Source organism: Pseudomonas sp. GG8 (assembly GCF_052976945.1).
On sequence record NZ_JBRIIP010000001.1, the window covers coordinates 1,359,887 to 1,416,177 of the forward strand.

Here is a 56,291-nt window from a genome sequence, read left to right on the forward strand (position 1 = left end):
GGCTGTCTTGCATCAGCGTCTGCAAGGTCGATAAACGCTCGGTGTTGGCAGAGTCGGTGTTGCGATTGATCCGGTTAAACGCCACCGGTCGGCGGAAAAAGAAGTAAGGCGCTGCATTTGTACGAGTCTCTGATGCGTAGCGCGCGCCTTGAGCGTATGATTCGCGCCCTTTTGGCGATTTATCCTCGTCATCAGGCACGGCTTCAAGTCATCAGATTTTAGCAACCAGGTCGCGCCATTTCTCAGCACGATCTGTTATCGACACACCGGGAGGTGCCCAGATGAGTGTACAAGACAAGCAAGACAGCCAGGAAATCGGTCCTGCAGGCGAAAAACTGCAAAAGGTTCTGGCGCGCATTGGCGTAGGTTCTCGCCGTGACGTAGAAGCCTGGATCAGCCAAGGCCGAATCAAGGTCAATGGCAAAGACGCGACCCTTGGTCAGCGCGTAGATTTGCACGATGCCATCGCCATCGACGGTCGCGTGATCAAGCGCGAAGAAACCGCCGAATCGGTACGCCGCGTCATTCTCTACAACAAACCAGACGGTGAAATCTGCACCCGTGACGACCCAGAAGGTCGTCCGACCGTGTTTGATCGCCTGCCGCGCCCTAAAGAAGGCCGCTGGGTCAACATTGGTCGTCTGGACATCAATACCACCGGCTTGCTGATGTTCACCACTGATGGTGAGTTGGCCAACCGCTTGATGCACCCGTCGTTTGAAATGGACCGCGAATACGCTGTTCGTGTGCGTGGCGAAGTCGATGACGACATGCTGCTGCGTCTGAAAACCGGCGTGGTGCTGGAAGACGGTCCCGCACGCTTCACCGATATCAAGCAAGCGCCAGGCGGTGAAGGTTTCAACCACTGGTATCACTGCGTGGTGATGGAAGGTCGTAACCGCGAAGTGCGTCGCCTGTGGGAATCCCAAGGGCTGGTGGTCAGCCGCTTGAAGCGCGTGCGTTACGGACCAGTGTTCCTCAACTCCGACCTGCCGATGGGCCGCTGGCGCGAAATGAGCCAGTACGAAGTCGACGTTCTCAGCGCCGAAGTCGGCCTGACGCCTGTGGCTCAGCCGCAGATGAACGCCAAGGTCAAAGACAAAATGGAACGTTTGCAGCGTCAATCGTCCCGCCCACTGGGCAAAGGCGAGCGCGTACGTACGTTGCGTCCGGCCAACCCGGCTCCGGCAGGCGAGCGTCCAGCCCGTCAACCACAGGTGACTGGCAGCGAACGTGATCGTCCGCGTGCGGATTCTACGGGTCGCGATCAGCGTCCTGCAGGGCCGCGTTCGGATTCGTCGAGCCGTGGTCCACGTCCTGCTACCGGGCGTACCGACTCTGCTAACCGTCCGTTGCGTGGCCGTAGCGAAGGTGCTGATCGCCCAGCGCGCAAGCCGCGTGAAGACGGTGACAGTGCTCCGCGTACTCCGCGCAGCGATTCTGTCGAGCGTTCTCCTCGTGCACCGCGTGGCGATTCGCCACGCACTCCGCGCCCTGCTGCCGGTCGTTCCGACAGCCGTGGCACGCCAGTGGCCGAGCGTCCTAGTGATGTGAGCAAGCGTCCGGGCAAGCCTAAACAGCAACGCCCTGGCATTGTTCTGGTGGACAATGGCAAGCCTTCGGGCAAGCGCAATGGTCCGCCGGCAGGCTCTGGTCAGCGTCCTGGCTTTGGTCGTCGCAAGCCGCAGTAATCGCGTGCGGTGAATAAAAAAAGCCAATCGAAAGATTGGCTTTTTTTTGTTTGATGATTGTCGCTTACCCTCGATAGCTGACCGACCGAGTAGCTTTCCAGTAAGCCTGGGTCACTTCGGCGGTGTACACTACCTCGCGTTTTTTCTGTGATTCAACGGCGTAACTGCGCATCCAACACATTCAGGGCTATCCGCCTTGTTGCACTCCGCTGCGTCATGAGCGCGGTGGATTCGGTTCCGTCACAGACAATAACAATCAGGTGACTATCAATGAGTGAACAAAACTCACATTCGGGCGAGCTGAAGCGCGGCCTTAAAAACCGCCATATCCAGTTGATCGCGCTGGGCGGCGCTATCGGCACAGGCTTGTTCCTCGGCTCGGCAGGCGTACTCAAATCGGCCGGTCCGTCGATGATTCTCGGTTACGCAATCTGCGGTTTCATCGCCTTTATGATCATGCGCCAGCTTGGCGAAATGATCGTCGAAGAGCCAGTGGCCGGTTCCTTCAGCCATTTTGCTCACAAGTACTGGGGTGGCTTTGCGGGCTTCCTCTCCGGCTGGAACTGCTGGGTGCTTTATATTTTGGTCGGCATGTCGGAGCTGACGGCGGTCGGCAAGTACGTGCATTACTGGTGGCCAGAGATTCCGACCTGGGCCTCGGCCGCCGTGTTCTTTGTGATGATCAACGCGGTCAACCTGGCCAACGTCAAGGTGTTCGGGGAAGCCGAGTTCTGGTTCGCCATCATCAAGGTCGTGGCCATTGTCGGCATGATCGCCCTCGGCAGCTACCTGTTGGTCAGCGGCAACGGCGGCCCGCAAGCAGCAGTGAGTAACCTGTGGGAACACGGTGGCTTCTTCCCCAATGGGGTCAAAGGTCTGGTGATGGCATTGGCGATCATCATGTTTTCTTTTGGTGGTCTGGAAATGCTCGGTTTCACCGCAGCAGAAGCCGACCAACCGAAAACCGTGATCCCCAAGGCAATCAATCAAGTAATCTACCGGATCCTGATTTTCTACATCGGCGCTTTGGTCGTACTGCTTTCGTTGACCCCGTGGGACAGCCTGCTTGCGAGCCTCAATGCATCCGGCGATGCCTACAGCGGCAGCCCGTTCGTGCAAGTGTTCTCGATGCTGGGCAGCAACACGGCGGCTCACATCCTCAACTTCGTGGTGTTGACCGCCGCCTTGTCGGTCTATAACAGTGGCACCTATTGCAACAGCCGGATGTTGTTAGGCATGGCGGAGCAGGGCGACGCACCTAAAGCGTTGGCGCAGGTCGATAAGCGTGGTGTGCCGGTTCGGGCGATTGCGGTGTCGGCGTTGGTGACCTTCGTTGCAGTGGTGCTCAACTATCTGGTCCCGCAAAATGCGCTGGAACTGCTGATGTCGCTGGTGGTGGCCACGCTTGTGATCAACTGGGCGATGATCAGTTACTCTCACCTGAAGTTCCGCCAACACATGATAAGTACGCACCAGACGCCGCTGTTCAAGGCGTTGTGGTATCCGTACGGCAATTACCTGTGCCTGGCTTTCGTGGTGTTCATCCTCGGCATCATGTTGTTGATTCCAGGCATTCAGGTGTCGGTTTACGCAATACCGGTCTGGTTGCTGGTGATGTGGGTTTGTTACAACGTCAAAAACAAGCGCAGTGATGCGGCTAGCCTGAAGGTGTTGACGTAGTGCTTCTATGCTGGTGATTTCCAACGCGGTGCATCTGCCTGATGCCGAAATCGAGTTGACTGCTATCCGCGCTCAAGGCGCGGGTGGGCAGAACGTCAACAAGGTGTCGAGCGCAGTGCACTTGCGTTTCGATATCAATGCATCGTCGTTGCCGCCGTTTTATAAGGAGCGGTTGCTGGCGTTGCGCGACAGCCGTATCACCGGCGACGGCGTGATCGTCATCAAGGCCCAGCAATACCGCACTCAGGAGCAGAACCGTGCCGACGCACTGGAACGCCTGAGCGAGTTGATCATCAATGCGGCCAAGGTCGAAAAAAAACGGCGTCCAACCAAGCCCACCCTGGGCTCGAAAAAGCGTCGTCTTGAAAGCAAAAGCCAGCGTGGCGGCATCAAGGCCGGGCGCGGCAAGGTGGATTTCTAGGCAGGACCGCATCACGCCCTTCGCGAAGGCGATCTCCTCAGCAGCAAAAATCTAAACCGTGTAATCCCGCATCGGCTTCGCCTGTCGGTACAGGTAGACACTGAGCAGCAGGCCGGTCATGGCCGCCAGCGCGGCAAACAGAAAGATCGAAGCAAAGCCAAAGCCAGCGGCAATCGCTCCAGCAACGGGGCCGGTAATACCCAGTGAGAGGTCGATGAACAGTGAGTACGCGCCCACCGCCGCCCCTCGGCTAGAGGCCGGTACCAGATTCACAGCCTCGACACCCAGCGCCGGGAACACCAGCGAGAAGCCAAAACCGGTGAGTGCGGCCCCGGCCAGCGCCAATGTTGGTGTGGGCGCGAGCCACAGCAACAGCAGGCCAATGCTTTCCACCGACAGGCAGGCAATTGCCACCCGAAAGCCACCGAGGCGGTTGATCAAGTTACCGAACAGTAACCGTGCGCCGATGAAGCAAGCGCCGAACAGGCTCAGGCATAGCACTGCGTTCGGCCAGCTATGGCTTGCGTAATAGAGGGTGATGAAGGTGGCGATGGTGCCAAAACCAATCGAACCGAGCGCCAGCCCCGTGCCGTGAGGCAGCACTCGGCCCAGTACATGCAGAAAGGGCATGCGCTCGCCATGAACAATGGGTGCGGCTTGCTTGGGCCACGCCAGCGCGAAACCGATACCGGCGAGCAGGATGATACTCACGCCCATGCTCCATAAGCCGAGCTGCTGGACCAGCAGCACACCCATGGGGGCGCCTATCGCAAGCGCGCCATAACTGGCGATGCCGTTCCAGGAAATGACTTTGGCGGTGTTTTGCGCACCGACCCGGCCGATGCCCCAGCCAATCGAGCCTGAGCCCACCAGACTTTCCGCGCTGCCTAACACCAGTCGACCGATCAGCAGGCTGATCAGGCTGAGTATCGGCATGCTTTGCAGCCAGGCCGAGAGCAGCATGAACACGCCGCTGAAACCACACCCCGCCAAGCCGTAAAGCACGGCTTTTTTGCTGCCAAGGTTGTCGATGATGCGGCTTGCATAGGGGCGACTAAGCAGCGTGGCCAGGTATTGCACGCTGATCACCAGGCCCGCGGCCACGGCGCCAAACCCTAAATCACTGTGCACGTAGCCGGGGAGGACAGCGAGGGGAATGCCGATATTCAGATAACCGATAAACGTGAACAGGACGATAGAAACGACCTGCAGCGTAACGGCCATAGGTCGTTGTGAGGCAGCAGACGGGGTGTCTTGCATGGGTAAAATCCACGGTTGCGACAGCGTTGAAAATGCTCAAGGTGTAGCGGAAAAATCGTTTCAGCTTGAGGCGCGCTGAAGGCTGCTTATGATAGCGGCGGTTGAGGCGATGCAGGGGAGGGAGAAGGGAAAATGTTGAAATAACGTGCTTATAACGCGGTGTCACTGGCGGGTGCGAGCAATTGCGAAGCGACCAAGGCTGCCAGCGCATTTTCCTGGGTGCCGAAACGCTTGAGCAGCGCCGCCTTTTTTTCGGCGTTGAGGCGACTCCAGATGTCGATCATCTTCTCAGTGATGCCCATTACGACGCTGGCGTGGGTGTCGGTGAGGTCGGTCATGGCAGGTTCCACTGTTGTTTAAGGCTGTTTTGCTTGGGCGTGGTCTTGTTTGGGGACGCTATCTGCAGCGGGTGTGGCAGGTATAACAGGCCGTATGAAACCAGGTAAAGAACACGGGTTTGGTATACGGCCTGGAAAAGTCGCCGTCAGTGTCTGTGTTTGACGTTGCGGCTGTCTTCAGTTTTGGCAGGGCTGGCCTTCAACTCGGTTTTTTTGTTTGGCTCTTGGTGCGCTGAGGGGATCTGCTCAGGTTTTGGCAGGCTTGGGAAAGGAAAGTTCGGGATTTCATGCATCGTCGTCGCTCCGCGCAAGATCTGATTGAAGGTTGCTGGAAAGATCAGTGCTTTTAAAAAGCTTGGGCAGGATACAGCACTGGAAATGACAAACAGGTTTTTTATGACCACCTTTTGTCACTTAAAGACACACGGCACGATGAATGGCGAACCATAACGGCACAACGCAGTCGCGCCCCTATAGGGCGCGATGTTTGACGCGGCAAGTGATCGGTTTTAGCAAACGGCAGCGATGGTTTGGGCCAGTAGATCCAGGCGCGAGGCATCAATCCCCGCGATATTGGCGCGCCCGGCACTGACCAGATAGACGCTGTGTTCATGGCGTAATCGCGCAACCTGATCATCATTCAGGCCGGTGTAGGAGAACATGCCGCGTTGCACGCCGATATGGGCGAAACGCTCTCCCAGGCCCAGTGGGGTCAACGCTTCGACCAAGCCTGCGCGCAGTTGCGCAATACGTCCGCGCATCTCTTCCACTTCATCGGCCCACAGGCTCTTCAGCTCGGGATCGCCGAGGATTTCGGCAACGATGGCTGCGCCATGATCTGGCGGGTTCGACCACAGGTTTCGCGCAATTGAAGAAAGCTGACTGCGTACATCCAGCAGTTTGTCCGCAGTACTGGCACACACCAGCAGGGCGCCAGTACGTTCGCGGTACAGGCCGAAGTTTTTCGAGCAGGAGCTGGTGATCAGTAACTCGGGCAAAGCCTCCGCGAACAGACGCACTGCCCAGGCATCTTGCTCCAGACCGTCGCCAAAACCCTGGTACGCGAAATCTATCAATGGCAGCAGATCGCGACTGCGCACGATGTCCAGCACCTGCCGCCAATCGTCGTGGGACAGATCGAAGCCGGTGGGGTTGTGGCAGCAGGCATGCAGCAGCACGACGTCACCACGTGGCACCTGATTCAAGGTGGCGAGCATCCCCTCGACGTTAAGGCGATTATCGCTGCCCACGTACGGGTAATGACTGACCATAAGCCCGGCTTTGGCGAAGATGGTTTCATGGATTGGCCAGGTCGGGTCGCTCAGCCAGATACCGCGCCCGGGCAAGCAGTCAGCGATAAAGTCAGCACACAGACGCAGGGCGCCGGTACCGCCTGGTGTCTGGGTCGCGCCGACGCGCTTGCTTGCCAGTAACGGCGAATCCTTGCCCAGCACCAACTCGCTGATCAGCGCGCCAAAGCGAGGCTCGCCATGACCGCCGATGTAGGTTTTGGTGGTTTGTGTGTCCAGCAAGCGCTGCTCGGCCAGCTTGACCGAGCGCAGGATCGGGGTCAGGCCCAATGCATCTTTATAGACGCCGACGCCAAGGTCGAATTTGTTCGGGTTCGGATCAGCCGCGTAAGCGTCGATCAATCCGAGAATCGGGTCACCGGGCACTCGCTGGATGTCGTTGAAATGCATTACTTGCGGCCCTCGGCGCTTTTGGCCACTTCGTCAGTACGCGCGGCCATAATGAAATCGTTACGGTGCAGCCCTTTGATCGAGTGGCTCCACCAGGTCACGGTCACTTTGCCCCATTCGGTGAGCAAGCCAGGGTGATGACCCTCGGCTTTGGCAATTTCGCCGACAGCGTTGGTGAACGCAAGCGCGAACTTGAAATTCTTGAACAGGAAGACTTTTTCCAGCTGCATCACGCTGTCGCGTACTTCGATGTTCCAGTCCGGGATCTGCTTGATCAGAATCGACAATTCTTCATCGCTGACGTGTGGGGCATCGGCGCGGCAGGCTACGCAATGGGCTTGGTTAAGAGTGCTCATAAATGGGTTCCTGATCAGGCAGCTTTGGGTTTGGGTGGGAACTTCGGTGCGTGCAGACCTAGCTGCATGCCTTGCTGGACCATGCCCATGATGTCTTCGTGGGCCAGGTCGAACAGTCGTTTCAGGTTTGGCAGGACAAAATACAAGGGCTGAAGGATATCGATCCGATACGGGGTGCGCATTGCATCCAGTGGATCGAACGCCTGATGTTCCGGCGCGGACGACCGGCTGTAAACCGTTTCTTTGGGTGAAGACAGAATGCCGCCACCATAGATTCGACGGCCTTGCGGCGTGTCGACCAGGCCGAACTCGATGGTCATCCAGTACAGGCGCGCAAGGTAGACGCGCTGTTCTTTGGTAGCACTCAGGCCGAGCTTGCCATAGGTGTGGGTGAACTCGGCGAACCACGGGTTGGTCAGCAGCGGACAGTGACCGAAAATCTCGTGAAAAATGTCCGGCTCTTGCAGATAGTCCAGTTCCGCTTCGCTGCGAATGAACGTTGCCACCGGGAACTGTCTATTGGCCAACAATTCGAAGAAGGTCTGGAACGGAATCAGGGCCGGGACGCGAGTGACTTGCCAGCCCGTGGCCGTGCCGAGGACTTTATTGATTTCACCCAATTGCGGGATGCGATCAAGGGGCAGTCCGAGTTGTTCGATCCCTTCAAGGTACTCCTGACAGGCGCGGCCTTCGATCACCTTCAGTTGTCGAGTGATCAGGGTATTCCACACCATATGCTCGGCAGGTGGGTAGTCGATAAAGCCTTTCGCGTCGGGCTCGCGAGCGACGTAATGCGTTTGCGTCATGTTGCTCTCCTGAGGGCAATTCGTTGTTGTTATAAGGAGCTGTTATGGCTCTAGAGATAACGCAAACGATTCGTCCTGACAGCAGGTGGAATAGGGTATGCCTTAAAGAATAGACTGCTTTTCGTAACGATAAGTTTACGAAATCGCAGCTGCGCCGTAATCCTTGCGTCGGAATGATGTGATTTGCACGCTTGCTGTCAGATAATCGTTACGGATAATTTAGGCACACTGAAAAATATCAGCCCGACAGACAGGATTGAACCGTTCATGCGTATCAAAGTGCACTGTCAAAACCGCATCGGCATCCTTCGCGACATCCTTAATCTGTTGGTCGAGTACGGGGTCAACGTGGCGCGTGGTGAAGTGGGCGGCGAGCATGGCAACGCGATTTATCTGCATTGCCCAAACCTGATCAATCTGCAATTTCAGGCGATGCGTCCCAAGTTCGAGGCAATTGGCGGTGTGTTTGGAGTGAAGCGCGTCGGGTTGATGCCCAGCGAACGTCGGCACATGGAGCTTAATGCACTGCTGGGCGCGCTGGAGTTCCCCGTGTTGTCTATCGACATGCGCGGCTCCATCGTCGCGGCTAACCGCGCGGCGGCGCAGCTGCTGGGTGTGCGGGTCGATGAAGTGCCGGGTATTGCATTGTCGCGCTACGCCGAAGATTTCGATTTGCCGGCACTGGTTCGCACCAACAAATCACGAATCAACGGGCTGCGGGTCAAGGTCAAGGGTGATGTGTTTCTTGCCGATATCGCGCCGTTGCAATCGGAGCACGATGACAGCGAAGCCATGGCCGGTGCAGTGTTGACCCTGCACCGCGCAGATCGGGTCGGCGAGCGGATTTACCAGGTGCGCAAACAAGAACTGCGCGGCTTCGACAGTATTTTTCAAAGTTCCAGGGTCATGGCCGCTGTTGTCCGCGAGGCTCGACGCATGGCCCCCCTGGACGCTCCGTTGCTGATTGAAGGCGAAACGGGGACGGGTAAAGAGTTGTTGGCGCGGGCCTGCCACCTCGCCAGTCCGCGTGGGCAATCGCCGTTGATGGCGCTCAATTGCGCTGGACTCCCGGAATCCATGGCCGAAACCGAGCTGTTTGGTTATGGCCCCGGCGCATTTGAAGGTGCGCGGGCCGAAGGCAAGCTGGGGTTGCTGGAGCTGACCGCAGGCGGCACGCTGTTCCTTGATGGTGTCGGCGAGATGAGTTCACGCCTGCAGGTCAAGCTGCTGCGCTTCCTGCAAAATGGCTGCTTCCGCCGGGTCGGCAGCGATGAAGAGGTTTACCTGGATGTGCGGGTGATGTGTGCGACGCAGGTTGATCTGTCTGAATTGTGCGCCAGAGGTGAGTTTCGCCAAGATCTTTACCATCGGCTCAACGTGCTATCGCTGCACATCCCGCCGCTTCGCGAATGTCTGGACGGTTTACCCCTGCTGGTTGACTACTTTCTTGATCAGGCAAGCCGGCAGATTGGCTGTCCTTTGCCCAAACTGGCGCCCGCCGCCATGGAGCGTTTGAGCCATTACCGTTGGCCCGGTAATGTGCGGCAGCTGGAAAACGTCCTGTTTCAGGCAGTTTCTCTGTGCGAAGACGGTATCGTCCGCGCCGAACATATACGACTTCCGGACTACGGTATGCGCCAGCCATTGGGGGATTTTTCGTTGGAAGGGGGGCTGGATGAAATCGTCGGGCGTTTCGAAAAAGCGGTGTTGGAACGCCTCCATTCGGAATACCCAAGTAGCCGGCAGCTGGGTAAGCGTTTAGGTGTATCGCACACGACCATCGCCAACAAGTTGCGTGAATATCACGTGGATAAATAAACATGAACAGGGCAAGCGTGAAACGCTATAAAGCCTGGTGCCTATTTAGTAATAAGAGCATTAGTCACTGTACGAATAAACTTACCGTGCATGTCGGTGGGAAACGTTAATGGTGCGCCTCAAAAAATGTCTATCAGACGTCGATTGAATAAACGGGCATTCTAAATGCAGTCAACGCCACATTGGATTGCTCCAAGAGGCGTTGACGTGGTAGCTGAGGGCAGTGTGCAGATGAATCAACCATCAATACAACCGTTACCCATGACGCGATACTCAAGCACGTGCTCTACACCTTTCGAGTCTTCGTACGTCATACGCGCGGGAACGACCTCGCAGACGTTCGGGATGTCGCTCATCGAAACGACTTTGGCGATGTCCAGATGAGTGGCGTACGTGTATTCCTCCACGGGAGACGTCGAGTTGACTGCCACGGCGGTTGTTTCGGCCGCCATCACAGCAACGCTAAAACTACTCAGGGCCATGACCATCAATGCAACTTTCATTTCTAATGTCCTTATTGCTGTCGTGAGGGAGTGCCTGGCTCTTATGGAGCCAGGCGTGTCACTAAGTTTACACGTTGATTAACATGCCGTTGTGGGGGCTGTTACGTGTTAATCGTTTGCCGGTTGGCGAGATAAATTATAGGCCTGTCGGGTGGGTTCATATATGAAGTGTTTTGATAAAGACTATTGATGAAACCTGTAACAATCGAGGCACGAAAAATGACGGCATCCATCATCAGTGGCGCGACAGATCGTCGCGGAGAGGCGTGGCATATCATCGCAGGAGAGTAGGGGTCTATAGTAGTAGGCTTGCTTGCGACCGGTAAGACCATCGTCGAATGGCCTGAATGGGGCAGGGAAGATACAACGGGATCATAAAACAACAACTATCCACCGAGGTAACAACGATGAGTGCGGCTTCCGTCTATCCTGTGCGTCCAGAGGTTGCGGCTACAACGCTGACCGATGAGGCAACCTACAAGGCCATGTATCAGCAGTCGGTGGTCAATCCTGATGGCTTCTGGCGGGAGCAGGCCCAGCGCCTGGATTGGATTCAGCCTTTCACCACGGTCAAACAGACCTCCTTCGATGACCATCATGTCGATATTAAATGGTTCGCCGATGGTACGTTGAACGTTTCCTATAACTGTCTGGACCGCCATTTGGCCGAGCGCGGCGATCAGATCGCAATCATCTGGGAAGGCGACGATCCTTCCGAACACCGCAACATTACCTATCGCGAGCTGCACGAAGAAGTCTGCAAGTTCGCCAACGCATTGCGCGGCCAGGATGTGCACCGCGGCGATGTAGTCACTATTTATATGCCGATGATCCCCGAAGCTGTGGTCGCCATGTTGGCCTGTACCCGGATCGGCGCAATCCACTCAGTCGTGTTCGGTGGCTTCTCGCCCGAAGCGCTGGCCGGGCGGATCATTGATTGCAAATCGAAAGTCGTCATTACCGCAGACGAAGGTCTGCGTGGCGGCAAACGCACGGCGTTGAAAGCTAACGTCGACCTGGCGCTGACCAATCCGGAAACCGCCAGCGTGCAGAAGATTATTGTCTGCAAGCGCACGGGCGGCGACATCGCTTGGCACCAGCATCGCGACATTTGGTACGAAGACCTGATGAAGGTTGCGTCCAGCCATTGCGCGCCCAAAGAAATGGGTGCCGAAGAGGCGCTGTTCATTCTTTATACCTCGGGCTCCACCGGCAAACCCAAAGGCGTTCAGCACACTACGGGGGGATATCTGTTGTATGCCGCGCTGACCCATGAGCGTGTATTCGACTACAGGCCAGGTGAAGTTTATTGGTGCACCGCCGACGTGGGCTGGGTCACTGGGCACACTTATATTGTCTACGGCCCACTGGCCAATGGCGCGACCACGTTGTTGTTCGAAGGGGTGCCGAACTACCCGGACATTACGCGTGTGTCGAAGATCATCGACAAGCACAAGGTCAATATCCTCTACACCGCACCGACTGCCATTCGCGCCATGATGGCCGAAGGTCAGGCGGCAGTGAAAGACGCGGACGGTTCAAGCCTGCGCCTGCTCGGTTCGGTCGGTGAGCCGATTAACCCGGAAGCCTGGACGTGGTACTACAACACCGTCGGCAAGGGCCGCTGCCCGATTGTCGACACGTGGTGGCAGACCGAAACCGGTGGCACGTTGATGAGCCCGCTGCCAGGCGCGCACGCGCTCAAGCCGGGTTCGGCAGCGCGACCATTCTTCGGCGTTGTGCCGGGGCTTGTGGATAATCTGGGTAACCTGATCGAAGGCGCGGCTGAAGGTAACCTGGTCATCCTAGACTCCTGGCCGGGTCAGGCGCGCACGTTGTACGGTGATCATGATCGTTTCGTCGATACGTACTTCAAGACTTTTCGTGGCATGTACTTTACGGGTGACGGCGCACGTCGTGACGAAGACGGCTACTACTGGATCACTGGGCGCGTGGATGATGTGCTCAATGTTTCCGGGCACCGCATGGGTACCGCTGAAATCGAAAGTGCGATGGTTGCCCACTCGAAAGTCGCCGAAGCCGCTGTGGTCGGCGTACCGCATGACCTTAAGGGGCAGGGTATTTATGTCTACGTCACCCTCAATGGCGGCGAAGAGCCAAGCGAAGCACTGCGCCTGGAGTTGAGAAACTGGGTGCGCAAGGAAATCGGTCCGATCGCTTCGCCGGATTTCATCCAGTTTGCGCCAGGGTTGCCCAAGACTCGTTCTGGCAAAATCATGCGCCGTATCTTGCGCAAGATTGCCACTGGGGAATACGACGGCTTGGGTGATATCTCTACCCTGGCTGATCCGAGTGTCGTGCAGCAGTTGATCAATGAGCACAAGACTATGAATGCCGCCTGATCCCAGGCTGAGAAACGCCCCGCCCGGTGTAAACCTGGCGGGGCGTTTTTGTGTGCGCTATTGGGTGCCCGAGCGCGTTGCGCAAAGCCATTCGAGAATACATTTGTTCCCACAAATCCAAACTCGGAAAGAGATATATATCGGCTTCACCACCGGTACCTCTTCTTTGTTACCGGCGCGCAGCCAGGTAACCAAATGTGTAACCGTCTGCTCTCTTTCGGGGCCGAGAGGAACGCCCCGCAGGATTCGGGTGCAATTTCCAGCACCCTGAAAACAAGTCGATACGCCAGACTTGCCGGAATAGAAGCCTTTGCCAATAATAGGCCCGCAATTTGCAATATAGATCGGTTCTATGTCTTTTGGCTTTGCATAATCTGCAAGGCCTGTCAATATTTCGGGTCTGCTTTCTCGGTGCTTCTATAACTAGTTGTCGCATTGAAGAAATATCGACTTCGGGCCTGTCGTTAAAATGCCAATCAATCGCTAAAGGCTTTTCGTGTGACTTTTCGTGTGAAAGGTCCGACACGACCGGCTCGGCGTCGCTATCCATGCTGACCCTTCGCATATTGGGCCATCGCTCACTCTGCCATTTGTCGCCCTAAACCGACGGAGTCCTAATAATGAAGAAACTCATGCTTCTCGGCGCCTTGGCGCTGTCCGTGTTGGCACAGCCGACGTTCGCTGATGAAAAACCATTCAAAATCGGTATCGAGGCTGCGTACCCTCCCTTTGCCTCCAAAGCCCCGGACGGCAGCATCGTTGGTTTCGATTACGACATCGGCAATGCCCTGTGTGAAGAAATGAAGGTCAAGTGCACGTGGGTCGAGCAGGAGTTCGATGGTCTGATCCCGGCGCTTAAAGTGCGCAAGATCGACGCCATCCTGTCCTCGATGTCCATCACTGAAGATCGCAAGAAGTCGGTTGATTTCACCAATAAGTACTACAACACGCCTGCACGTCTGGTCATGAAAGACGGCACCGTCATCAGCGCAAATCTCGCTGAGTTGAAAGGCAAGAAAATCGGCGTACAACGCGGTTCGATTCATGACCGTTTCGCCAAGGAAGTACTCGAGCCTCTGGGCGCCGAGATCAAGCCGTACGGCTCGCAGAATGAAATCTACCTGGACGTCGCCGCTGGCCGCCTTGATGGCACCCTGGCTGACGCGACCTTGCTGCAAGACGGTTTCCTCAATACCGACGCAGGCAAGGGTTATGCCTTTGCGGGCCCTGCGTTCACCGACACCAAATACTTCGGCGACGGCATCGGTATCGCTGTGCGTAAGGGCGACAAGGCTGATCTGGACAAGATCAACGCGGCCATCGCTGCGATTCGTGCCAACGGCAAGTACAAGCAGATTCAGGACAAATACTTCAATTTTGATATCTACGGCGAGTAAGTACATCGCGTAACACTCGCAATGGCGCTAGCAGCAGTGGCTCTGCACTTGTCTGGTTGGCGCCATTTTTCATTCTCATGCTTGAGGACCTGAATCATGTTGAAAGGCTACGGGGCTGTCATCCTCGATGGCGCATGGCTGACGCTGCAGCTCGCCTTGTCGTCTATGGCCCTGGCGATCGTCCTCGGTTTGATTGGCGTGGCATTGCGTTTGTCGCCGGTGCGCTGGCTGGCCTGGTTGGGTGACCTGTACTCCACGGTAATTCGCGGGATTCCGGACCTGGTCTTGATCCTGCTGATTTTCTATGGCGGCCAGGCTCTGCTCAACCGTATTGCACCGTTACTCGGTCATGACGACTACATTGACCTGAACCCGCTGCTGGCCGGTATCGGTACGCTGGGTTTCATCTTCGGTGCGTACCTGTCGGAGACCTTTCGGGGTGCGTTCATGGCTATATCCAAGGGCCAGGCTGAGGCGGGCATGGCGTACGGCATGAGCAGCTTCAAAGTGTTCTTCCGGATTCTGGTGCCACAGATGATTCGCCTGGCGATCCCCGGGTTTACCAATAACTGGCTGGTACTGACCAAGGCCACTGCGCTGATTTCCGTGGTCGGTCTGCAAGACATGATGTTCAAGGCCAAGCAGGCAGCAGATGCTACCCGCGAACCCTTTACTTTCTTCCTGGCAGTGGCGGCGATGTACCTGGTGATCACCAGCGTTTCGTTACTCGCCCTGCGTTATCTTGAGAAGCGCTACTCGGTAGGCGTAAGGGCGGCTGATCTATGATCTTCGACTACAACGTCATTTGGGAAAGCTTGCCGCTGTACTTCGGTGGTCTGCTGATCACCCTCAAGTTACTGGCCATTTCCCTGGTATTCGGTCTGCTCGTCGCTTTGCCGTTGGGCCTGATGCGCGTGTCGAAACAGCAGTGGGTCAACATGCCTGCCTGGCTGTACACCTACGTGATTCGCGGCACGCCGATGCTGGTACAACTGTTTTTGATCTACTACGGGCTGGCTCAGTTTCAGGCCGTGCGCGACAGTGTCTTCTGGCCATGGCTGTCCAGTGCGACGTTTTGCGCCTGCCTGGCTTTCGCGATCAATACCAGCGCCTACACCGCCGAAATCATTGCCGGCAGCTTAAGGTCGACACCGGCTGGCGAGATCGAAGCGGCCAAGGCCATGGGCATGTCGCGCTCGAAAATGTACCGGCGGATTCTGCTGCCCTCAGCTTTGCGCCGGGCGCTGCCGCAGTACAGCAATGAAGTGATCATGATGCTGCAGACCACCAGTCTGGCGTCCATCGTGACCTTGATTGACATCACTGGCGCGGCGCGTACGGTCAACGCTCAATACTACTTGCCGTTCGAGGCTTACATCACCGCCGGCGCGTTCTACCTGTGTCTGACCTTTATTCTCGTGCGACTGTTCAAGATGGCCGAACGTCGCTGGCTGGGCTACCTAGCCCCACGCAGGGCCTGAACCATGCAACGTATCGATCATTCATTGCCGTGGAGCAGCCTCGGCACCGAGCGTCAGTTGAGCGTGTTCCGATTCGGTAGCGGCGAGCGCAAGGCCTATATTCAGGCCAGCCTGCACGCCGATGAATTGCCGGGCATGCGCACAGCCTGGGAGCTGAAAAAACGCCTGATGCAACTCGAAGAGCAAGGGATGCTCAAGGGTGTCATCGAGTTGGTGCCAGTGGCCAATCCCATTGGCCTGGGGCAGTTGCTACAAGGTGCTCATCAAGGACGTTTCGAGTTTGGCAGCGGCAAGAATTTCAACCGTGATTTTCCCGAACTGGGCGCGTCGGTGGCCGAGCTGCTGAAAGGCCAGTTGGGCGATGATCCGCATGCCAATACCCGCCTGATCCGTCAGGCAATGACCTTCGTTCTGGACGCGTTACCGGCGCCGGGCAGCGAGTTGCAGGGGCTGCAGCGTTTACTCCTGAGCCATGCCTGTACCGCCGATGTGGTGCTGGACCTGCATTGCGACGCCGAAGCGGCGCTGCATATGTATGCCTTGCCGCAGCACTGGCCGCAGTGGCGGTCGCTGTCGGCGCACTTGAACGTGAGCGTCGCCTTGCTGGCGGAGGAGTCTGGCGGCAGCTCCTTTGATGAAGCGTGTTCGCTGCCATGGTTGCGTCTGTCACAGATTTTTCCTGAGGCGCAGATATTGTTGGCGTGTCTGGCCACGACCCTTGAATTGGGCGGGCAAGCCGACACCGGCAGGGATGAGGCTCAGGCACACGCCGAAGGCATTCTGGCGTTCCTTGCCGAGCAGGGTTTTATCGGCGGTGACTGGCCGCAACCTGCATACGAGGCGTGCGAAGGGATGCCGTTCGAAGGCACGTACCTGCACTTTGCGCCCCATCCCGGCGTAGTGACTTATTTGCGCCGCGCAGGCGTATGGGTTGACGTCGGCGAACCGTTGTTCGAAGTCATCGATCCCTTGTCCGATCGGGTCAGTACGGTGTGTGCCGGCACGTCCGGCGTGCTGTATGCAACTGAACGGCTACGTTACGCCCAACCTGGTTTCTGGCTGGCCAAAGTGGCAGGGCGTACACCGCTCCGCCACGGGCGCCTGCTCAGCGACTGACTGACTGTTTTGTGAGAACCGAAAGCATGAACAAACTGGAAGTCCAAGACCTGCATAAACGCTATGGCAGTCATGAAGTGCTCAAGGGTGTTTCCCTGACGGCCAAGGCTGGGGACGTGATCAGCATCATCGGCTCCAGTGGCTCGGGTAAAAGCACCTTTCTGCGCTGCATCAATCTGCTCGAACAGCCCCATGCAGGCAAAATCCTGCTGAACAACGAAGAGCTGAAGCTGGTGGCAAGCAAGGATGGCGCCCTGAAGGCCGCTGACCCCAAGCAGCTGCAGCGCATGCGTTCGCGCCTGTCGATGGTGTTCCAGCACTTCAATCTCTGGTCACACATGACGGCCCTGGAAAACATCATCGAAGCACCGATCCATGTGCTCGGCATGTCGAAAAAGGACGCGCTGGAAAAGGCTGAGCACTACCTGGCCAAGGTGGGTGTCTCGCACCGCAAGAACGCTTACCCAGGGCATATGTCCGGCGGGGAGCAGCAGCGTGTTGCGATTGCCCGTGCATTGGCGATGGAGCCGGAGGTCATGCTGTTCGATGAGCCGACTTCTGCGCTTGACCCGGAACTGGTAGGCGATGTGCTCAAGGTGATGCAGGCGCTGGCACAGGAAGGCCGGACCATGGTGGTGGTTACCCATGAAATGGGCTTTGCTCGTGAAGTGTCGAACCAGTTGATCTTTTTGCACCAGGGTGTGGTGGAAGAGCAGGGCGATCCTCGTGAAGTATTGGTCAACCCGCAGTCTGAACGGCTTCAGCAATTCTTGTCCGGCAGTCTGAAATAATCTAAACGTTTTAACGATGCCTTACGCACCAAAACAGGTCATGATTCGGCCCTCTTGATTCATGACCTGGTTTCACCTTAATAAAGATCGAGCGCACTGATGCTCGACCCACAACCGCGAAACGTTTCGGACTGTACGCCATGATTGCCCATCGAATTGGTTTCCTGATTTGGCCCAGCACTAAAGCCATGACGCTGGCGCTGGCCGAGGAAGCCTTGCGTGTTGCACAGCGCGTCCATCCAGAAGTGCTTTACGAATTATTGTTCTTGCAAGCTGAGCCGCCGGTCGAAGGCGCCTGGCAATTGCCCGGCGAGCCTTGGGCCGGGCGTCTGGAAGGTTGTCAGAAGCTGTTTCTGCTGGCCGATGAGCCGCCGGCGCAAATGACGTCGGTGTTGAGCAGTGCGCTCAAACAATTGGTGCGTGCCGGGTGTGTGATCGGTGGTTTATCCGCCGGTGTTTATCCACTGGCCCAGCTCGGTCTGCTCGACGGTTATCGTGCTGCGGTGCACTGGCGTTGGCAGGATGATTTTGCCGAGCGTTTTCCGAAAGTGATCGCCACCAGTCATCTGTTCGACTGGGACCGTGATCGTCTGACCGCGTGTGGCGGTCTTTCGGTGCTTGATCTGCTGTTGGCGGTGCTGGCGCGTGATCATGGCGCCGAGCTGGCGGGCGCTGTGTCGGAAGAACTGGTGGTAGAGCGCATCCGCGAGGGTGGCGAGCGTCAGCGTATTCCGCTGCAAAACCGTTTGGGCTCCAGCCATCCGAAGCTGACTCAGGCTGTGCTGCTGATGGAAGCCAATATAGAAGAGCCGTTGACCACTGACGAGATAGCCCAACACGTGTGTGTTTCACGTCGGCAATTGGAGCGGATCTTCAAGCAGTACCTCAATCGTGTCCCAAGCCAGTATTACCTGGAGCTGCGCCTGAACAAGGCACGACAGATGCTGATGCAGACCAGTAAGTCGATCATCCAGATCGGCTTGTCCTGCGGTTTTTCATCAGGACCGCATTTTTCCAGCGCCTACCGCAACTTCTTCGGCGCCACCCCGCGCGAAGACCGCAACCAGCGCCGCAGCAGTAGCCCGTTCGAGTTGTCATCGGTGCCTTCCGAGCGCGGGTGATTTGTTGCTGATGGCCCCTTCGCGAATGAATTAGCTCCCACACGTTGCGTAGATATCCTGCGGGGATTCATTCGCGAAGGCGGCATGTCAGACACACCACTAAAACGTTTAAACTGCTTTTTTCCGACGCTATATGTCGCATTGCCGAAAGCCACGGAAAAACACGGTTTGGCGTTGTAACAAGTTGTCGCTTGGCGGCAAGGCCAGACCGAAATCAGTCCTTACAATCCTCCCATCGCTTGCCAGTTTCAGGCAGGCGTTCCTCTTCAGGAGACTCCGATGTCCGTTGAGCATGCTCAGGTGCAACGCACCGATTTCGACCAGGTGATGGTCCCTAACTACGCGCCTGCGGGTTTTATCCCCGTGCGCGGTGCGGGTTCCCGAGTGTGGGATCAATCGGGCCGCGAACTGGTCGATTTTACCGGCGGGATCGCCGTGAATGTGCTTGGCCATGCCCACCCGGCGTTGGTCAGCGCCTTGACCGAGCAAGCCAATAAGCTGTGGCATGTCTCTAACGTATTCACCAACGAACCCGCTTTGCGTATGGCGAAGAAGCTGGTTGATGCCACGTTCGCTGATCGTGCGTTCTTCTGTAACTCGGGTGCCGAAGCCAACGAAGCGGCTTTCAAGCTGGCGCGCCGAGTAGCATTTGACCTGTACGGCACGGAAAAATACGAAATCATTGCCGCGATCAACAGCTTCCACGGTCGCACGTTGTTCACCGTGAACGTGGGCGGCCAGTCCAAGTATTCCGATGGCTTCGGTCCGAAAATTACGGGGATTACCCACGTTCCGTACAACGATCTGGATGCATTGAAAGCAGCCATTTCCGACAAGACCTGTGCCGTGGTACTGGAGCCGGTTCAGGGCGAAAGTGGCGTAATTCCTGCCGAATTGGCGTACCTGCAAGGCGCTCGCCAGCTGTGTGACGAACACAATGCACTGCTGGTGTTCGATGAAGTGCAGACCGGCATGGGCCGCACAGGTGAACTGTTCGCCTACATGCACTACGACGTGACCCCGGACATCCTCACCAGCGCCAAGAGCCTGGGCGGCGGTTTCCCGATTGCCGCGATGCTCACCACCGAAGCGCTGGCTAAGCACTTGACCGTCGGCACCCACGGCACCACCTATGGCGGCAACCCGCTGGCGTGTGCGGTGGCCGAAGCGGTGATCGATATCGTCAACACCCCGGAAACCCTGGCGGGCGTGAAAGCCAAGCGCGAACTGTTCAAGACCCGTCTTGAAGCCATCGGTGAGCAATACGGCGTATTCACTCAGGTGCGTGGCCTGGGTCTGCTGCTCGGTTGCGTCCTCAGCGATGCCTGGAAAGGCAAGGCCAAAGACTTCTTCAACGCCGCTGAAAAAGAAGGCGTGATGGTCCTGCAAGCCGGCCCCGATGTTGTCCGTTTCGCACCGAGTCTGGTGGTGACCGAAGCCGATATCGACGAAGGGCTGGACCGTTTCGAGCGTGCCATCGCCACCTTGACTCAGGCTTGATGAACGGTTGATACACAATGCTGTACCCCGGCGTTGGCCATAAAGGCCGGCGCCGGGCTTCTTTCTCGTACTGGGTGGGCTTTTGTAGGCCACGCGGTAATTTTTTCTGCGCTGACTGATGTCGGCCTGTTTTTCTGGTAAGGAGTGACACCATGCTGGTGATGCGCCCCGCGCAAATGGCTGATCTGGGCGAAGTACAGCGTCTGGCTGCAGACAGCCCGATTGGTGTCACTTCCCTGCCGGATGATGCCGGTCGTTTGACTGACAAAATCGCGGCTTCGGAAGCATCGTTTGCTGCTGAAGTCAGCTTCAACGGCGAAGAGAGCTATTTCTTTGTCCTAGAAGACAGCGAAACCGGGCGGCTGGTCGGCTGTTCGGGGATCGTCGCTTCGGCGGGGTATTCCGAGCCTTTCTACAGTTTCCGAAATGAGACCTTCGTTCATGCGTCGCGTGAACTGAAGATCCATAACAAGATTCATGTGCTGTCGCAGTGTCACGACCTGACCGGCAACAGCCTGCTGACCAGTTTCTATGTGGTGCCTGAGTTGGTCGGTACAAACTGGTCGGAACTCAACTCTCGTGGACGACTGCTGTTTGTCGCCAGCCACCCGGAGCGTTTTGCCGATTCGGTGGTGACGGAAATCGTTGGCTACAGCGATGAACATGGCGACTCGCCATTCTGGGATGCCATCGGGCGCAACTTCTTTGACCTGAACTATGCCGAGGCCGAGCGCCTGTGCGGCCTGAAAAGCCGGACATTCCTCGCCGAACTGATGCCGCATTACCCCATCTACGTACCGCTGCTACCCGATGCCGCGCAAGAGGCCATGGGCCAGGTTCACCCGCGCGCACAGATTACTTTCGACATCCTGATGCGCGAAGGTTTCGAGACCGATCACTACATCGACATCTTCGACGGTGGCCCGACTTTGCATGCGCGAGTATCCGGCATTCGTTCGATTGCCCAGAGCCGAGTGGTGCCCGTGAAAATGGGTGAAATGGGCAAGGGTGGACGACTGTATCTGGTTGCCAATGGCCAGTTGCAGGACTACCGCGCCGTGCTCCTGGAACTCGATTGGGCGCCGGGAAAACCGGTGAACTTGAGTCTGGAAGCTGCCGAGGCCCTGGGCGTCGGCGAAGGTGCCAGCGTACGCATTGTTGCGGTTTAACAGATCCGGCCATTCAGTGTCTGGTTTGCAGGTTTAGCGAGATTCGCGGGCTCCCAAGGGCGTCCGGTTGAGGAGATAGCATGATCGTTCGTCCCGTACGCAGCAGCGACTTACCGAAGCTGATCGAGCTGGCGCGCACCACAGGTCCAGGCCTGACGACGCTGCCAGCCAATGAAGAGCGCCTGGCGCATCGGGTCGGCTGGGCCGAGAAAACCTTTCGCGGCGAGGCCGAGCGTGCCGACGCGGACTATCTGTTCGTCCTCGAAGACGATGACGGTCAGGTGGTGGGGATTTCTGCCATCGCAGGTGCTGTGGGTCTGCGTGAGCCCTGGTACAACTACCGTGTCGGCCTGACGGTCAGCGCGTCTCAGGAATTGAAGATCTATCGTGAAATTCCGACGCTGTTTCTGGCCAACGACCTGACCGGAAACTCCGAGCTGTGCTCACTGTTCTTGCGCAGCGACGCCCGCACCGGCCTTAACGGTCGCTTGTTGGCCAAGGCGCGATTGCTGTTCATTGCCGAATTCCCGAAATTATTCGGCAACAAGATCATCGCTGAAATGCGTGGCATGTCCGACGCAGCGGGACATTCACCGTTCTGGGAAAGCCTGGGTCGGCACTTCTTCAAGATGGAATTTAGCCAGGCTGATTACCTGACGGGCGTGGGTAATAAGGCGTTCATCGCCGAGCTGATGCCCAAGTTCCCGCTGTACACCTGCTTCCTCTCCGAAGAGGCACGCAACATCATTGGTCGTGTACATCCCGACACCGAGCCTGCGCTGGCAATGCTGAAAAGCGAAGGCTTCAGCTATCAGGGCTATGTCGATATTTTCGACGCCGGCCCTGCTGTGGAATGCGAAACCTCGAAGATCCGTGCCGTGCACGATAGCCAGGCGTTGGTGCTGTCTGTCGGTACGCCGGGCGATGACGCCACGCCATTCCTGATTCACAACCGCAAGCGCGAAGACTGTCGCATCACCGCCGCGCCTGCACGGTTAGCTGCTGGCACATTGGTCGTCGACCCTCTGACCGCAAAGCGCCTGCAATTGAGCGCAGGCGATCAAGTTCGTGCGGTGCCTTTATCCGCTGCAAGGGAGGCTATCTGATGAGTACGCTTTATATCGCGGGTGCCTGGCAAGCCGGGCAGGGCGAGCGTTTTGAGTCGTTGAATCCCGTCACTCAGCACGTGGTGTGGACCGGGCAGGGCGCAACGGCCGCTCAAGTCGATGAGGCTGTGCGGGCTGCGCGTCAGGCATTTCCAGCCTGGGCCAAGCGCTCACTGGACGAGCGAATCGCGGTGCTGGAAGCGTTTGCCGCGAGCCTGAAAACCCATGCGGACGAACTGTCCCATTGCATCGGTGAAGAAACCGGTAAGCCGCTCTGGGAGTCGGCCACCGAAGTTACCAGCATGATCAATAAAATCGCTATTTCGGTGCAGAGCTACCGTGAGCGCACCGGCGAGAAGAGCAGCCCGTTGGGCGACGCCACCGCTGTGCTGCGCCATAAGCCTCACGGCGTGGTAGCAGTCTTTGGTCCCTACAACTTTCCGGGGCATTTGCCGAACGGGCATATCGTTCCGGCGCTGCTGGCGGGCAACGCCGTACTGTTCAAACCCAGCGAGCTGACACCCAAAGTCGCTGAGTTGACGGTCAAGTGCTGGATTGAGGCCGGGTTGCCAGCGGGTGTATTGAACCTTTTGCAAGGTGCGCGGGAAACGGGCGTTGCGTTGGCGGCCAATCCTGGGATCGACGGTTTGTTTTTCACCGGGTCCAGCCGTACCGGTAACCTGTTGCACCAACAATTCGCCGGGCGCCCGGACAAGATACTGGCCCTGGAAATGGGCGGTAATAACCCGCTGATTGTCGATCAGGTCGAAGACCTCGATGCGGCGGTCTACACCGTGATTCAGTCGGCGTTCATCTCCGCCGGACAGCGTTGTACCTGTGCCCGCCGTTTGCTGGTGCCTGAAGGCGAGTGGGGCGATGCCTTGCTTGCGCGTCTGGTAGCCGTCACCGCCACGATTGAAGTCGGCGCGTTCGATCAGCAACCAGCACCCTTCATGGGTTCGGTGATTTCTTTGGGGGCTGCGCGTGCTTTGCTCGACGCTCAGGAACATCTGCTGGCCAATGGCGCCGTGGCGTTGTTGGAAATGACCCAGCCACAGGCGCAGTCAGCCTTGCTGACGCCAGGGATTCTGGATGTCAGCGATGTCGCTGATCGCCCCGATGAGGAGCTGTTCGGGCCGCTGCTGCAAGTGATCCGCTATGCTGATTTTGATGCGGCCATTGCGCAAGCCAATGCCACCCAATACGGGTTGGCTGCGGGTTTGTTGTCGGACTCTGAAGCGCGTTATGAGCAGTTCTGGCTGGAGAGCCGTGCCGGTATCGTCAACTGGAACAAGCAATTGACCGGCGCTGCCAGCAGTGCGCCGTTCGGTGGCGTGGGGGCTTCGGGTAACCATCGCGCCAGTGCGTATTACGCGGCCGACTATTGCGCGTACCCGGTGGCTTCGCTGGAAGCGCCTCGTATCAGTTTGCCGGCAGCGTTGACACCGGGGATACGTCTCTCATAACCGTAGGAGCTGACTCGTAACTACGCGTCCCGCTGCGATCTAGTGCGGAACGCTAGCAAAAATAGTGAATGCACTATCGCTGGAAGGTCGTTCCGACCTTATCGCAGACAAGTCAGCTCCTGCAGTTGATCGAGCTTGCTGCGCGACAGCGCGGCGTCGGAGATGGAGCAAATCTCCTATAGAAATCCCGGAACTTACGCCAATAACAACAGATCCATGGAGCCTCGCCGATGAAATCATATGAAGTCAACTTTGACGGTTTAGTGGGTCCGACCCATAACTATGGCGGTTTGTCCTACGGCAACGTCGCGTCCCAGAGCAACAGTCAGCAGTTTTCCAAGCCAAGGGAAGCGGCGTTGCAAGGTCTGGCGAAGATGAAGGCCCTGATGGAAATGGGCTTCACCCAAGGCGTGCTGGCCCCGCAGGAGCGCCCGGATGTGGCTGCACTGCGCTCTTTGGGTTTCAGTGGCAGCGACGCGCAAGTGATCCAGCAAGCCGCCAAAGACGCCATGCCGTTGTTGGTCGCCAGTTGCTCGGCATCAAGTATGTGGGTGGCTAACGCTGCCACGGTCAGCCCGAGCGCCGACACGGCTGATGGTCGGGTGCATTTCACTGCGGCCAACCTCAATTGCAAGTACCACCGCAGCATCGAACACCCGACTACCACCCGCGTATTAACGGCGATGTTCGCTGATCAGCAGCACTTTGCCCACCACGCGGCGTTACCTGCTGTGGCGCAATTTGGCGATGAAGGCGCCGCCAACCACACTCGTTTTTGCCACGACTATGGCCAAGCGGGCGTTGAGTTTTTTGTGTTTGGGCGCAGTGCATTCGACACCCGTTACCCGGCGCCGCAGAAGTACCCGGCGCGGCAAACCCTGGAAGCTTCGCAGGCTGTTGCGCGCTTGCACGGTCTGAGCGAAGACGGTGTGGTCTTCGCCCAGCAAAACCCGGCGGTTATCGATCAAGGGGTATTCCACAACGACGTGATCGCAGTGGGCAACGGTGAGCTGCTGTTCTATCACGAAGATGCATTCCTCAATACCGAACACATGTTGGCTGAAATTCACGACAAGCTGGGGCGACGCGGCGGGCGCTTCCGTGCGATCTGCGTACCACGTGCTGAAGTCGCGGTCGAAGACGCGGTGCGTTCCTATCTGTTCAACAGCCAGTTGTTGTCCCGTGCCGATGGCTCAATGCTGCTCATCGTCCCGGAAGAGTGCCGAGGCAACGAGCGCGTCTGGCAGTATTTGCAGCGATTGATCGCTGACGATGGCCCGATCACTGAAGTGAAAGTCTTCGATCTCAAGCAAAGCATGCAGAATGGCGGTGGTCCGGCGTGCCTGCGGCTGCGGGTCGCACTCAACGAAACCGAGCTGGCGGCAGTCAATCCAGGGGTTATCATGACGGCGCCCTTGTACGACACGCTGACCCAGTGGGTCGAGAAGCACTACCGCGATCGAATGAGCGAAACCGACCTGACCGATCCCGGATTGTTGCTTGAATGCCGTGCGGCACTGGATGAACTGACGAAAATCCTTAAACTGGGCTCGGTTTATCCCTTCCAAATCAATTGAAAGTACGCGCCCTTGAAGAGGGGCGCGCGATTTCCCTCTCTAAAGAGCACTCGATTATGAGCGACACCCTGCAGTTGATCCTTGAAGACACCGACGGCACCCAGCTGGAGACCTCTTGCACCCGTGTTGCGGTCATGTGGCAAGGCAAAGAGCTGTGGATTCAGCACGATGGCCGTGGTCAGTTGCTGATTGGCGTCGATGTTGAAGAGGGTGACGCCGAATACGCTAACCTGCTGTTACGTCCTTTGGCGACCAACCTGGTCAGCCTGCAACTGGAAATGGAACCGGCAGACGTCGGTGATGAAGAGCACGTTCACGGTCCTGACTGCGCCCACGATCACTGAAATACCACGCCCGCTCAATAAGGAGCACGACGTATGCTCGCTCTCGGCAAGCTGCTTGAACTGACCCTGGCTGGTCATGAACCAGCGGAAAAGACTCAACTGACTGTCGAAGGCGTGCGTATGCGCTGGATGAGCGAAGGGGCGCTTGAAGTCCGTCCGCCTGCAGCCCGGGACAATGGCATGGACTTGCTGTTGTCCGCCGGGATTCACGGCAACGAAACCGCGCCTATCGAGCTGTTGGACCAATTGATTCGTGACATCGCACGCGGCGATCTGAAACCGCGGGCACGTATTTTGTTCCTGTTCGGCAACCCCGTGGCCATGCGTCGCGGGGAGCGTTATATCGAGCAGGATGTGAACCGGTTGTTCAACGGACGCCATGAACAGACCAGCGGCTTCGAGGCTTTACGGGCCTGCGAGCTGGAGCGTCTGGCGGCCAGTTTCTTCAGTCTGCCGGATCGTTATCGCTTGCATTACGACCTGCACACAGCCATTCGTGGTTCGAAGATCGAGCAATTCGCGCTGTATCCGTGGAAGGAAGGTCGTCAGCGCTCGCGCCTTGAACTGGCGCGCTTGCAGGCGGCGGGGATGGAGGCAGTGTTGCTGCAAAACAAGGCATCTATCGTCTTCAGTTCTTACACCTACGACAAGTTAGGTGCTGAGTCCTTTACCCTGGAATTGGGTAAGGCGCGGCCGTTCGGGGAAAACCAACAGGTCAATCTACAGTTACTCGAAAAGCGTCTCAAACACATGATCGAAGGCACGGAACCAGCGTTTGACGATCAGCCACTCAACGGTTTGCAGCTATTCAGCGTGGCCCGTGAAATCATCAAGCACAGCGATGCGTTCAAGCTGAACTTGCCTGCGGACATCGAGAACTTTTCGGAACTGGACCAAGGCTTTCTGTTGGCCAATGACTTGGCCGATACCCGCTGGGTCGTTGAAGAACAGGGCGCACGTATCATCTTCCCTAACCCCAAGGTCAAGAACGGCTTGCGCGCTGGCATTCTGATTGTGCCCAGTAACGGCGAAGAATTGGCTTGAAGCCAAAGGATCTGTAACTGACTTGTTTGCGACCCCGCCTTTCGCAGACAAGTCAGCTACCTAGACCCAGTTTGTTGCGCGAAGCGCTGCTGATTAAACCGCGACGCGCTGTTGCGGCTCGGTGCGACGCAAGCTGCGCAACTTGTTCACGGTGTCAGCACAGGTTTTTGCAGCTTCTGCGCCTTTCAGCACGAAATGCTCGAAGAAGAACTTTTGGTGTTCGTCACCGGCATGAAAGTTATGCGGCGTGAGGACCACGGAAAATACCGGGATTTCCGTTTCCAGCTGCACTTGCATCAACGCACTGACAACCGATTGAGCGACGAACTCATGGCGATAAAGACCGCCGTCGACCACCAGGCCGGCCGCGACAATGCCTGAGTAACGTCCGGTTTTGGCCAGCAGCTTGGCGTGCAAAGGGATTTCAAACGCGCCGCCGACTTCGAAGAAATCGATATCGCTCTCGGCGTAGCCATGGTTTGCCATTTCAGCGACAAAACCATTACGACTCTGATCGACAATATCCTTGTGCCAGCAGGCCTGGATAAAAGCGATGCGCTCGTTAGGGTGGCTTTTGCTTTTGCTATCGATTGAGGTGAGTTGCATCTGTTCTGACTCCTGTTTATAAAAAAAACAGGGCGCTTTGGATCGAATGGGATTCAAGGGTACGTCGAGATCATGGCCAGAATGCAAAAGTGTTCATGGCGATGCGCACGATACGGCCCTTTGGTGCCAATCCCGTTCTCTCTTCATCCGGACTATGACCGTCGGCCCCGGAATCACACCGGGTCTGCTGACCTTGTCAGGGCGGGAGCCGAAGCATCCTGCACCACAAGCGCTCGCGGGCTAAACGCATTTTGCGTTATTACCGCCGGTGGGGAATCACACCCCGCCCTGAGAACGTTGCCGACAGCATCTTCTGCCGGCGCGCATTTTTTATCATAGTTTTCTCGAGTATGCATGGACACTTTAGTCAGGGTGTCCTGACTTTTTCTTATATCGAAGTGGTCGGTTCATGAAGTGTGACCTTGAATAAAGTACTCAATGGCCTCAGTAATGAGTGATCGCAGGACTGTTCTTGCGTTCACTGTCCGGGTTTTGAACATCTCATGGAGCTCTATCGTGACGGTAATTGATCTGCGCAGTGACACCGTGACCCAGCCCACGGCTGGAATGCTCGACGCCATGTCGCGTGCGCCGTTGGGCGATGACGTGTATGGCGAGGATCCGACTGTGAACCGTCTCGAGGCGCATCTGGCCGGCCAGCTCGGGTTTGCGGCGGGTCTGTTTGTACCCAGCGGTACCATGAGCAATCTGCTCGGTTTGATGGCTCATTGTGGGCGCGGCGATGAATACATCGTCGGCCAACAAGCGCATACCTATAAATATGAAGGCGGCGGGGCCGCGGTATTGGGCTCGATTCAGCCGCAACCGCTTGACGTCCAGGCGGATGGTTCGCTGGATTTGAATCAGGTGTTGGCTGCGATCAAGCCTGATGATTTCCATTTCGCCCGTACCCGACTTCTGGCACTGGAAGACACCATGCAGGGCAAGGTTTTACCTCTGTCGTACCTGGCTGCCGCTCGAGCCTTGTGTGATGAGCAGGGTCTGGCCTTGCACCTGGACGGCGCGCGCGTGTACAACGCGGCGGTGAAGCTGGGGGTTGATGCCAAAGAAATCACCCAGTACTTTGATTCTGTCTCGGTGTGCCTGTCCAAAGGCTTGGGTGCCCCGGTCGGCTCAGTGTTGTGCGGCACGACCGAGCTGATTGGCAAGGCCCGTCGTTTGCGCAAGATGGTCGGGGGCGGCATGCGTCAGGCCGGGATTCTCGCTGCTGCCGGGCTGTATGCGTTGGAGCACCACGTCGAGCGATTGGCCGATGACCATGCCAATGCCCAATTTCTGGCCGAAGGCTTGCGTAGGCTGGGTTATCAGGTCGAACCGGTACAGACCAACATGGTGTACGTGCAGGTCGATGATCGGGCTGAAGCGCTCAAGGGTTTTTGCGCTGAACGGGGCATCAAGCTCAGTGCCGCAGCGCGCTTGCGGATGGTCACGCACCTGGATGTATCGCGTATTCAGATCGAACAGGTCGTGGCAGCATTTGCCGAGTTCGCTAAAGGGTGATGTTGCCGACGATCCAATTGCTTGTTTCTATCGTACAAACACGCTGTACCGACGGCGCAACGCCTATATAATGCGGCCCTTTGCAAGTCGCACCCTCGTTTAACACTTTGCACTTGCCTCTGGCCGCCGTCTCCGTGGAAGAATCTATGAAAAGCGCAGAAATCCGTGAAGCCTTCCTTCGCTTCTTCGAAGAGCAAGGTCACACCCGTGTAGCCTCCAGCTCTTTGATTCCGGGCAATGACCCAACCCTGCTGTTTACCAACGCGGGGATGAACCAGTTCAAGGATTGCTTCCTGGGTCAGGAAAAGCGCGCCTACACCCGTGCGGTCAGTAGCCAGAAATGCGTGCGTGCCGGTGGTAAGCACAACGACCTGGAAAACGTCGGCTATACCGCTCGTCACCACACGTTCTTCGAAATGCTGGGTAACTTCAGCTTTGGTGATTATTTCAAGCGCGATGCCATCACCTACGCCTGGACCTTCCTGACCGGTGTGTTGAACCTGCCCAAGGAAAAGCTTTGGGTCACGGTCTACGCCAGCGATGACGAAGCTTACGATATCTGGACCAAGGAAATCGGGGTACCGGTCGAGCACATGGTGCGTATCGGCGACAACAAAGGCGCGCCGTACGCCTCCGATAACTTCTGGACCATGGGCGATACCGGCCCTTGCGGTCCGTGCACCGAGATTTTCTACGATCACGGCGCCGACATCTGGGGTGGCCCACCGGGCTCGCCGGAAGAAGACGGTGACCGTTATATCGAGATCTGGAACAACGTGTTCATGCAGTTCAACCGCACTGCCGATGGCGTGCTGCATCCGTTGCCAGCGCCGTCGGTGGACACCGGCATGGGCCTGGAGCGGATCAGTGCCGTGCTGCAGCACGTGCATTCGAACTACGAGATCGACCTGTTCCAGAACCTGCTGGTCGCTTCAGCCAAGGCCATCGGTTGCAGCAACGACATGCAGCCTTCGCTCAAAGTCGTGGCAGACCACATCCGTTCTTGCGGCTTCCTGATCGCCGACGGTGTGCTGCCGTCCAACGAGGGCCGCGGTTATGTGCTGCGCCGGATCATTCGTCGCGCCTGCCGCCATGGCAACAAGTTGGGCGCCACAGGCAGCTTCTTCTATCAGATCGTTGGCGCGCTGGTCGCGGAAATGGGCAGCGCTTTCCCGGAATTGACCGAGCAGCAAGCGCACATCGAGCGCGTGCTCAAGGCTGAAGAAGAGCAATTCGCCAAGACCCTGGAGCAGGGTCTGAAGATCCTCGAGCAGGATCTGGCTGAACTCAAAGGCAGCGTGGTGCCGGGTGATGTGGTGTTCAAGCTGTATGACACCTACGGTTTCCCGATGGACCTGACCGGCGACATCGCCCGCGAACGTAACCTGACCCTTGATGAGGAAGGTTTTGAGCGCGAAATGGACGCCCAGCGCGTGCGCGCTCGTTCGGCCAGTTCGTTTGGTATGGACTACAACAGCCTGGTCAAGGTTGATGAGCCCACGCGCTTCATCGGTTATACCGCTACTCGCGCTGTCGCCAAGGTGATTGCGCTGTATAAAGACGGCCAGGCGGTCGAGCAATTGAGCGAAGGCGAAGAGGGCGTTGTGATCCTCGATCAGACGCCGTTCTATGCCGAATCCGGTGGTCAGATTGGCGACTGCGGTTATCTGTCGGCGGGTGCCGTGCGTTTCGACGTACGTGACACCACCAAAACCGGCGGCGCTTTCCTGCACCACGGCGTCCAGGCTGCAGGCAGTCTTAAAGTGGGTGTCGAACTCAATGCAGAGGTCGATGCCGAGGTTCGCCACGCCACATCCCTGAACCACTCGGCGACGCACTTGCTGCACGCCGCGTTGCGTCAGGTACTCGGTGAGCATGTACAGCAGAAAGGGTCGCTGGTCGACAGTCAGCGCCTGCGTTTTGACTTCAGCCACTTTGAAGCGATCAAACCGGAGCAGTTGAAAGCTCTGGAAGACATCGTAAACCGCGAAGTGCGCAAGAACTCCCCGGTCGAAACCGAAGAAACCGATATCGAGACTGCCAAGAAGAAAGGTGCCATGGCGCTGTTTGGCGAGAAGTACGGCGACAACGTGCGCGTACTGAGCATGGGTGGCGATTTCTCGGTCGAGCTGTGTGGTGGTATTCACGCCAATCGCACCGGCGACATCGCGCTGATGAAAATCATCAGTGAAGGTGGCGTTGCAGCAGGCGTTCGACGTATCGAAGCGGTCACTGGCGCTGCGGCGCTGGCCTACCTCAACGCGGCGGAAGACACACTCAAGGAAGCCGCGACGCTGATCAAGGGCAGTCGCGACAACGTGCTGGACAAGCTCTCGGCTGTACTGGAGCGTAACCGCCAGTTGGAAAAACAACTCGAACAATTGCAGGCCAAGGCGGCCAGTGCTGCGGGCGATGATCTGTCGTCCTCTGCGCTGGATGTCAAAGGGGTAAAAGTCCTCGCCGTGCGCCTTGACGGTCAGGATGGTAAAGCCCTGTTGGCGCTGGTTGATCAGTTGAAGAACAAGCTCGGCCGCGCAGTGATCCTGCTCGGCAGTGTCCATGAAGATAAGGTCGTACTGGTTGCAGGCGTAACCAAGGACCTGACTGGCCAACTCAAAGCCGGTGATTTGATGAAGCAAGCGGCCGCTGCCGTAGGCGGTAAAGGCGGTGGTCGTCCTGATATGGCTCAGGGTGGTGGTGTTGATGCCGGTGCACTGGATGCAGCGCTGGCGTTGACCGTACCCTTTGTCGAGCAGGGTGTTTAAATCGTCCACCAGGCCTGCCGCCTGACGGCAGGCTTTGGCGCTTTGATGGGTTTGAATGTTTAATGGGCGCCCTTCACGGGCTGAGGCTGCTTTGAGATGGCTTTGATCGTACAGAAATTTGGAGGCACCTCCGTTGGCTCTGTCGAGCGAATCGAGCAGGTGGCCGACAAGGTTAAAAAGTTCCACGATGCAGGCGTCGAGCTGGTGGTTGTGTTGTCGGCCATGAGTGGCGAGACCAATCGCCTGATCGGATTGGCCAAGCAGATCAGCGATCAACCGGTTCCGCGTGAGCTGGATGTGATTGTGTCCACGGGCGAGCAAGTGACCATTGCCCTGTTGGCCATGGCCTTGATCAAGCGTGGCGTGCCAGCGGTGTCCTACACCGGCAATCAGGTACGTATCCTGACCGACAGCGCACACAACAAGGCGCGTATCCTTCAAATCGACGATCAGAAGATTCGTGCCGATCTGAAGGCGGGCAGGGTAGTCGTTGTCGCCGGTTTCCAGGGTGTCGATGAGCACGGCAATATCACCACCCTCGGTCGCGGTGGTTCGGACACGACCGGCGTGGCCCTGGCGGCTGCGTTGAAAGCTGACGAATGCCAGATTTATACCGACGTCGATGGCGTTTACACCACCGACCCGCGTGTGGTGTCGCAGGCTCAGCGTCTGGACAAGATCACTTTTGAAGAGATGCTGGAAATGGCCAGCCTCGGTTCAAAGGTGCTGCAGATCCGTGCGGTCGAGTTTGCTGGCAAGTACAACGTTCCACTGCGCGTTCTGCACAGTTTTCAGGAGGGTCCGGGCACCCTCATTACCATTGATGAAGAGGAATCCATGGAACAGCCGATCATTTCCGGTATCGCCTTCAACCGTGATGAAGCCAAGCTGACCATCCGTGGCGTGCCGGATAACCCAGGGGTGGCCTTCAAGATTCTGGGCCCTATCAGTGGCGCGAACATTGAAGTGGACATGATCGTGCAGAATGTCGCGCACGATAACACCACCGACTTCACGTTCACCGTGCATCGCAACGACTATCAGGCAGCCTTGCTGGTGCTGGAAAACACGGCGCGTGAAATTGGCGCTCGTGAGGTTGTCGGTGATACCAAGATTGCCAAGGTGTCGATCGTGGGTGTGGGCATGCGTTCGCACGCGGGTGTCGCCAGCCGTATGTTCGAATCGCTGGCCAAGGAAAGCATTAATATCCAGATGATTTCGACGTCTGAAATCAAGGTGTCTGTGGTTATCGAAGAGAAATACCTGGAGCTGGCAGTGCGTGCGTTGCACACCGCTTTTGAATTGGACGCTCCGGCCCGACAGGGCGAGTGATGCGTTGCCCGAAAGGCGCGGTTTATCCGCGCCTTTCGTTTTTTTGATCTGCGTAGGAAGGCTGTTCTTTTCTTTGCGCTAGTCAATACTCAGGTGTAGGTCTATTGCTCATTTTGTTGTAGGCCAATGCTGTTTTAGCTTTGCAGACTGTTGTCCCTGAAAGTAGTGCGTGAGGAGAAAAGTATGTTGATTCTGACTCGTCGGTGCGCAGAAAGCCTGATCATTGGTGATGGTGAAATCACAGTGACCGTGCTCGGCGTTAAAGGTAATCAAGTACGAATCGGTGTCAATGCCCCCAAAGAGGTGGCTGTTCACCGTGAGGAAATTTACCTGCGCATCAAGAAAGAGAAGGACCAGGAACCAAGCCATTAATTTTTATTGAATTTTTGGCTTTGCAAACGGGGAAAAGGCGGTTATTATACGCCCCGTGTTGCGGAGAGGTGGCCGAGTGGCCGAAGGCGCTCCCCTGCTAAGGGAGTACACCTCAAAAGGGTGTCGGGGGTTCGAATCCCCCCCTCTCCGCCATTATTTATGTAGGGCGTTGTAATCTGGCTTGAGCGGTAAGTGTTTGAATTTACTCGTAAAAGTGCTTGACCAAATGATTAAACGATCTATAATGCGCGGCAACAAATGCACTCGTAGCTCAGCTGGATAGAGTACTCGGCTACGAACCGAGCGGTCACAGGTTCGAATCCTGTCGAGTGCACCATTTAAAGGGTTGTTTGCAGTGATGTAAGCAACTTGCTTCAACCAGCGGTGGTCTGGTTTATCAAACGCCAATTGCACTCGTAGCTCAGCTGGATAGAGTACTCGGCTACGAACCGAGCGGTCACAGGTTCGAATCCTGTCGAGTGCACCAAACACCAAAAAGCCCGCATTTAATGCGGGCTTTTTGCTTTCTGACGTTTGCCCTTTACGCATCCGTTCTCGTCGAATACAACCTGATTGCTGCGGCCCTTCTTTTCGTTGTAGTGATAACGGGTCTCTCCGTTTCTTTCGGCTATTTTATCCGGCTTGCCCAGTGAGCTTTCTACGTCCCGAAAACTCATGCCTGCACGGACTCGCTGATTGATGATCGCCCGCCGCCGTTGTTCGCCACTCACTTGATTTTCGCACCCGTCGTCTCTCTGGCCGACAACTACCAGTTCTTTGTGTGCTCGGCGATTGTCCGGCGGCGCCAAGACCTGTCTTGAGGAAGGCGTAGATTCAGGCAGCAGATGGACTACGTTGCCTGGTGGTGCGTTGTAGGTGCTTTGCAGGTGCGTGCTGTGACCGCTAGGGCAGCCCTGGTACGTGAAGGTGATATTCCCTTGGGCGTCTTCGCAGCGTTGAACGGTTGTGGCCAGCGTTGGCAGGGGAAAGTAGAGCAGGGTGAGCAAGAGGGTCGTTCGAGCAGTGGCGGGCATTCAGCGTCCTCCGTGACGGCTGTATTCAAGGCTAGCCCATGCTTATTTGGCAGAGTGCGTACTTTCTTCTCGAGATGTAACGTCGTACATGTATTGATTCAATTTTGTCGCGCGAGCGCTTGTTCTTGCCTAGGTTTTGTAGCGTGTGGTGCTTTCAAGCGGTGTATCATTGCGCCCGTCAGCCCCGTCGGGGCTTGTGGAATACTTCCATGGACTTACCCAGTAGTTACCCTGAATTACGTTTTACCAATCATGAATTGACTGATTGATCTCCCGGGCGTGCTCCGCTGCTGGGGGTGGAGTTCGCCTATGACCGAAATAGAAGTAAAAAAAACACAAGAAAGCCTGCAAGATCGCCTCGCTCAAGTCGTTGAGCTGCTGCATCGTCAGCGGGTGGTCGAAGACCTGACTCACCGTCAGGAAGGTCAGCATCATGACCGCGTAGAAAACCTCGTTCACCGGCAGAACCTCGTCGAGTTGCAACGCAAACTCGATGACCTTCACTCCGCCGACGTCGCTTACATCCTCGAAGCCTTGCCTCTCGCAGAGCGTCTGACTGTCTGGCAGTTGGTAAAAGCCGAGCGCGACGGCGATATCCTTCTTGAAGTTTCCGATTCTGTCCGTGAAACACTGATCGCCGACATGGACGATCATGAGCTCCTGGCGGCTGCCAGAGAGATGGATGCCGACGAACTGGCCGACCTTGCACCTGAATTGCCGCGTGACGTTGTTCATGAGCTCATGGAGTCTCTCGATAGCCAGCAGCGTGAGCGCGTACGGTCTGCTTTGTCTTACGACGAGGAGCAGGTCGGTGCGCTGATGGACTTCGAGATGGTGACGATCCGTGAGGATGTCAGCCTTGAAGTAGTATTGCGTTATCTGCGTCGCCTCAAAGAGTTGCCTGGGCATACCGATAAACTGTTCGTGGTTGATTACGACGGTGTGCTCAAGGGTGTGCTGCCGATCAAGCGTCTGTTGGTCAACGATCCCGATAAGCAGGTGGCTGCGGTGATGGCCAGCGATCCGGTGAGTTTTCATCCGGATGAAGATGCCTACGACGCAGCTCAAGCCTTTGAGCGTTATGACCTTATTTCCGCGCCGGTGGTGGACAAGAATGGCAAGCTGATCGGGCGTCTGACCATTGATGAAATGGTCGACCTGATCCGAGAAGAAAGTGAAAACGAAGTCCTCAACATGGCGGGTTTGCGTGAAGAAGAAGACATCTTCGCCTCCGTCTGGAAGTCCTTGCGCAACCGTTGGGCCTGGCTGGCGATCAATTTGATCACTGCCTTTATCGCTTCGCGTGTCATCGGTTTGTTTGAGGGCTCGATCGAAAAACTGGTAGCGCTGGCGGCGTTGATGCCGATCGTTGCCGGGATCGGCGGTAACTCCGGTAATCAAACCATTACCATGATCGTCCGGGCCATGGCGCTGGACCAGGTCAGTACCGGTAATACATCGCGCCTGATGCGCAAAGAACTGGCGGTCGGGCTGATCAATGGCGTGATATGGGGTGGCGTTATTGGGGTGGTGGCTTACTTGCTGTACGGTAGTTGGTCGCTGGGCGTGGTCATGACCTCCGCCATGACGCTCAATCTGTTGCTTGCGGCGCTGATGGGGGTTCTGATCCCGATGACGCTGACGCGTCTGGGGCGAGATCCGGCCATGGGGGCGAGTGTGATGATTACTGCGGTGACGGACAGCGGAGGGTTCTTTATCTTTCTGGGGTTGGCGACGGTCTTCTTGCTTTGAATACGACTAATAAAAAACCGCCGGAAGGCGGTTTTTTTTAGCTTGAAAAAGAGGTGCTACAACGATCCGATAATAAAAATATCGATAAAAAAGCCAGCTAAATGCTGGCCTGAATATCTTGATCTCGCTGTCAGGACTCGTCGTCGGCAGCGTTGTCCGTATCGTGAGCAATCAGCGAAACAAGTGCGTTTTGCTGGCGATGAGAAAGTTGACGGAAGCGCTGCAGTAATTCGCGCTCATGCAAGGACAGTTCCGGGCTGTCGAGACGCAGGCTTGGCTCGTCGCCCAGCGCGCCTTCTTGAATCAAGCTCTGCTCAAGGCGAGCAATGATCTCGGAGTTCATGCTGCGGTGATGATTTTTGGCAACCTCATACACGCGGTCACGCATGCCATCAGGTAGTCGTACTACGAACTTGTCAGCCGTGCGGCTGGAATAAGTAGCCTGTTTCATAGGGCTCATATATTTAACCGGTTAGTTCAGAGGGAGCGGTTTTAGCAATTGGCCGCAAGATGTCATGTTGTGACAGCCTTTTTGGGCAAATGTTCAACCTGAATGTCAAAGAGGTCAGCATCATGCCCGACTTTTGCCAGTTCCTTGGCGCCAATTATGTGACAAATATTGAGCTTGGTAAAGGCGATTAGCCAGTACCAATTATCAGAATTGCGGGCTGCTTTGCAAAGTATTCGTGCTGCCGACGCTCCGAAAGTCCTGTTTTTGGCCGATTCGGGCGTCGTGTTGTGCGCGACAGGCTTCTCATGAGCGTAGAGCGGTTTGATCGATTTTCCAGGGGCTACGGGTAAATCAAGCAAATGAAGAGGGGGGGAGATGTTTCTGAGCCTGCGCGCGGGTCAAATGATCCTTAGGGTAGCGGCTGCCTCCTTGCCTTTACAGAGGGATGCAGAGAGGCAAGAGGGTTAGCGCAGCAGCGGGTCGAATTTGATTTTTCGGCCGACGACCAGCGCCACAATGAAAAGCACGATAAACAGGCCACTGGCGATTTTAAGCAAAGAGCTCATGGCATTCGCATCCAGCGGAAGTAGCATATCGATGACGATTGCCATCAATGCCAGAACCAGAAATGACAGTGCGGATTTTGACATGGCAGTTCTCGTAGGGATTGATACCGGAAAAAATCGGGCGACTAAAAAACCCAACGTTCGGAACGATCAAACGACAGCGGCATGGCGTCATTGCTGTCATTGGTGAGCATAGCTCTGTTTGAGGACTGGTCGGTCATCACTGCGAAATGCGAAGCCTGTTGCATAAGGTGGTGTGTCTGTACCTGAGCACTGATCTGTTCATCGTCGCTGCTGTTGCCTTGAAACTGAAATGTCACCAGCGCGACGAGGGCAGCGGCATTGAGGAATGAAAGGGCAATGTTCATATTAAGTACCTCCACCTGAAACTTTTTACAGGGGTTTCCTGTATGAGTAGCTAGTTGCATGCTCTGTGCCAAATGGAAATCATACAAAATATGATAAAAATCAATAGGTTATGCTTGTATTGGTGCGCGTGCGTCTTGCACTTTGCAATGATGGCCTTTTGCAGTAGTGCAATTTGCATGATTGCAAAGGGGGGCGTCATCCAGAACCGTCTCGTCAGCGCAGTACTACAGCTTAAAAAGCCAAGGACGACATGACAAAGTCATGCAGTGCCGTTAACATGCACGCCGTCCTTGCTGGTGCCTTTCCTGTGCTCCAGCACTCGTGTCTCAGTAGCTCAATTGGATAGAGCATCCCCCTCCTAAGGGGAAGGTTGGCAGTTCGAACCTGCCCTGGGACACCATATAATTCAAGGCCTCTAGCCATTAAGGCGAAGAGAGATAAAGATTCATGGGTGCAGGATGGGTGCATTGCTAACCATCTACTCATGAAAATGCCCTTCAGGGGACAGCCTTCCGAAGGTAGGGGAGCGTGGGTTCGAATTCCGCGTGGTGCACCAAAATGATGTTTCTAGTTGTCTCTCGATGGCTACGTAACGCACCGCAAAGCCCGCCCTGTGCGGGCTTTGTTGTTTCTGCTTGCCCACCCTCATGCTGTAGCTTTATGTATCCCACGGCGCATCCTTAGGCATTTCAAGAGCCGAGGGGACACACGGGCGTGAAACGGCCAGAAATCAAACGCAGGCCCCTCAGTGACACCGCACTGGCAGGCTTCGACTCCGAGACCGGTGAAAACTTTAGCTCTCCCCCTAGTCACACATCCCGCAATACACTGCCAAATCCTGCACTCAGGCACTGCTGAATAGGAGTATTCAAGATGAGCGAGAGTCGCTACTCTCAATCAGCTCCTCCAGGCCATCCATATGAGGTTTGCTTGGAAGAGAAAAAAATACGATGGAATGAAAAAAGGAGAAAGGGATGCCGGATTTGTCTCGCCCAGTGATTGAAGATATTGAAAGTCGCCTTATTACTTATCTACAGCAACGAGGCGAGTATGAGGCTCCCGAATACGTAGGGGCTGGAGGGTCGGCGGCTGTATTCAAAGTTTACGGACCAGAAGGCTATCGCGCTTTCAAAGTATTTGATCCTACTCTCATCGCAGAAGAAGCTGATACTCCCGACAAAAGGCGTCTAGAGCTTCAGCAACGCTTAATAGGTCACGACTGCTCGAACCTAGTGCAAACCTATACAGTAGACATAGCTTTAGGCACTGCTTTTATAGAAATGGAATTTGTGGAATGGCCACAGTTAAAAACAGAACTTAAAAATATACCTGACGATAAAGTCACTGGATTAATAAGCCAGCTGGTTGACGCTGTGCGCTATTTAGAAAGCAAGGACATAGTTCACCGCGATATAAAACCTGAAAACATCCATATATCATCAGACTTTCTAAAACTTAAGCTTCTAGACCTAGGAGTTGCGAGAGAATTTGAAAGCGATAATGATGCAGCAAGTACAGACAGCAATAACACCCGACCTTTTCTAGCAACAGCTCAGTACAGCTCGCCAGAATACCTGTTTCGTCTGGATCAGCCATCAAAAGCACTTTGGCAAGGCCTTAACTTTTATCAGGTTGGTGCAGTTCTCCATGACATGATTATGAAAAAGCCTCTATTTCAACAAGAAATAGAAATGAAAAATCGGTGGCTTGTAGCACGTGCAGTTCTGACGAAATTACCAACATTTGATGACTCTCAGCCCTACAGATTATTACAACATAAGGCATTGGCTTCTCGATGTTTAACAAAAGATTTAGATAGGCGATTAAAAATCGTAACCTGGGACGATTTTTTATTTGAAAATACAGAGCCCCCTCTTAAGCAACTGCGCAGGCTAGTTGTAAAAACAACTTCACATACCGGGGCTATAGAGCGTGAGGCAGAAGACGCTCGACTAGATTTCGATCGAACTGAGTTTTGGAACAAAGCCGCAGAGCGTTTAAGAACCGAACTAATTGAAGCTTGCGGGCTTGAGCTTCCCGCGAAGTTTAAAATGCCAACAAACTCGATGGATAATATTGTTTTTTCGTGTACTCCGCAGAAAAATTTATCTATTAACTGCATTGTATCAATCTCATGGATGAGCGAAGTTTATGCTAGACATGCAGAAATATGCCTATCTGCAAGTTTTTTAGTGAGTGATCTAGAAAAAACTGCCACCGTTGGAACTAATGCAGTAATTAGCGAGTGCTGTATTGATAGCGCGGATCAAGAAGTTGTAACAAATATTGCTAACGCCGTCGCGTCAGCGATAACAAAAGGTATCACAATCTTGAGTGGCACTGGAAACATAGGCGACCTCCACAATCTTGACCTGATGTCCTAACAAGGAAAATAGAAATGAATACAAGTTGGTGGAGAACCATCGGTCAAATCTCAGAGGCTCAAAGAGAACTAATTCGTCTACCCGCACATGGCAAACACCTTTTTGAAGGCCCCCCTGGTTCGGGTAAAACGAATCTGCTATTACTCCGGGCCGAATACATGGCGGTATCTGCCGCATGCAAAAACAGTTTAATTCTAACTTATACAAGCTCGTTGGCAAATTTCATACGTAGCGGAATCGGCGCGAAACAACTTATCTCACAAAGCCAAATTAAAACCTATCATGCATGGGCCTATGACCACATTACGCATCACTTGGGGGAAAGACCTCTTCCCCCGAATTCAGACTTCGACGACGACGCTCGCGCTGAAATCCTGAGGCTGGTGGTTGAAGCAAATAAGAATCTACCTTCGCCTAAGTTATATGATGCAATTTTTGTGGATGAAGCTCAGGATTTATCTCTCGCAGAGCTGAAGGAATTACTAAGACTAAGTGATAATATTTGCATTTGTGGCGATACGAGACAAGGAATTTACTATCGCGATGGCTTAGACATCGCTGATGAATTAGGCCTTGAAAAGCATGTACTCACAGAGCACTTTAGAATTGGCCATAAAATTGCAAGAGTTGCAGACAGGCTACTCCCTCCAGAAGAGGGGCAAGACTCTCTTGAAAATAGCTCAAAGTACAATTCAAAACTTCAAGGGGACTCAAGTGCCAAACTACACATCTGTGATAGTAGAGATGACCAATTTGAAGTGATGATAAATCTCATCAGAGTACAACTTGAAGCGTTCAACAATGATTCAATTGGAATATTCTGCGGAACCAAATTAACGCGACAAGAACTCCGCGATCGTTTCGATGAAACTGATTTGTCTGACTTAGTATGCGTCCACGGTATTGATAAGAACCCAAGCTTCACAAATACTCCAATTCATGTGTTGACTATACATGGAGCAAAAGGCACAGAATTTCGCGCAGTACACCTATTTGGGACCGAAGAGCTAAAAAGTGGTCCATTACGACGAACGAAATTAAGCTACACTGCCGTTACACGTGCCAAGACGGCTTTGAATGCATATAAGACTGGCGAAACAACAAAAGCGCTCGAGAGCGCATTTGCTGAACCTGTACATTTCGATCTTAAAGATTTATTCGAGGGAGCCCAATGAAACGTGAAATGCTATGGCACTCTTTCGAGAGAGAAGACCTACCAAATCTTTTACTTGGCGAAAGCCAGTTATCCTCCTATGGCAGAAGCCACTTATCTAAGTTTGATTTAGACAAAAATCGAGTGGCTATTGGCTACGCAATTGACCACAGAGGCAGGCACTTTAGTAATCCTTCGCTAATTGTCGTTCACGAGGATAATAGCTCCGAAATACTCTCATGGCTAAGAGTTTATGCACCTGAGACCTCTCCTTTAAGCCAGCTTTCTAGAGTTGTAAACTTCGAAGATTGGAACTCATGTAAAAATAACGAACCCACTGGTACGCACCCGATAATTACCTACCATTGGGCATGCTTAACGATTGGGGAGATGCTTGCTCAAAGCGAAATTGAAAGCGACATAAACACTATACCGCTATCGAGAGCACAAGCGGCTTACACCAATACAGTGGCTAAAGCCACTATTTTACATGAAGATAAAAAGATAACACGTTCAACGATCAACAGACTGAAAACGCTAGAGCAAGAATATAGGTTTGTAAAACGCTCTGTTTCTGTAGACGATCTGCGACCCATGTGGGATTTACTAGAAGATTTCAGACCAGATCCTCGTCCATCGGCAGAGTTGATAATAAGTCTAATAGATCGTATAGAATCTTCCTACTTTACCTCTACGCGCTCGTTGATCGGACCACGGATAAGAAACTACCCTGGCCTTTTAAGCGATTCCATCGAAGAAAGAGTCGTAACATTTCACAAAATCGCTTCTGAAATATTGGATTCGCCTTCTAACTATTCATTAAATGCAATTAGTTGTGCGACACTTTCCGCCGCAGCCTTCCTAGTGGGGAGAGGAACGTCTCATATTTTTTTACTGCGCAAATGGAATAAAGAGTTTCCTGCATCATTGGCTTGGTTCGGACTTTTTGCCGCATACGTGGGGCCGGGCTGTTGGGATCCTCAGTGGGCTAGAGCAGTGAAAAGCATTGAGCGCCCCTTCCAATCAAATTTTGATTGGATGGATTTAACTCAAACTGATCTTTGCTGGCCAGAATATTTCTGGTTGTCTAAAACTTATGAAGGGCATGAGGTTTTTTCCGACCTACCAAAAATGTATCCTCGGGTCTTATCTATTGAAGTTTTTCCAGGCGCCTCCTGTCAGTTCCGACTATTAAGCAGTACAACCTCAGTCGAGGTTAATAGCAAAAAGCAAACTAATAACAGTAAAAGAGAAAAGGAACTTCAATTCACATTGACCGAGTTAGTAAGCTTGGCGGTAAAGGCGAAAAATCTTATGGCTTCCGATCATCGTGAGACTCGCCAGGAGTCTTTCCAGTTGGAAGAGTCGAACAGTAGCAAAGACACTCGCTCAAAACGCGGAGGGCGTCCCCCTTCTAGCAAACCGTAGCCTGTGAAGGCGTATCACAGAATCTGTCTCTACGTGATTCATTCCGATAAAAACTGTAATGGAATGAGTTATAAGCTCACCTAGCCATACAAATTAATAGGTGACGTAACGCCTTCTCGACCATCGCCGAAACGGTGACAGCGCTCCGATCAAAAAGGCCCCGCTCTGAATCTCTCAGGCGGGGCCTTATACGCTGTGTTGATCCACTAAGGTAGTCGAGTGGGGTTATCTATACCGGAGATCGGCCACTAATCACAACGCATCTTGCTCCCTTTCCGGTTCACCCTCCCCGGTGCCGTCCTCTTGAGTGCGCACCCAATGGCCGGAAAACATCGCCGTAATGCCGCAGTACTTACTTTGATCGGACGTAATTACTGCTGTTGTTTGTCCGAGTACAACATCGAAAGTCTCACCATTAGGTTTTTTATTTTTATCCACAACCCGCATCGATGTGGATATTTTGTCATTTGACTGGATTCTAGCTACAGTATTCTCCATTGCCCAAACATCACATTGATGATGAGTATCAGTATCTACGGTCTGAATATGAACAACAATAGGTTGCACAGGGTTGCCAAACGCCAGTTCGTTCGCAACAAGCATTCTTCCAGCATATCCGCCTTCTTTGTATGAGAAGTACGTAAGCTGCTGAGAAAATGCAAAAGTGGAAACGCTAGAGATCGCAGCAATAGCGAGATATCTTAGTATGTGCATAAATATTCCTTTTTGAAAGATTCTACAAAAGTACTGCTCCGGATTCGTCAGGCGAGGCCTTTTACGCTTTCTTCATGAGCAAAGTTGGTGGATGGGAACCATGTTATTGCGGGAATGTCATGCTTGTTTCTATAAATGGTTTACGTAGGTGGTCAAGCAGATCGAGGTGCAGGGTCAAACTCCAAGCACTCCGATAAAGACGTAAACCCAGCCCGCCGACAAAGCCATGCGGTGAAAAAGCTATAGCCCGCAGACGCAGCTACTATCTGAACTCTGGCTAGTCTTGCTTCTCTACGTTGGCGCGCTTCCGCCTGCGTTAATGACTCACCTTTCCTTCGTGCCTTACCAAAAAAAGAAAGCATTAAAAGCCCCACGACAATGTAAAACACAGATACCAAGGTTAGCTTTGCAACAATCGTCAATACAATATTGACTCCACCTTGATTCGTTTTTACTGAAGCATATATCGCATAGAACACCGCCAGTAGCACGCCGGTGACCACAGCAATCTGATAAACTTGATGAGGCATTCCTAGCCAGCCACAGACAAGGCCAATGAGTAAACCAGTGACCGGCAATAGATTAGTAATTGCAGCATCAGTATAATCATTGTAAATAGTGGCCTTCTCTTGACGATGCAGTTTTACTGCCCAGCACGACGATAGAATTGCTACTATCAAAGCACACTTCCATGCCACACTACCTATCTGCTGCCAGAAAGTTTCTTTCTGCGTCACGAGACCTCCTGTTCGTTGCGGCTCTTGGTTCGTCTGATACGCTGATGGCTGATAGGTGGGTGCAGTTGAAGTAGTGGGTTGTGATTTCGACTGAGAATAATCGGCCTGCTGCTGTGCTGCCTGTCGCCGCTGTTGATAAGCCTGTTCGTCCGCTATGTAAGCCTCGTGTTTGCGTTGAGCTCGGTCAGTCTCTTCTGCCTGGGATTTGGCCACGTGCTGTTGCTGCACGTACTCCAATTTCTTCTCTACTTCGGCGCTACTAAAATCATCAAGCGCCTTGATACGAGCGCTTAATGTTTGATCTAGGCATTTCTGTGTTGTGCACTGGTCACGAATAACAATCCAATCTCGCTGAGACCGGCGAAGCTCATCCTGCTGATCGGTAGCATTCAGTGCAGCCTTGTAGCGTCCGGAAAGGATGTTGTCGACGCCTGATAGATATCCATCACGGCATATCTCTTTCTCGGCAAAATTTCTTGCTTTGGTACAGTCGAAGCTGGCAGCTATCGAATTGCTGGCAAGTACTGCGAATAGCAGCGCAGTCGCACGGCGAACTACCATTTAGAAGATCTCCTATCTTAGCAACCCGAGAATGGGCATCCGCATCACGTCTTACACCCATCTCACATCCCTTATGCAGGCCCAGAAGCCAGTGCTTCAGCTAGAAGCCTCGTCAAAAGGCCAAATGTCACGATTAGTGTGTTCACGATTAGATCACATCAGCACACGATGTGGGAATGCCATCTTCCCCCTTACGTCATCGCTTCGGTCATCGGGTACGTGAGCTTCGTCTTGCCACAGGCATGACACAAGAAGCCTTCGCGGACAGGTGTGGTTTCGCTCGCACGTATATGTCAAGAATCGAGACTGGCGGGGCAAACCCGAGTCTTGATGCGATACACACGCTAGCTGTTGCACTCAAGATCGAACTATCAGACCTATTCAACGATATCTAATATCTGCCTATGGCTTATATATAGATGCCGCAAAATCTCATGCCTGCCCAGCAAAGGTTCGGTGGTCGCATAAAATACCTCATCAAACTAATCCGACAGGCCCGCTACTCTTGACTAGTCAGGATATGGGGACGGCTTAAAATAAAACTGTAAATAATAACTACATCCTAAGAGAAGTAGTTATGACTAAGTACTGCCTAAACTGCAATGTAGTAATTCCAAAGCTTTCTAAGCAATGGGCCAGTCAGAAGTACTGCACTACAAAGTGCAAAAAGGTTGGAAACCTTAAGATAAAGTCTTCAGTGACACGCGTCGAGCAGAAAAGAGCAAACTTACGCCAAAACAAAGAAGTGATCTATTTAGTAAGGCAGTGTAAAAAAGCTAAGACCGTTCAAATTTTAGAAGGTCATAGTCTTGAGTCTTTTACTAAGACTATGGAGCTTATTAGAAACAAACCTTCAGGAGAGGTGCACCTTTGTCATATAGCGCCAGTTAAGGGTAAAACCTCAAAAGGGCTACTTCACTATTTGAATCTGTTTTATGGAGGGGCTTATCAAAATAAAAAATTCAAGAATAAATATCTTGGTGGCGGATTATCCATAAGCAATAAGAAGCTTAAGGTCAAATGGAAGATTTCAGATGATATGTCGACAAATGACATTCTTGTAATGATTGAGAAATACCTGGGAAGCATAGTATCGGAATATATTAAAGCTAGCCCAGTAAAAAAATCCAAAAAAGCACAAATTGCCAATAAGATTGCTGCGCTAGATAAAACAAAGGCCTTCGATGACCTAATGCTAACTAGTTATAATCATCTAGTGGAGCAATGGGAAGAGATCAGCAATATAAAAATATTTACTCCATTTTTCACAAATCAAGAGTCAAAATATCTAACTTATATGGATGGCTTAACAAGATTCATATCTTATGGCGGCGACAGGATGTCTATGCTTAAAAGCCTAAGAAAGATAATGGTTGTAGGCTATATGGCGCTCGAGCGTGTAGAGCAGAGTAAGACGCACAACAAGGATTTTTATGTTAAGTATGAGCCGCTGATTAACAAAAAGCATGGTCAAGCTATGCTGAAAAACCCAAGTGAATGGTCTGAGTTCAAAGATCTAATATATAATGCTGCCTTCAAGGTATTGCAGGGCGGGTCGCTTGATATTAAGATATTCCGCAAGAAAATAATGTCTTACCTGACGTTTCCAGAGAAGGCGTGGGTAATTAAAGAAATACTCTGAAAGGGCGGTACTTAAATGATTGAAATGATGAAAGCGTCGATATTCATCACCCCAAGACTAGGTGTGTAACACCAATGGTGTCGATTATTCCTCTTCGAAACCATTGGCTTGGGGTTTAAATGTAGGCGCCGAGTGGCGCGCTTAAATATCTACATAGAGGTTTCGGAAAGTGGTTTTACACATCTTCACTTTGATGACATGTTAAGCTCATGTTCAAGTTGATTCACGCAGTTATCTAGCTGTGGCGCGATAGCGCCTACATTACCAGATTTTTCTCCCGCCACATTATTTACTAGAGCCATTTTGCTATCAGACTCTTTGACTTTAGGTGATGAATTCTTCATCTCGATCAAAACCTTTTTTGCATCTTCTTCTTTTGAAGGGCTTAAAGTAGCGATCGTCATCATACACTTTTTATAGAGTTCAATAGATGACAGCTCGGAAATGACAAGTTCAGACCCGTTTTTAAGATACGAGCGATATACTGCTGCTATTGTTGTTGGTATTCCAAAAACTATCAGCAGGCCGATGATGATCTTCTTCATTTTTACCTTTTGGGGCGAATTTTATGAGACATTGTATTGAATATATAGTGTAATGCAGGTTTAATATTCTAAAGCAGCATAATATTCAACTCTAATTTTCTAAGCTATTTGGTTGGTTAACGAAACTTCTGATTGGACGTAATTATATTTGCCATTCTTGTCCTTGACCCCATGCAATATGGAGCGTTTCTGACCATAGATATCTTTAACTGTATCATGCTGTATAACTTAGTTACGCGGTGTAGCGCGCCATTATAGGTGTATAGCAAGAGCGAGCATCGTAGAAAAACATTAAATGACAAAGAAGCTTGCTGGTACAATTCCATTGCTCGCCCACACCCTCAGTTTAACCGTTGTGCAGGATGACAGTCCTTTGGTGTGGGCGGGCATTCAGGTTATTTTTCCAGCCGGAACTCAGACGTTTGCAAGGGGTATCGATTTTTCCTGCGGCGGAGCCTGGGGCTGGAAATATCTCCAGTTATGGTTTCGCTGTGTCCCACTGACACTCTTTTAGCCGGTCTACATCGGTGCCGCTACCCTTGCTCATATCAATCTTGCCATCCGCATCTACGTAGATATTGGTGTTGGGCCACTTCGGCGTGATGCTGATGCAATGCCAGCGGCCTTTCTCGGTGTGCCATGAAAATTCCATGAAGAACTCACTATTTGGGGATAGAAGCCCTTTGTCACTAACACTGCTACCGGGTGCAAACCGCCCCCTGTAAATCTGATCGTTGACGTTCCAGACATAGCGCAATTCTTCTTGGCCGTTCTTGTGATAATGGACGGTTGCAGTGGGTAGGGCGCTACGCCAGAAGACAAAGGCCAATAGAGGTAGCAGCGGAATCCATAACCATCGTATGTGCTGTATCCGGGTTTTACTTACAGACGTGGTCACTGATTCCATCTCCCCAATCTTCTGGTGCAACCGCCAGCACCTCGTCCATGACCATCTTCGCCGTTATCCCGCCATGGGGGTGTTGATTGGCAAGCTTTACACCAATACTGATCGATACTCTATCAGCAACATCATCAAATGCTCGTAGTCCATCAGATAGACTCGCTGTCAAATGTGGGCCAGGGAGTTTCCAATCCGCTTTCGGCTTATCCCATATTTCATCGGCCTTCCTTACAGAGTCTGAGACGATTTGCTCAGCTCCGGCGCCATCCAGAAGAACGCTCTCTGAAAGCCCGCCGATGATTCCAACGTACCCGTAATGGATGTTCGACCAGATGTCATAGTAATAATCGTACTGCCCCTGTTTGTGCCTTACGCCGGGAAACAGCTTACGAAGCTTTGGCTTGTGATCCCAGTCTAGACCCTGACCCACTTTCTTAGTCCAGATTGCCGCTGCCGCAACCTTCTTTGCTTTTGCGATATCGCCAAAATTTGGCCGTCCACCCATGCGAGCGAGCAGCGGGAGTTCTGCAAACTGTTTTGCCGCCATGTCGGGATCGTATTCAATGAGCCTTTTCATCTCCAATACAGCTGGGTCTTGGATGTTGCGATTCATCTCACCGGCTATATAGCTGGCCAGCCCTTCCATCTGGTCAGGCTCATTGCAAACAACAGGCTCTATCTTCTCTTCTTTAGGTGCATTCGGATCAACCAAAGCATTCGCCGCTGTAGCTTTCTCCGTTAGATTTGGATCAGCAAGCAGAGTCGCCATGCGCTCATCGTCAACCGTTCCATCAGGACGGATTGCACCCAGTACAGCAAAGTTGATGATCGTAGAGCCGGGAGCAATTCCCATAACAAACCCGCCGCCGACATCACTCGATCCTGTGATGATGGTTCCGCCGTGGCTAGTAGGACTACCCAAGTGAGCCATCGGGCGACCATTCACTTGAATAGAGGGAAACCCTGTGGTGATAACAGCACCGCACCCGCACACGTCACCAACACGAGCAGAACCCATGAAATTTATATTTACGTCGGCGCTGGCTGAAGCAATCGGAGTGGTGCCATGGCCGGGCATTGGGCAGACATGCTTGTCACCCAGTCGTGCAGAGGAAATCATGAATCATCCTTGAACCGTTACGGGGAAACTCCAGCCTGTAGCTGGGGCAGAATGACTCTACCGGTAAGTTCAAACGCTGGCTGTAGGACAAATCCCAAAAGCCGTACTGAATGTTCCCTGTGCTCCGTGTCATTTAATGGGGTGGAGAATACCGGGTTGGCGATTGCTGTTGAATGGTGGCGATACGCTTCTAGGTACGGAGTCTACTGCTCGCATACCAGCATTTGACACTATCAAAGGAGTTTACCGCTACGAGAATGATAGAAGCAGAAAGGATGACTCTCACATAGGTGCTAGCGTATCTCTAAATGATAGATTATCATTGCTCTATACGTTTGCATGTCTTAATGAGAGTTTTCTTCTATGGTCTTAGCACACCTCTATCTCCGAGCGTCAACACAAGATCAGGATGCGAACCGGGCCCGTGCAGCTTTGCTGGCTTTTGCTGCCAGCCGAAACTATGAAGTGGCAGGGATCTATGCCGACAATTTCTCCGGCACCAAACTGCAACGGCCTGAACTCCACAGGCTGTTGACCAGCGCGGAGTCTGGACAACTCTTGTGTGTTGAGTCGGTGGATCGCCTTTCTCGGCTCAGCCAAACGGATTGGGAAATCCTCAAAGGAACGATCAACTCAAAAGGTTTGAGGTTAGTGGTGGCTGACTTACCTACTAGTTGGGAACATCTCGACAACCACTCTAGCGGGCGCAGTGACATTGCGGGTTCTGTAATGCACGTGATCAATAACATGCTCATTGATCTGATGGCGACGATGGCCCGCCTTGATCAAGAAAAGCGTGTCGAGCGGATTAGGCAGGGCATCGCCAACAAGAGGGCGGCTGATCCGTCCTGGAAGGCTGTAGGGAAACGGAAGAATACCGAGAAATGGCAGCGGGTAGAAAAGCTTCTCAAAGGTCAAACTGCCTCGAACATGACAATTAAAGAGATTGCCCAAGCTGCAAGTGTCGGCGAAGCCACAGTTTACAGAATCAAAAAAGAGCTTGGCGCGTAACCTTATTATCCTGCTTTGTCTCCCTGTCATTCATGTCAAAGGCGATTCTAATCTCAGAATCGCCTTTCACGTCTCCGCCATGATCCTGCCTCTAATCAGATGAGCCTTCAGTAATATGAATGGTTACCAGCTCAACTCTGTGAACACCGAGGCGGCGAAGGGCTTCCAAATCCGCTAAAAGGACCGTTCCTGGCAACACCAGTATGCCAAGCACGTTTCCAGCGAGATCTACTATGCGAAGACTCACCGGCTATTTTCCTGAGCTTGCCGTTTGACGAATGCTTCTAGGGTTTTCACTCGTACCAGCCTGCGTCTCCCCAATTTGAATGTCTGAATCTCCCCGTTATTAATCATTTCATAGAACATGGATCTGGCAACGCCAATCAAGCGCGCGGCATCTTCTACCCCGACAGAGATAGGTGCTAAGGGGCTGGTGTGGTTCATAAGGTGGCCTCTGCTGCTTCATGACGCAGCGACTGCTGCATCCGTGGAGCCACAATAAGTGTGGTGCCACAATCATGTCAACACATTTACATTGTGTGTCTGCCAGGAATGTGGGAACCTTGCTGGCATCCATAGACGTCTGGGGAATGTAGCGATGGCCATAAGGAAGAAAGTAGAAACGATTCACCTGCGAGTTAGCGCAACCTCCAAAGCCTGTCTTGAAGGGCTGGCAAATGTGATGGGGAAAACGTCTACGCGTGTGCTTGAAGAGCTGATAGCTGAAGCAGCAGAGAAATGCGTTGTCGAAGGGATCGACGCAACAATTGAGGTCAATCTCTATTCGGATGGGGAATGGACGTTGCAGAAGGCGTTGCAATTGGCTCATATACCCGAAGAGCCAATTCTCAAAAAGCTTAGGACGTATTTTTTGGCAGACGAAGCGCTGAGTCGAAAGGACTGCATTCTTTTAGAGGCAATTTTGTGGTCACCCGATGTCTTCTCCGGCGACACGGATATATTTCTCGAGTCGGAGCGTATTTTCAAAAATCCAGTTAAGGAGCACCCTCACGACATTAGGGCCTTTAAAATTGACCTTGATGAAATAAATCGTCAGATGTCATTGCTAGAAGAATTTGCGGAATTCCGATTGAAAAACAAATCGGTGTCCCCCTCGTACGTAGAGTACCTGCGGATGAAAGAGGCAAAGCCAAAGAGCTAGATGAGCTCTACGGCCGCCGCTTTAGTCCCAGGGGCCAGATGCGCATAACGCAGAGTCATTTTAATGTCTCCATGCCCCAATAGATCTCGTACCGTGTTGAGCGGTACTCCGGCCATTACTAGTCGGGATGCGAAGTCGTGACGCATATCGTGCCAGCGGAAGCCGATCACCTTGGCCCTTTCGAGTAGTTTTAGCCATGCGCTTTTCACGTCTTCAAAGCGGCCGCCTTCTTGGTTTGGAAACACATAGAGGGCCGTCGCTGATTGCTTTTTCCATTCTTCAAGTACGGCTACGACTTCCTTATTCATAGGAATGTGTCGGGTTTCGCTGGTCTTTGTTGTGTCACCAGCGACGGTGATGGTCTTTGTAATGAAGTTTACCGATGACCATTTGAGGTCAAACAACTCTCCACGTCTCATGCCAGAATTCAGCGAGACGAGCACCATTGGTTTAATGTGATCAGTGAAGTGTAGACCCAGCAAGCTTTGCTTCTGTACTTGGCTCCGATCTGCGCGCCATTTGTTCGCGCTTTCACGTTCGGCCCGCATTTCGTCTTGTCGTGCATCCAGAGCTGCGCGTAGGCGCTTGTTCTCGTCTTCATCTAAGTAGCGCACCAACCCCATGGAATCGACCTTGAGTTGTTTTACTTTTGCCATAGGGTGGACGGTGATGTATTCCCATTCTACTGCCCGACTAAAAACGCCGCTGATTGAGCCCATCTTGCGGTTGACGGTCGAGGGCTTGTTGCCGGACTGCATCCAGGTGGTGCGGATCTGGTCGAGGTCGCGACCGGTGATTGCGTCGATCCGCTGAGCCATGATCGTGTCGAAATTGTTGTCCAGCGTGTGCAACGTCTTTTCGTGGCCCTTATGGTGAGTTTTGAACCACGGCATATAGGTGTCGTCGATAAACTCGCGTAGTGAGGGGAGGGCAGTTCCTTTTCGGCCGTGAGTGACTGCAAGAGGCTCGCCGTGTTTACGCGCTTCATATAGGTACTGAGTCGCTTCCTGGCGGGCTTGGTCGAGCGTAAGGATACCGACTCGTCCCAACGCCTTTTTGCGCGCGCGTCCCCACCTGACAATGTACGACTTGGCTCCGGCTGCCGTGACACGCACGTATAGGCCTATTACGATGGTGTCGTGGACCTCGTACTCCTTGCCGGTGACTTCCAGGGAAGACAGTAGTTTGCCGGTTAACTTTTCTTTCACCTGATCCCCGTGGGTGCAATATGGGTGCAAAAAACACTATACGGATCTGTCTTCTCGGACGCAATCGGACTGAAGCTCCTGTAATTACTGGGGTTTCCCTTTGCCTGTTGGGGTAAAATTGGCCCTCCTAAGGGGAAGGCTGGCAGTTCGAACCTGCCCTGGGACACCATATAACCTGCCACTCTCTCATTTTCAGCTGTTGCAGTTCACCGCTTTCGGTCACTGCATTCGAAATGTCCTCTGCATTGCTCACCCCCCCTTATCGCTGCCTGTCTTGGATTGGGAGTATTGGGGTGAATGTGCGCAGCTGGCGCCCAGCAGTGTGCCTGGACGCCTGAATGGATGACGGATTACCCCATATCAGGACCTGCTGCGGGGGCCGATGCTGGCTCAGCCAAGTCGGCGCCGGTAATGAGTGACGTTCAGCGCAGGTCGTTCAAGGTTGCATCCAGGCGCTTGAGCAGCAGATCCGCATGCTCGCGGGCAAATACCAAGGGTGGGCGAATCTTGAGGATGTTGGCCATGGGACCGGTCGAGCTGATCAACACCTGACGGCGGCGCATGCCGTTGACGACCGCGGCGGCGGCGGTTGTCGCCGGGGTTTGCGCCTGGCGGTCAACAACCAGTTCAACGCCGATGAACAGGCCCTCGCCGCGTACATCGCCAATGACTTCATGGCGCTCGGCCAGTTTGCGCAACCCCTCCTTGAGATAGCCGCCGACATCGCGGGCATTGGCTTGCAGGTCTTCTTCGCGCAGCACGCGCAGCACCGCATGCGCAGCCTTGCAGGACACCGGATTACCGCCGTACGTATTGAAATAACGCTGCTGGCGACCGAATTGATCGAATAGCGCCGAGCGCCCGACCACGGCGGCAACCGGATGGCCGTTGCCCATGGGTTTGCCGAGCGTGACCAGGTCCGGGGTTACCGAGTCGCGGGCAAACCCCCAGCGTTGCCCTCCGGTGCGACCAAACCCCGGCTGGACTTCATCGGCGATATACAGTCCGCCGGCGTCTCGCACGCATTGCGCGGCAGCGGCCAGTTCGCCGTTCGCGGGGCTGAACACCCCGTCACTGGAGAAAATGCTGTCGACCAGCAACGCCGCAGGCTTGATGCCGTGAGCGTGCATATCTTGCAGCGCAGCTTTCACGTCGCCAAGGAAATCGGCGGATCGGCGGTAGGAATCCGGAGCATCGACCAAGCGTACATGGCTGGCGGTGGGGAGGCCGGTGGCCAGTGATGGCGAGACCTCAGCCAAGGCGCTGGTCACGCCGTGGTAGGCCCAGCGGGTGACAATGATGCCCGTTCCACCGCTGTGGCAGCGCGCGATGCGCAACGCCAGGTCATTGGCTTCGCTGCCGGTGCAGGTCATGGTCATGTTATCGAGTAGTGGAGGAAACTCGCTGAGCAGATCTTCGGCGTAATCCACGATCGATGGGTGCAGATAGCGTGTGTGGGTATTGAGCAGGGCGCTTTGCTCGGCAATGGCTGCGACCACAGCAGGGTGGCAGTGACCGATGGACGCCACGTTGTTATAGGCATCCAGGTAGGCGGTGTTGTCTTTGTCATACAGCCACACGCCTTCACCCCGCACCGGCGCGAAGGGTTCCTCATAAAACAATCGATAGCTGGCGCCCAGTGCGCGTTGGCGACGGGCGAGCAATTCAGCGGTGGTGGGCGAACTCATGGCACCTCCGGGGTGCAGGCATTGATCAGGCTTTGGGTCAGCAGCCCTTCGGGCATAGCGGTGAGGCATTGCAAATTGCGCCAGCTGGTGCGCAGGTTGCGTAGCACATAGGTGCGGTTTTCCGGATACAGGCAGGCGCGCCACCGGGCGATGGTGATTGCCATGGCCATGCGCATGGCCATCAGTTCGCCGAGTACAGCCAGCTCCTCGCGCTGCAACGGGATCCTTGCGTCGTAGGCGGCGACAAAGGCCTTGATCTGCCACAGTGGGTCGGTGGCGTCAGCGTCGAACTGGTATGAGAGAGCCGTCCCCAGTTCGTTGATTAGCGGGGCGTGCAGAGCGTCGCCGAAGTCGATGATGGCCGCAACGCGGCTGGCGGTTTCGCAGTCGAGCATGACGTTGTGCGGGTTCAGGTCGTTGTGGATCACCTGCGCACGGAGCGTGGCCAGACGCGGTTTTACGCAGGTCGCGTAGCGGTCCAGCAACGTGGAAACCAACGGCAGTTGATCGGCTTCCAGGTAATCCAGATAAGGCCTGACGCGTTCGGCGTGGCCGACATCCCAGAGCAGGTTGCGATGGGCGGCCGGGTGCTGGAAGTCCTTGAGGGCCAGGTTGACTTCGGCCAGGGAGGTACCGAGTTCGTGCATCAGTGCAACGCTGGGTTGGCCAAGATTCTGCGAAATACCGTCCAGGTAGCTGACGGTGCGCAGTGTCAGTGGCTGCTCGCTCACCAGCACTTTCGGTTCAACCTCACCATTGCGTGCTGGCAGAACACGCGGAACCGGCAGGTGCGCGCCGTGCCGCTCAATGTGCAGCAACGCCTGGGTCTGGAAGCTGATGACATTGGGATCTTCGGCTGGGTTGATGAATTTCAGGACGAAGGCGCCTTGCCTGGACTGTATGAGAAAGTTGGTGTCGCGTTCGCCATTCAGTAGCTTTAGCGTGCCCTTGAGGCCGTATACCCGATCAGCTATCTCCTGCACCGTGGCAAGATCCACCGTCGGCGCCTGCGTCGTCATCAGGTCGGTGCAGCCCCCCTTGTCCATGACCGCCTCAGACATGCTGACCACCATTGACGTGAATTTCCGCTCCGTTCACGTAAGAAGCGCCGCTGGTGCAGAGGAAATAGATCAGCGAGGCCACTTCCTCCGGTTTGCCCAGGCGATTCATGGGCACCAGTCGCTCGACGATGTCGGTGGTGCCCGGAGACAGGATGGCGGTGTCGATTTCGCCGGGGGCAATGGCGTTGACCCGCACCCCGTGCGGGCCGAAATCATAGGCCATTTCCCGAGTCAGGGCCGAGAGCGCAGCTTTGGAGGTCGCGTAAGCGACACCGGCGAAAGGATGTACTTTGGATCCCGCAATTGACGTGACGTTGATGATGCTGCCCTGAGCGGCTTTTAATTCATCGAACAGGCCGCGAGCCAGTAACGCGGTGGAGAACAGATTGACATTGAACACCTTCAACCACGTGGCGTAATCGGTTTCCAGCACGCCGAGTCGGCCGCCTTCCGGACCTTTTGGCGATATGCCAGCGTTGTCCACCAAGGCATCAAGGCGTCCCCCCAGTTTTTCCTTAATGGTCGCCAGGCTGGCGCTGACGCTGTCGATGTCCTCCAGATCCAGATGGATATGATTGAGCAAGCCTTCCGTCCAAGGGCATTCAGCGACCCAGTTTTGCCGGGAAGCGGTGAATACTTCCCACCCAGCCGCATTGAAATGCTTGACCGTCGCATGACCAATGCCGCGGCTGGCGCCGGTTAACAGTAGCTTTTTTTTCTCGCTCATGAGCACGGTCCTTCGTAATTGAAGTTTGATGCATCATGTTTTTAGGCGTGCAACTAGTCAATAGGGGCATGAGAGAAAGTTTCGTCAGGAAGCCGCTTCCTGGTTGACGGCTATGAACTCCAGCATTTTTTGATTGCCGTCGAGAATGTCTGCCTGGATTGCGTGTTTGGCGGCTGCCGCATCCTGCTGACGCAGGGCATTGAGTACTTCGACATGGTGTTCGATGGCCATGGTCAGGGAGAAATGCACGTACGCCTGAGCGATCAACGGTCCTGCGCGCATCCACAGACTGTCCAGATAGCTACGCAGCAAAGGCATGCGTGCAGCTTCCGCGATCAAAAAGTGAAACTCGCTATTCAGGCGTAGCGCTTCAGGAAGGTCGCTATTGTTGATGGCTTCGAGGTTGAGCTGAATGTTGGCGTCGATGCGCTTA

53 protein-coding genes, 4 tRNA genes and 1 riboswitch (1 of these 58 cut by a window edge) are annotated in these 56,291 nt (G+C 54.2%); of the genes, 34 read left to right on the forward strand and 23 right to left on the reverse strand.

Translation table 11 applies throughout. The features are described from left to right. Positions 1 to 281 precede the first annotated feature (281 nt). The 3 genes from rluB (at position 282) to arfB (ending at position 3,792) form a co-directional block, all read left to right on the forward strand. Complete coding sequence (gene rluB, locus ACVBEG_RS06670; RefSeq protein ID WP_322180226.1) at positions 282 to 1,691, forward strand: 23S rRNA pseudouridine(2605) synthase RluB; 1,410 nt, start codon at positions 282 to 284, stop codon at positions 1,689 to 1,691. Between the two features lie 270 nt (positions 1,692 to 1,961). Next, entirely contained in the window at positions 1,962 to 3,371 is a 1,410-nt protein-coding gene (locus tag ACVBEG_RS06675) for an amino acid permease (RefSeq protein ID WP_322180224.1), read from the forward strand. Positions 3,372 to 3,378: 7 nt separating this feature from the next. After that, a complete protein-coding gene (arfB, locus tag ACVBEG_RS06680; protein WP_323566332.1) occupies positions 3,379 to 3,792 on the forward strand; it encodes an alternative ribosome rescue aminoacyl-tRNA hydrolase ArfB in 414 nt (137 codons plus the stop codon). Between the two features lie 51 nt (positions 3,793 to 3,843). On the opposite strand, the gene ACVBEG_RS06685 is transcribed toward arfB, so the two are convergent. From ACVBEG_RS06685 to phhA, 6 genes are all read right to left on the reverse strand, one after another. Beyond that, the gene (locus ACVBEG_RS06685; RefSeq protein WP_322180220.1) at positions 3,844 to 5,052 is read right to left on the reverse strand and encodes an MFS transporter; all 1,209 of its coding nucleotides are present in this window, start codon (positions 5,050 to 5,052) and stop codon (positions 3,844 to 3,846) included. Positions 5,053 to 5,201: 149 nt separating this feature from the next. Continuing rightward, the gene (locus tag ACVBEG_RS06690; protein ID WP_322180219.1) at positions 5,202 to 5,390 is read right to left on the reverse strand and encodes a hypothetical protein; all 189 of its coding nucleotides are present in this window, start codon (positions 5,388 to 5,390) and stop codon (positions 5,202 to 5,204) included. A 146-nt stretch (positions 5,391 to 5,536) separates the two neighbouring features. Beyond that, positions 5,537 to 5,794 (reverse strand): hypothetical protein, encoded by a 258-nt coding sequence (locus tag ACVBEG_RS06695; RefSeq protein ID WP_322180217.1) that lies wholly within the window; start codon positions 5,792 to 5,794, stop codon positions 5,537 to 5,539. 105 nt (positions 5,795 to 5,899) lie between these two features. Beyond that, positions 5,900 to 7,090 (reverse strand): amino acid aminotransferase, encoded by a 1,191-nt coding sequence (locus tag ACVBEG_RS06700; protein WP_322180215.1) that lies wholly within the window; start codon positions 7,088 to 7,090, stop codon positions 5,900 to 5,902. Further along, positions 7,090 to 7,446: a 4a-hydroxytetrahydrobiopterin dehydratase gene (locus ACVBEG_RS06705; protein WP_447107505.1), complete on the reverse strand. Its 357-nt coding sequence runs from the start codon at positions 7,444 to 7,446 to the stop codon at positions 7,090 to 7,092. The genes ACVBEG_RS06700 and ACVBEG_RS06705 overlap by 1 nt, the downstream gene beginning before the upstream one ends. A gap of 14 nt (positions 7,447 to 7,460) precedes the next feature. Then, on the reverse strand, positions 7,461 to 8,252 hold the full coding sequence (phhA, locus tag ACVBEG_RS06710) for a phenylalanine 4-monooxygenase (protein ID WP_447107506.1): 792 nt from the start codon (positions 8,250 to 8,252) through the stop codon (positions 7,461 to 7,463). A gap of 267 nt (positions 8,253 to 8,519) precedes the next feature. Between phhA and ACVBEG_RS06715 the strand changes: the two genes are divergently transcribed. Further along, positions 8,520 to 10,070, forward strand: coding sequence for a sigma-54-dependent transcriptional regulator (locus tag ACVBEG_RS06715; protein WP_322215405.1), 1,551 nt, complete (start codon positions 8,520 to 8,522; stop codon positions 10,068 to 10,070). Between the two features lie 236 nt (positions 10,071 to 10,306). Here ACVBEG_RS06715 and ACVBEG_RS06720 read toward each other — a convergent pair whose 3' ends face one another. Next, positions 10,307 to 10,573 (reverse strand): DUF2790 domain-containing protein, encoded by a 267-nt coding sequence (locus ACVBEG_RS06720; protein WP_322180207.1) that lies wholly within the window; start codon positions 10,571 to 10,573, stop codon positions 10,307 to 10,309. Between the two features lie 407 nt (positions 10,574 to 10,980). Between ACVBEG_RS06720 and acs the strand changes: the two genes are divergently transcribed. The 14 genes from acs (at position 10,981) to astE (ending at position 27,048) form a co-directional block, all read left to right on the forward strand. After that, the gene (gene acs / locus ACVBEG_RS06725) at positions 10,981 to 12,936 is read left to right on the forward strand and encodes an acetate--CoA ligase (RefSeq protein ID WP_322180205.1); all 1,956 of its coding nucleotides are present in this window, start codon (positions 10,981 to 10,983) and stop codon (positions 12,934 to 12,936) included. Between the two features lie 620 nt (positions 12,937 to 13,556). Beyond that, positions 13,557 to 14,333 carry an ABC transporter substrate-binding protein gene (locus ACVBEG_RS06730; RefSeq protein ID WP_322180203.1) on the forward strand — a complete coding sequence of 259 codons (777 nt, stop codon included), beginning with the start codon at positions 13,557 to 13,559 and terminating at the stop codon, positions 14,331 to 14,333. A 96-nt stretch (positions 14,334 to 14,429) separates the two neighbouring features. Further along, complete coding sequence (locus ACVBEG_RS06735; protein WP_322180201.1) at positions 14,430 to 15,119, forward strand: ABC transporter permease; 690 nt, start codon at positions 14,430 to 14,432, stop codon at positions 15,117 to 15,119. Beyond that, positions 15,116 to 15,814: an ABC transporter permease gene (locus ACVBEG_RS06740; RefSeq protein WP_322180199.1), complete on the forward strand. Its 699-nt coding sequence runs from the start codon at positions 15,116 to 15,118 to the stop codon at positions 15,812 to 15,814. The genes ACVBEG_RS06735 and ACVBEG_RS06740 overlap by 4 nt, the downstream gene beginning before the upstream one ends. Positions 15,815 to 15,817: 3 nt before the next feature. Beyond that, entirely contained in the window at positions 15,818 to 16,930 is a 1,113-nt protein-coding gene (locus tag ACVBEG_RS06745; protein ID WP_322180197.1) for a succinylglutamate desuccinylase/aspartoacylase family protein, read from the forward strand. Between the two features lie 26 nt (positions 16,931 to 16,956). Next, the gene (locus ACVBEG_RS06750) at positions 16,957 to 17,721 is read left to right on the forward strand and encodes an ABC transporter ATP-binding protein (RefSeq protein ID WP_322180194.1); all 765 of its coding nucleotides are present in this window, start codon (positions 16,957 to 16,959) and stop codon (positions 17,719 to 17,721) included. 140 nt (positions 17,722 to 17,861) lie between these two features. Continuing rightward, positions 17,862 to 18,842, forward strand: coding sequence for a transcriptional regulator ArgR (argR, locus tag ACVBEG_RS06755; RefSeq protein ID WP_322180192.1), 981 nt, complete (start codon positions 17,862 to 17,864; stop codon positions 18,840 to 18,842). A gap of 279 nt (positions 18,843 to 19,121) precedes the next feature. Further along, positions 19,122 to 20,342 (forward strand): aspartate aminotransferase family protein, encoded by a 1,221-nt coding sequence (locus tag ACVBEG_RS06760; protein ID WP_322180190.1) that lies wholly within the window; start codon positions 19,122 to 19,124, stop codon positions 20,340 to 20,342. A 152-nt stretch (positions 20,343 to 20,494) separates the two neighbouring features. Continuing rightward, positions 20,495 to 21,511: an arginine/ornithine succinyltransferase subunit alpha gene (gene aruF / locus ACVBEG_RS06765; protein WP_322180187.1), complete on the forward strand. Its 1,017-nt coding sequence runs from the start codon at positions 20,495 to 20,497 to the stop codon at positions 21,509 to 21,511. An 80-nt stretch (positions 21,512 to 21,591) separates the two neighbouring features. Further along, positions 21,592 to 22,617, forward strand: coding sequence for an arginine N-succinyltransferase (gene astA / locus ACVBEG_RS06770; protein ID WP_322180184.1), 1,026 nt, complete (start codon positions 21,592 to 21,594; stop codon positions 22,615 to 22,617). After that, a complete protein-coding gene (gene astD / locus ACVBEG_RS06775; protein ID WP_322182760.1) occupies positions 22,614 to 24,083 on the forward strand; it encodes a succinylglutamate-semialdehyde dehydrogenase in 1,470 nt (489 codons plus the stop codon). Before astA ends, astD begins: the two co-directional genes overlap by 4 nt. 230 nt (positions 24,084 to 24,313) lie before the next feature. Further along, the gene (gene astB, locus ACVBEG_RS06780) at positions 24,314 to 25,660 is read left to right on the forward strand and encodes an N-succinylarginine dihydrolase (protein ID WP_447107507.1); all 1,347 of its coding nucleotides are present in this window, start codon (positions 24,314 to 24,316) and stop codon (positions 25,658 to 25,660) included. A 56-nt stretch (positions 25,661 to 25,716) separates the two neighbouring features. After that, positions 25,717 to 26,004, forward strand: coding sequence for a topoisomerase II (locus ACVBEG_RS06785; protein ID WP_219064507.1), 288 nt, complete (start codon positions 25,717 to 25,719; stop codon positions 26,002 to 26,004). A gap of 33 nt (positions 26,005 to 26,037) precedes the next feature. Further along, positions 26,038 to 27,048 carry a succinylglutamate desuccinylase gene (gene astE, locus ACVBEG_RS06790; RefSeq protein WP_322180180.1) on the forward strand — a complete coding sequence of 337 codons (1,011 nt, stop codon included), beginning with the start codon at positions 26,038 to 26,040 and terminating at the stop codon, positions 27,046 to 27,048. A gap of 93 nt (positions 27,049 to 27,141) precedes the next feature. Here the strand turns inward: astE and ACVBEG_RS06795 are convergent, their stop codons facing one another. Further along, entirely contained in the window at positions 27,142 to 27,654 is a 513-nt protein-coding gene (locus ACVBEG_RS06795; protein ID WP_322215412.1) for a 6,7-dimethyl-8-ribityllumazine synthase, read from the reverse strand. Between the two features lie 130 nt (positions 27,655 to 27,784). Beyond that, positions 27,785 to 27,954, reverse strand: a riboswitch (FMN riboswitch). Positions 27,955 to 28,170: 216 nt separating this feature from the next. On the opposite strand from ACVBEG_RS06795, the gene ltaE reads away from it, so the two are divergent. The 7 genes from ltaE (at position 28,171) to ACVBEG_RS06830 (ending at position 34,131) form a co-directional block, all read left to right on the forward strand. After that, on the forward strand, positions 28,171 to 29,175 hold the full coding sequence (ltaE, locus tag ACVBEG_RS06800; protein ID WP_322215414.1) for a low-specificity L-threonine aldolase: 1,005 nt from the start codon (positions 28,171 to 28,173) through the stop codon (positions 29,173 to 29,175). 146 nt (positions 29,176 to 29,321) lie between these two features. Further along, positions 29,322 to 31,940 carry an alanine--tRNA ligase gene (alaS, locus tag ACVBEG_RS06805; RefSeq protein ID WP_322180174.1) on the forward strand — a complete coding sequence of 873 codons (2,619 nt, stop codon included), beginning with the start codon at positions 29,322 to 29,324 and terminating at the stop codon, positions 31,938 to 31,940. A gap of 96 nt (positions 31,941 to 32,036) precedes the next feature. Then, positions 32,037 to 33,272, forward strand: a complete 1,236-nt coding sequence (locus ACVBEG_RS06810) for an aspartate kinase (protein WP_322180171.1) — start codon at positions 32,037 to 32,039, stop codon at positions 33,270 to 33,272. Between the two features lie 183 nt (positions 33,273 to 33,455). Further along, entirely contained in the window at positions 33,456 to 33,644 is a 189-nt protein-coding gene (csrA, locus tag ACVBEG_RS06815; protein WP_020290522.1) for a carbon storage regulator CsrA, read from the forward strand. A 62-nt stretch (positions 33,645 to 33,706) separates the two neighbouring features. After that, positions 33,707 to 33,797: transfer RNA gene (locus ACVBEG_RS06820), tRNA-Ser, on the forward strand. A gap of 107 nt (positions 33,798 to 33,904) precedes the next feature. Continuing rightward, positions 33,905 to 33,981, forward strand: a tRNA-Arg gene (locus ACVBEG_RS06825). A gap of 73 nt (positions 33,982 to 34,054) precedes the next feature. Next, positions 34,055 to 34,131 (forward strand) — tRNA-Arg (locus ACVBEG_RS06830). A gap of 19 nt (positions 34,132 to 34,150) precedes the next feature. Here ACVBEG_RS06830 and ACVBEG_RS06835 read toward each other — a convergent pair. After that, complete coding sequence (locus ACVBEG_RS06835; RefSeq protein WP_407074657.1) at positions 34,151 to 34,678, reverse strand: cell envelope protein SmpA; 528 nt, start codon at positions 34,676 to 34,678, stop codon at positions 34,151 to 34,153. 309 nt (positions 34,679 to 34,987) lie between these two features. Here ACVBEG_RS06835 and mgtE point away from each other — a divergent pair, with 309 nt between their 5' ends. Continuing rightward, on the forward strand, positions 34,988 to 36,430 hold the full coding sequence (gene mgtE, locus ACVBEG_RS06840) for a magnesium transporter (RefSeq protein ID WP_322215420.1): 1,443 nt from the start codon (positions 34,988 to 34,990) through the stop codon (positions 36,428 to 36,430). 130 nt (positions 36,431 to 36,560) lie between these two features. Here the strand turns inward: mgtE and ACVBEG_RS06845 are convergent, their stop codons facing one another. The 3 genes from ACVBEG_RS06845 to ACVBEG_RS06855 form a co-directional block, all read right to left on the reverse strand. Continuing rightward, complete coding sequence (locus ACVBEG_RS06845; protein ID WP_322180166.1) at positions 36,561 to 36,890, reverse strand: Arc family DNA-binding protein; 330 nt, start codon at positions 36,888 to 36,890, stop codon at positions 36,561 to 36,563. 455 nt (positions 36,891 to 37,345) lie between these two features. Then, positions 37,346 to 37,531, reverse strand: a complete 186-nt coding sequence (locus ACVBEG_RS06850) for a PA3371 family protein (protein WP_219060380.1) — start codon at positions 37,529 to 37,531, stop codon at positions 37,346 to 37,348. Between the two features lie 41 nt (positions 37,532 to 37,572). Continuing rightward, entirely contained in the window at positions 37,573 to 37,815 is a 243-nt protein-coding gene (locus ACVBEG_RS06855) for a hypothetical protein (RefSeq protein WP_322180164.1), read from the reverse strand. A 324-nt stretch (positions 37,816 to 38,139) separates the two neighbouring features. Here ACVBEG_RS06855 and ACVBEG_RS06860 point away from each other — a divergent pair. The 4 genes from ACVBEG_RS06860 to ACVBEG_RS06875 all read left to right on the forward strand — a co-directional run bounded on the left by ACVBEG_RS06860 (position 38,140) and on the right by ACVBEG_RS06875 (position 42,781). Continuing rightward, positions 38,140 to 38,216: transfer RNA gene (locus ACVBEG_RS06860), tRNA-Arg, on the forward strand. A gap of 574 nt (positions 38,217 to 38,790) precedes the next feature. After that, entirely contained in the window at positions 38,791 to 40,200 is a 1,410-nt protein-coding gene (locus tag ACVBEG_RS06865; protein ID WP_447107508.1) for a protein kinase domain-containing protein, read from the forward strand. Positions 40,201 to 40,214: 14 nt separating this feature from the next. Continuing rightward, positions 40,215 to 41,375 (forward strand): UvrD-helicase domain-containing protein, encoded by a 1,161-nt coding sequence (locus tag ACVBEG_RS06870; RefSeq protein WP_447107509.1) that lies wholly within the window; start codon positions 40,215 to 40,217, stop codon positions 41,373 to 41,375. Further along, positions 41,372 to 42,781, forward strand: a complete 1,410-nt coding sequence (locus ACVBEG_RS06875; protein WP_447107510.1) for a hypothetical protein — start codon at positions 41,372 to 41,374, stop codon at positions 42,779 to 42,781. The genes ACVBEG_RS06870 and ACVBEG_RS06875 overlap by 4 nt, the downstream gene beginning before the upstream one ends. 252 nt (positions 42,782 to 43,033) lie before the next feature. Here the strand turns inward: ACVBEG_RS06875 and ACVBEG_RS06880 are convergent, their stop codons facing one another. Further along, the gene (locus tag ACVBEG_RS06880; protein WP_447107511.1) at positions 43,034 to 43,495 is read right to left on the reverse strand and encodes a hypothetical protein; all 462 of its coding nucleotides are present in this window, start codon (positions 43,493 to 43,495) and stop codon (positions 43,034 to 43,036) included. Between the two features lie 152 nt (positions 43,496 to 43,647). Beyond that, a complete protein-coding gene (locus ACVBEG_RS06885; protein ID WP_447107512.1) occupies positions 43,648 to 44,793 on the reverse strand; it encodes a lysozyme inhibitor LprI family protein in 1,146 nt (381 codons plus the stop codon). Between the two features lie 176 nt (positions 44,794 to 44,969). Here ACVBEG_RS06885 and ACVBEG_RS06890 point away from each other — a divergent pair, with 176 nt between their 5' ends. Together ACVBEG_RS06890 and ACVBEG_RS06895 are read left to right on the forward strand one after the other, a co-directional pair. After that, positions 44,970 to 45,188, forward strand: a complete 219-nt coding sequence (locus tag ACVBEG_RS06890; protein ID WP_447107513.1) for a helix-turn-helix domain-containing protein — start codon at positions 44,970 to 44,972, stop codon at positions 45,186 to 45,188. A gap of 182 nt (positions 45,189 to 45,370) precedes the next feature. Continuing rightward, on the forward strand, positions 45,371 to 46,435 hold the full coding sequence (locus tag ACVBEG_RS06895; RefSeq protein WP_447107514.1) for a hypothetical protein: 1,065 nt from the start codon (positions 45,371 to 45,373) through the stop codon (positions 46,433 to 46,435). A 185-nt stretch (positions 46,436 to 46,620) separates the two neighbouring features. Here the strand turns inward: ACVBEG_RS06895 and ACVBEG_RS06900 are convergent, their stop codons facing one another. The 3 genes from ACVBEG_RS06900 to ACVBEG_RS06910 form a co-directional block, all read right to left on the reverse strand. Continuing rightward, entirely contained in the window at positions 46,621 to 46,980 is a 360-nt protein-coding gene (locus ACVBEG_RS06900; protein ID WP_447107515.1) for a hypothetical protein, read from the reverse strand. A 478-nt stretch (positions 46,981 to 47,458) separates the two neighbouring features. After that, positions 47,459 to 47,878 carry a hypothetical protein gene (locus tag ACVBEG_RS06905; RefSeq protein ID WP_447107516.1) on the reverse strand — a complete coding sequence of 140 codons (420 nt, stop codon included), beginning with the start codon at positions 47,876 to 47,878 and terminating at the stop codon, positions 47,459 to 47,461. Next, entirely contained in the window at positions 47,859 to 49,001 is a 1,143-nt protein-coding gene (locus ACVBEG_RS06910) for a polymorphic toxin type 44 domain-containing protein (protein WP_447107517.1), read from the reverse strand. The genes ACVBEG_RS06905 and ACVBEG_RS06910 overlap by 20 nt, the downstream gene beginning before the upstream one ends. Before the next feature lie 363 nt (positions 49,002 to 49,364). Between ACVBEG_RS06910 and ACVBEG_RS06915 the strand changes: the two genes are divergently transcribed. Then, a complete protein-coding gene (locus tag ACVBEG_RS06915; protein ID WP_447107518.1) occupies positions 49,365 to 50,012 on the forward strand; it encodes a recombinase family protein in 648 nt (215 codons plus the stop codon). Positions 50,013 to 50,255: 243 nt separating this feature from the next. Here the strand turns inward: ACVBEG_RS06915 and ACVBEG_RS06920 are convergent, their stop codons facing one another. Beyond that, a complete protein-coding gene (locus ACVBEG_RS06920) occupies positions 50,256 to 50,456 on the reverse strand; it encodes a helix-turn-helix domain-containing protein (RefSeq protein ID WP_447107519.1) in 201 nt (66 codons plus the stop codon). 154 nt (positions 50,457 to 50,610) lie between these two features. On the opposite strand from ACVBEG_RS06920, the gene ACVBEG_RS06925 reads away from it, so the two are divergent. After that, complete coding sequence (locus tag ACVBEG_RS06925; RefSeq protein ID WP_447107520.1) at positions 50,611 to 51,174, forward strand: hypothetical protein; 564 nt, start codon at positions 50,611 to 50,613, stop codon at positions 51,172 to 51,174. Here ACVBEG_RS06925 and ACVBEG_RS06930 read toward each other — a convergent pair. From ACVBEG_RS06930 to ACVBEG_RS06950, 5 genes are all read right to left on the reverse strand, one after another. Next, a complete protein-coding gene (locus ACVBEG_RS06930; protein WP_447107521.1) occupies positions 51,171 to 52,382 on the reverse strand; it encodes a phage integrase in 1,212 nt (403 codons plus the stop codon). The genes ACVBEG_RS06925 and ACVBEG_RS06930 overlap by 4 nt on opposite strands. Before the next feature lie 422 nt (positions 52,383 to 52,804). Then, on the reverse strand, positions 52,805 to 54,070 hold the full coding sequence (locus ACVBEG_RS06935; protein WP_322180162.1) for an aspartate aminotransferase family protein: 1,266 nt from the start codon (positions 54,068 to 54,070) through the stop codon (positions 52,805 to 52,807). Then, positions 54,067 to 55,131 (reverse strand): phosphotransferase, encoded by a 1,065-nt coding sequence (locus ACVBEG_RS06940; RefSeq protein WP_322215422.1) that lies wholly within the window; start codon positions 55,129 to 55,131, stop codon positions 54,067 to 54,069. The genes ACVBEG_RS06935 and ACVBEG_RS06940 overlap by 4 nt, the downstream gene beginning before the upstream one ends. Then, the gene (locus ACVBEG_RS06945; protein WP_322180158.1) at positions 55,124 to 55,858 is read right to left on the reverse strand and encodes an SDR family NAD(P)-dependent oxidoreductase; all 735 of its coding nucleotides are present in this window, start codon (positions 55,856 to 55,858) and stop codon (positions 55,124 to 55,126) included. The genes ACVBEG_RS06940 and ACVBEG_RS06945 overlap by 8 nt, the downstream gene beginning before the upstream one ends. Before the next feature lie 84 nt (positions 55,859 to 55,942). Continuing rightward, on the reverse strand, positions 55,943 to 56,291 hold the 3' portion of the coding sequence (locus tag ACVBEG_RS06950; RefSeq protein ID WP_322180156.1) for a GntR family transcriptional regulator. 329 nt of this gene lie beyond the right edge of the window; only the last 349 of its 678 coding nucleotides appear in the window; its start codon lies off the right edge, out of view; it ends in the stop codon at positions 55,943 to 55,945.

What these genes read in the sequence shown, in the direction of transcription:
- ACVBEG_RS06915 (WP_447107518.1), top strand. Translation starts at nt 49,365, where the DNA reads ATGGTCTTAGCACACCTCTATCTCCGAGCGTCAACACAAGATCAGGAT.
- ACVBEG_RS06760 (WP_322180190.1), top strand. Translation starts at nt 19,122, where the DNA reads ATGTCCGTTGAGCATGCTCAGGTGCAACGCACCGATTTCGACCAGGTG.
- rluB (WP_322180226.1), top strand. Translation starts at nt 282, where the DNA reads ATGAGTGTACAAGACAAGCAAGACAGCCAGGAAATCGGTCCTGCAGGC.
- ACVBEG_RS06735 (WP_322180201.1), top strand. Translation starts at nt 14,430, where the DNA reads ATGTTGAAAGGCTACGGGGCTGTCATCCTCGATGGCGCATGGCTGACG.
- astE (WP_322180180.1), top strand. Translation starts at nt 26,038, where the DNA reads ATGCTCGCTCTCGGCAAGCTGCTTGAACTGACCCTGGCTGGTCATGAA.
- acs (WP_322180205.1), top strand. Translation starts at nt 10,981, where the DNA reads ATGAGTGCGGCTTCCGTCTATCCTGTGCGTCCAGAGGTTGCGGCTACA.
- ACVBEG_RS06690 (WP_322180219.1), bottom strand. Translation starts at nt 5,390, where the DNA reads ATGACCGACCTCACCGACACCCACGCCAGCGTCGTAATGGGCATCACT.
- ACVBEG_RS06910 (WP_447107517.1), bottom strand. Translation starts at nt 49,001, where the DNA reads ATGATTTCCTCTGCACGACTGGGTGACAAGCATGTCTGCCCAATGCCC.
- ACVBEG_RS06700 (WP_322180215.1), bottom strand. Translation starts at nt 7,090, where the DNA reads ATGCATTTCAACGACATCCAGCGAGTGCCCGGTGACCCGATTCTCGGA.
- ACVBEG_RS06935 (WP_322180162.1), bottom strand. Translation starts at nt 54,070, where the DNA reads ATGAGTTCGCCCACCACCGCTGAATTGCTCGCCCGTCGCCAACGCGCA.
- ACVBEG_RS06810 (WP_322180171.1), top strand. Translation starts at nt 32,037, where the DNA reads ATGGCTTTGATCGTACAGAAATTTGGAGGCACCTCCGTTGGCTCTGTC.
- ACVBEG_RS06875 (WP_447107510.1), top strand. Translation starts at nt 41,372, where the DNA reads ATGAAACGTGAAATGCTATGGCACTCTTTCGAGAGAGAAGACCTACCA.
- ACVBEG_RS06870 (WP_447107509.1), top strand. Translation starts at nt 40,215, where the DNA reads ATGAATACAAGTTGGTGGAGAACCATCGGTCAAATCTCAGAGGCTCAA.
- ACVBEG_RS06720 (WP_322180207.1), bottom strand. Translation starts at nt 10,573, where the DNA reads ATGAAAGTTGCATTGATGGTCATGGCCCTGAGTAGTTTTAGCGTTGCT.
- phhA (WP_447107506.1), bottom strand. Translation starts at nt 8,252, where the DNA reads ATGACGCAAACGCATTACGTCGCTCGCGAGCCCGACGCGAAAGGCTTT.
- ACVBEG_RS06845 (WP_322180166.1), bottom strand. Translation starts at nt 36,890, where the DNA reads ATGAGCCCTATGAAACAGGCTACTTATTCCAGCCGCACGGCTGACAAG.
- ACVBEG_RS06940 (WP_322215422.1), bottom strand. Translation starts at nt 55,131, where the DNA reads ATGTCTGAGGCGGTCATGGACAAGGGGGGCTGCACCGACCTGATGACG.
- ACVBEG_RS06740 (WP_322180199.1), top strand. Translation starts at nt 15,116, where the DNA reads ATGATCTTCGACTACAACGTCATTTGGGAAAGCTTGCCGCTGTACTTC.
- ACVBEG_RS06920 (WP_447107519.1), bottom strand. Translation starts at nt 50,456, where the DNA reads ATGAACCACACCAGCCCCTTAGCACCTATCTCTGTCGGGGTAGAAGAT.
- ACVBEG_RS06715 (WP_322215405.1), top strand. Translation starts at nt 8,520, where the DNA reads ATGCGTATCAAAGTGCACTGTCAAAACCGCATCGGCATCCTTCGCGAC.
- ACVBEG_RS06835 (WP_407074657.1), bottom strand. Translation starts at nt 34,678, where the DNA reads ATGCCCGCCACTGCTCGAACGACCCTCTTGCTCACCCTGCTCTACTTT.
- ACVBEG_RS06745 (WP_322180197.1), top strand. Translation starts at nt 15,818, where the DNA reads ATGCAACGTATCGATCATTCATTGCCGTGGAGCAGCCTCGGCACCGAG.
- csrA (WP_020290522.1), top strand. Translation starts at nt 33,456, where the DNA reads ATGTTGATTCTGACTCGTCGGTGCGCAGAAAGCCTGATCATTGGTGAT.
- ACVBEG_RS06880 (WP_447107511.1), bottom strand. Translation starts at nt 43,495, where the DNA reads ATGCACATACTAAGATATCTCGCTATTGCTGCGATCTCTAGCGTTTCC.
- ACVBEG_RS06730 (WP_322180203.1), top strand. Translation starts at nt 13,557, where the DNA reads ATGAAGAAACTCATGCTTCTCGGCGCCTTGGCGCTGTCCGTGTTGGCA.
- ACVBEG_RS06895 (WP_447107514.1), top strand. Translation starts at nt 45,371, where the DNA reads ATGACTAAGTACTGCCTAAACTGCAATGTAGTAATTCCAAAGCTTTCT.
- ACVBEG_RS06675 (WP_322180224.1), top strand. Translation starts at nt 1,962, where the DNA reads ATGAGTGAACAAAACTCACATTCGGGCGAGCTGAAGCGCGGCCTTAAA.
- arfB (WP_323566332.1), top strand. Translation starts at nt 3,379, where the DNA reads ATGCTGGTGATTTCCAACGCGGTGCATCTGCCTGATGCCGAAATCGAG.
- ACVBEG_RS06890 (WP_447107513.1), top strand. Translation starts at nt 44,970, where the DNA reads ATGCCATCTTCCCCCTTACGTCATCGCTTCGGTCATCGGGTACGTGAG.
- ACVBEG_RS06685 (WP_322180220.1), bottom strand. Translation starts at nt 5,052, where the DNA reads ATGCAAGACACCCCGTCTGCTGCCTCACAACGACCTATGGCCGTTACG.
- ACVBEG_RS06945 (WP_322180158.1), bottom strand. Translation starts at nt 55,858, where the DNA reads ATGAGCGAGAAAAAAAAGCTACTGTTAACCGGCGCCAGCCGCGGCATT.
- aruF (WP_322180187.1), top strand. Translation starts at nt 20,495, where the DNA reads ATGCTGGTGATGCGCCCCGCGCAAATGGCTGATCTGGGCGAAGTACAG.
- alaS (WP_322180174.1), top strand. Translation starts at nt 29,322, where the DNA reads ATGAAAAGCGCAGAAATCCGTGAAGCCTTCCTTCGCTTCTTCGAAGAG.
- ACVBEG_RS06900 (WP_447107515.1), bottom strand. Translation starts at nt 46,980, where the DNA reads ATGAAGAAGATCATCATCGGCCTGCTGATAGTTTTTGGAATACCAACA.
- ACVBEG_RS06850 (WP_219060380.1), bottom strand. Translation starts at nt 37,531, where the DNA reads ATGTCAAAATCCGCACTGTCATTTCTGGTTCTGGCATTGATGGCAATC.
- ACVBEG_RS06705 (WP_447107505.1), bottom strand. Translation starts at nt 7,446, where the DNA reads ATGAGCACTCTTAACCAAGCCCATTGCGTAGCCTGCCGCGCCGATGCC.
- astA (WP_322180184.1), top strand. Translation starts at nt 21,592, where the DNA reads ATGATCGTTCGTCCCGTACGCAGCAGCGACTTACCGAAGCTGATCGAG.
- mgtE (WP_322215420.1), top strand. Translation starts at nt 34,988, where the DNA reads ATGACCGAAATAGAAGTAAAAAAAACACAAGAAAGCCTGCAAGATCGC.
- ACVBEG_RS06925 (WP_447107520.1), top strand. Translation starts at nt 50,611, where the DNA reads ATGGCCATAAGGAAGAAAGTAGAAACGATTCACCTGCGAGTTAGCGCA.
- ACVBEG_RS06885 (WP_447107512.1), bottom strand. Translation starts at nt 44,793, where the DNA reads ATGGTAGTTCGCCGTGCGACTGCGCTGCTATTCGCAGTACTTGCCAGC.
- ACVBEG_RS06865 (WP_447107508.1), top strand. Translation starts at nt 38,791, where the DNA reads ATGCCGGATTTGTCTCGCCCAGTGATTGAAGATATTGAAAGTCGCCTT.
- astB (WP_447107507.1), top strand. Translation starts at nt 24,314, where the DNA reads ATGAAATCATATGAAGTCAACTTTGACGGTTTAGTGGGTCCGACCCAT.
- ACVBEG_RS06855 (WP_322180164.1), bottom strand. Translation starts at nt 37,815, where the DNA reads ATGAACATTGCCCTTTCATTCCTCAATGCCGCTGCCCTCGTCGCGCTG.
- ACVBEG_RS06795 (WP_322215412.1), bottom strand. Translation starts at nt 27,654, where the DNA reads ATGCAACTCACCTCAATCGATAGCAAAAGCAAAAGCCACCCTAACGAG.
- ACVBEG_RS06785 (WP_219064507.1), top strand. Translation starts at nt 25,717, where the DNA reads ATGAGCGACACCCTGCAGTTGATCCTTGAAGACACCGACGGCACCCAG.
- ACVBEG_RS06750 (WP_322180194.1), top strand. Translation starts at nt 16,957, where the DNA reads ATGAACAAACTGGAAGTCCAAGACCTGCATAAACGCTATGGCAGTCAT.
- argR (WP_322180192.1), top strand. Translation starts at nt 17,862, where the DNA reads ATGATTGCCCATCGAATTGGTTTCCTGATTTGGCCCAGCACTAAAGCC.